This window comes from Aquitalea palustris (assembly GCF_003693445.1).
In the GTDB taxonomy this organism is placed as follows: Bacteria; Pseudomonadota; Gammaproteobacteria; order Burkholderiales; family Chromobacteriaceae; genus Aquitalea; species Aquitalea palustris.
Genome location: NZ_RFAR01000006.1, coordinates 1 through 55,858, shown reverse-complemented (window position 1 = coordinate 55,858; position 55,858 = coordinate 1). Strand labels below are relative to the sequence as shown.

The window sequence follows — 55,858 nt, the reverse complement described above, 5'->3', positions numbered from 1 at the left end:
TTCATGCTTTACTTTATAGATGATGTTTGGATTGCTCCGCAAAGTGCTATGAAATTACTGCGCTTTGCTTGAAAAAAATGACAATACCCGCATATTTAGCTTGAGCAATCAGCCAGTTGCACCAACAATGAAGGCAGAGGTCAAGCAAACAAGACCTCAGCTAGCCGAGGGAAGCCCGCCATGGAAACCATACTGATGATCCTTATGATCGCTGCCTTTGCCGTCGTGCTGGGCATGCTGACCGCCCCGCTGGAGAAAAAGCGCGAGCTGATCCCCATCCGTATCCGCAAGGAAGACGAGCAGCCGCGTCGCAGGTCTTCGCGCTAAGCAGACTCACGCGCAAGCAAAAAGGCAGCCACGGCTGCCTTTTTGCATGGTGTGGCCTATCTCAGAATTCGCGCTGCGGCACCAGTACCGTGCGGTTGCCATTGCTTTCCATACCACTGACAATGCCGGCAGCTTCCATTTGCTCGATCAGCCGCGCCGCGCGGTTATAGCCTATGCGCAAGTGGCGCTGTACCGCAGAAATCGACGGCTTGCGCGTTTTCAGCACGATTTCCACTGCTTCATCATAGAGCGGATCGCTCTCGGTGGCTGCCTGAGTCTTGGCGGTGGCTGCAGCCGACTCCTCGTCCGCCTCGGTTTCACCAGTCAGCAAACCTTCCACATAATCCGGCTCGCCCCACTGCTTGAGAAAATCCACCACGGCATGCACTTCGTCATCGGTGACAAAAGCGCCATGTACCCGTTGCGGATAACCACTGCCCGGCGGCAGGAACAACATATCACCCTGACCCAGCAGGCTTTCCGCGCCCATCTGGTCAAGAATGGTGCGGCTGTCGATCTTGCTGGACACCTGGAAGGCAATCCGCGTCGGGATATTGGCCTTGATCAGGCCGGTAATCACATCCACCGACGGCCGCTGGGTGGCCAGAATCAAATGAATACCTGCCGCTCGCGCCTTCTGTGCCAGCCGGGCAATCAGTTCTTCGATCTTCTTGCCAGCCACCATCATCAAGTCGGCAAACTCATCCACCACTACCACAATGAAGGGCAGATTATTCAGCGGCTCCGGGGTTTCCGGCGTCAGGCTGAAGGGGTTAGTCAGGCGGCGGCCGGCGGCCTCGGCTTCGCGCACCTTGTCGTTGTAGCCGGCCAGATTACGCACGCCCAAGGCACTCATCAGCCGGTAGCGGCGTTCCATTTCACCCACACACCAGTTGAGCGCATTGGCGGCCAGCTTCATGTCAGTCACCACCGGCGCCAGCAAGTGTGGAATATCGTTGTATACCGACAATTCCAGCATCTTGGGGTCGATCATGATGAAACGCACTTCGTCCGGCGTGGCCTTGTACAGCATGGACAGAATCATCGCGTTAACGCCCACCGATTTGCCGGAGCCCGTGGTACCCGCCACCAGCAGGTGCGGGGCCTTGGCCAGATCAATAGCCACCGGCTGGCCGGTAATATCCTTGCCCAGCGCCATGGTCAGGCGCGAGGCTGGCTGCTGGAATACGTCGGCGGAGAAAATCTCTGACAACCGTATCATCTGGCGCTTGGCATTGGGCAGCTCCAGGCCCATGCAGGTTTTGCCCGGAATGGTTTCCACCACGCGGATGGAAGCCAGCCCCAGCGCCCGCGACAGGTCTTTCATCAGGTTGACCACCTGGTTGCCACGCACGCCAACGGCCGGTTCCACCTCGTAACGGGTAATCACCGGCCCGGCATAGGCATCCACCACGCTGACCTTGACCTTGAATTCGGCCAGTTTTTCCTCGATCAGGATGCCGCGTTCCAGCAATTCGTCTTCCGATACCACGGTGGTGGCTTCTTCGGCCGGGCGCAGCAGGTCCAGCCCCGGCAGGCAGTCTTCACCATAAATCACCGGCAGGCTGGAACGATGGGCAGCGGCGGGTGGCAAGCTCCATGGCAGCGCAGCGTCCGCCACGCTTGCTGTAGCAGGCGGCTGCGATGCAGCCAGCGGCACCTCCGCAACAGCCTCGACGGCTGCCTCCGCGCTATTGGCGGTAGCCGCAGCAGAGGTTGGCAAATCAGTCTCGTCCAGCAGATGCCACACCAGATTGCTTTCCGGCTTGCTGACTGGCACAGGAGCAGGCGTGCGCTCACTGATCATCGACCACGGCAAGACGGCTTCAGCTGCAGCCGGTGGAGGCAACTCAGTCGGCCGGGCCAGGCTATCCTGCGGCACCGCCTGCTGTCTTTGCTCCGGCCAACGCCACGGCTGGCGCTCGGGCTCGACCAGCGGCGCAGCCGTCACTGCTGCGGGCGTTGAGGTCGCTATGGTCACGGCCAAAGCAGCAGGTATCGTCGGCTGAATCAGGGGCTGCGCCAGCGCGCTTACATCACCAGCTGCCATGTCAACGGCAGGCGGTTCGGCGCTGACGGCGACAGCTGCAGGCTGGCTGCTGGACGACGGGCCTGCGGCCGCGCCCTCCTCCACCTGCGGCAAAACCGCCATCAGGCCATGTGCTTCCACGCCGGCAACAGCTTCGCTGGTCGTAGCTGCAGCGGTGATCACATCTTCTGCCAGCAACTGCTGCGAAGGCAGCGCCGACTGTGCCGCATCCGGCATGGCAAGATCGGGTGCTGGTGCTGGTGCTGGTGCTGCAGTCTCCGCCACAGCCTGAGACAAGGGCGCATCAGGTATATCAGCCAACGACAGGCCAGGCAGCACCGCAGCCGGCGCCAGGGCAGCCGGCGCAAGGGCAGCTGCCGGCTTGGACTGCGGCGGACGCGGCGCGGGCGGGCGGATCCAGCCTTCATAAGCATTGCTGTGGGGCTGTTGTTCGTGCCGGACGATGGCCGGCTCGGGCGGCGGTGGGCTGACCCGCGGCGGTATCGGCTGGGTGATGATCTTGCGCGGAGCCGGATGCACCGGCTGCAGCACCACGGCCGGCTTGACGACCGGGGTCTCATGGCTACGGCGCTTGCTGTGCAGGGCATTGACCTGGGCACGCACTTCATGCGGATCAATCACCGGCAACTGGCGCGGCTCGGGATGGCCAGACAACGACTGGCGCTGGGCCTGGCGACGCAGCGAACCGTGATGCAGATTGTTTTGCAGCTCGTCCAGGCCGATGACCGGGAGATTTCCGCCACGCGGCTGACTGGGCGAGCCTGCTGCCGGCTTGGGTTTGCGATAGCTGCGAACCAGCTCGACATGCGGCAGATCGGCAGCCGGCGCGGCTGGCTTGGCCTGCACACGCGGGGACGGGCTGACCGGCTGCACCGGCACGGCGGCTGCAGCAGCTGCTACCGGCTGAGGCTTGGCAACAATCGGGACAGTCTCCGGCGCGCCAGCTGATGGCGGGGACACGGCGGGCTCATCATCGGCCACCGTGGCATCAAAGCGAATGGCCACCGGCTCGCGCCTGCGCTCGCGAAATGCCGCTGGCGCAATGTCCAGCTCTTCGTCATGACCCGCCCCCAGCACGCGATCCAGCTTCTTCAGCAGGCGCTCACGCTGCAGCGACACCCGCGCACGCCAGGGGTGCCCTGCTCCCAGCTTGCGCCAAGTCACACCAGCCGCCACACCCAACATCATCAGCCCAAGCACAAACCACACGATCAGCAACCTCTTTCCTCATTCTGCCGCAGCGGCGAACAACCAGCGCAAAGCCAGCATCGCAGCGCACGGCGGGGGTAATGCAAAGCGCCGATTGTACCCGGTTTTAACCGCATTTCGCATTGCCACTTCGCGCAAATGGCGGCATGCACAAAAAAACCCCGCACATGGCGGGGTTCCTGTTCAAGCGTCAAACCGGTCAGTTGCTGGCAACAGTCGCCGCGATGTCCTGGTAGTCCTTGATCTTGTCAAAGCTCAGGTAACGGTAAACCTCGGCACCGCTTTCATTGATGATGCCGATATTGGCCTTGTACTCTTCCACGGTCGGAATCTTGCCCAGCTTGGAGCAGATGGCGGCCAGTTCAGCGGAACCCAGGAACACATTGGTGTTCTTGCCCAGACGGTTGGGGAAGTTACGGGTGGAAGTGGACATCACGGTGGCACCTTCGCGCACTTGTGCCTGGTTACCCATGCACAGCGAGCAACCCGGCATTTCGGTGCGGGCACCGGCCATGCCGAACACGCCATAGTGACCTTCGTCGGTCAGTTGCTGCGCATCCATCTTGGTCGGCGGGGCCAGCCACAGCTTGACCGGCAGGTCGCGTTTGCCTTCCAGCAGCTTGGAAGCCGCACGGAAGTGACCGATGTTGGTCATGCAGGAACCGATGAACACTTCGTCGATCTTGGTGCCGGCAACTTCGGACATGAATTTCACATCATCCGGGTCGTTCGGGCAGGCCACAATCGGCTCTTTCACGTCGGCCAGATCGATTTCGATCACGGCGGCGTAGTCAGCGTCGGCATCACCCTTCAGCAGTTCACCGTTGGCGATCCAGTCTTCCATCTTCTTGATGCGACGTTCCAGCGTGCGCGGGTCGGCATAGCCGTCGGCAATCATGGTCTTCATCAGGGTGATGTTGGAACGCATGTATTCGGCGATCGGCTCCTTGTTCAGGTGCACGGTGCAACCGGCAGCAGAACGTTCGGCGGAAGCGTCGGACAGCTCGAATGCCTGCTCAACCTTCAGGTTAGGCAGACCTTCGATTTCCAGTACGCGACCGGAGAAGATGTTCTTCTTGCCAGCCTTGGCCACAGTCAGCAGGCCTTGCTTGATGGCATACAGCGGGATGGCATTCACCAGGTCACGCAGGGTGACGCCCGGTTGCAGTTCGCCCTTGAAGCGCACCAGTACCGATTCCGGCATGTCTAGCGGCATCACGCCGGTAGCCGCAGCAAACGCCACCAGACCGGAACCGGCCGGGAAGGAAATACCAATCGGGAAGCGGGTGTGCGAGTCACCACCGGTACCCACGGTATCCGGCAGCAGCAGGCGGTTCAGCCAGCTGTGGATCACGCCATCGCCCGGGCGCAGTGCAACACCGCCACGGGTGGAGATGAAGGCCGGCAGTTCCTTGTGCATCTTCACGTCCACCGGCTTCGGATAAGCAGCAGTGTGGCAGAAGGACTGCATCACCAGGTCGGCGGAGAAGCCCAGACAGGCCAAGTCTTTCAGCTCGTCACGGGTCATCGGACCGGTGGTGTCTTGCGAACCCACGGTGGTCATTTTCGGTTCGCAGTAGGTGCCCGGACGTACGCCCTGGCCTTCCGGCAGACCACAGGCGCGGCCAACCATCTTCTGTGCCAGCGAGAAGCCCTTGCCGGAATTGACCGGATCCTTGGGCAGACGGAAGCTGGTGGACGGTGCCAGACCCAGCGCTTCGCGTGCCTTGGCGGTCAGGCCACGGCCGATGATCAGGTTGATACGGCCACCTGCGCGCACTTCGTCCAGCAGTACTTCGGACTTCAGCTGGAAGCTGGCCACGGTTGCGCCGTTCTTTTCGATCTTGCCATCGTAGGGGTAGATGTCGATCACATCGCCCATTTCCAGCGCGGATACGTCCACTTCGATCGGCAGCGAGCCGGAGTCTTCCTGGGTATTAAAGAAGATCGGAGCGATCTTGCCACCCAGGGTCACGCCGCCAAAGCGCTTGTTCGGCACAAAGGGGATGTCCTGGCCGGTAGCCCATACCACGGAGTTGGTGGCGGACTTGCGGGAAGAACCGGTACCCACCACGTCGCCCACGTAGGCAACCAGATGGCCTTTTTTCTTCAGGTCTTCGATGAACTGCATCGGACCGCGCTTGCCATCTTCTTCCGGCACGAAGGCGGCACCCGGACGGGTGTTCTTCAGCATGGCCAGATAGTGCAGCGGGATATCCGGGCGGCTCCAGGCGTCCGGTGCCGGCGACAGATCGTCGGTATTGGTTTCGCCCGGCACCTTGAATACGGTAACGGTGATTTTCTTTTCCACTTCCGGACGGCTGGTGAACCATTCGGCATCGGCCCAGCTTTGCAGCACGCCCTTGGCATTGGCGTTGCCGCCTTCGGCCAGTACTTGCACGTCGTGGAAGAAATCGAATACCAGCAGGGTTTTCTTCAGGCCTTCGGCGGCGATGCCACCCACCTCTGCATCAGTCAGCAGGTCGATCAGCGGCTTGACGTTGTAACCACCCAGCATGGTGCCCAAGAGTTCGGTGGCCTTGGCGCGCGACACCAGCGGCGACGCTACCGTACCTTCGGCTACGGCGGCCAGGAAGGAAGCCTTGACCTTGGCGGCATCATCCACGCCCGGCGGTACGCGGAAGGTGATCAGCTCGACCAGCAGATCTTCCTCGCCCTTGGGCGGGTTTTTCAGGAGTTCGACCAGTTGTTCGGTTTGCTTGGCGGACAGCGGCAGGGGCGGAATGCCCATGGCGGCGCGCTCTGCAACATGCTGACGGTAGGCTTCGAGCATAGCTTGGGACCTTTTTGCTTGGGTTGTTTGCAATGAGTCAGCCGCCAGTGCAGGATCAACTGGCGGCAACCGTCCGGGGAGATTTCCTTCTACCCCGTTTTGATTGCTGGAAGATTACGCCGTCTGACCGCCAGTGACAAACGAGTAATCGAAACATCGTCTGTGAGTTATACTCACACCATGAGCACTTACCCCCCTCTCAACGCGCTGCGCATATTTGAGGCTGCAGCAAGGCTGGAAAGCTTTTCCTCGGCAGCCGACGAGCTGTTCGTTACCCACGGTGCTGTGAGCAAGCAGATCAAGCAGTTGGAGGAATGGCTGGGCGTGCGGCTGTTCGAGCGCGCCGGTGGACGGGTAAAACTCACCGACACCGGCTGGCGCTACCTGATCCAGGTGCAGGACGGGCTGGACCTCATCGCCAACGCCACTTCCCAATTGCTGCAGCCGGACAACCAGCGCCGGCTCACCATCAACTCCACCCCCACCATGGCCATGCACTGGCTGATGCCCAGGCTGCACGTATTCCGCGAAAGCTACCCGGACGTGGAGCTGCATCTGGTGACATCCGACCGCGACATCAGCCGGCTGGACAGCCCGTTTGACATCGCCATCCGCCGCGGCCCCGGCGACTGGCCCGGCCATATCGCCAAGCCATTTCTGGAAGAATGCGAGCTGCCGCTATGCTCGCCTGCCCTGCTGAAACGCTTTCCGATCGAAAGCCCGGCCGACCTAGCCCAGCACACCCTGCTGTATGCGGACACCCGCCCCACCGCCTGGCAGCGCTGGCTGACCCTGGCCGGCGTACCGGAACTGAAACCAGCCTGCGGCCTGCACTTCGACCGTTTCTCGCTGGCCTTGCAAGCCGCACTGGATGGCCTGGGCGTGGCCCTGGGGCCGCTGCCGATGGCGCAGTCGCTGGTGGATTCCGGCCAACTGGTGGCGCCACTGTCCAGCCCGGTGGTACCGGTGCGTGACTATTGCTGGATCGTGCCGCGCACGGCATCCGGTGACTCCACCGTGGCGTCCTTTTGCCGCTGGCTGGAGCAGGAATCCGGACAAATGCGCCCGTTTCCGGCCGCCGGACTCAACGACAACATGATTGCCCACGCCTTTCCGGAAGACTAGGATCACTGCGGTATCAGGCCCAGCTGACGCATCTCCAGCGGCGCGGTATCGCGCGGCAGCCATTTATTGTAGATACGGCGAAAACTGCCGTCCTTCTTCATGGCGGCCAGCGCCTCGTACCAGCGCCTGATGGTGCGGGCCGAGGTGCCGCGCGAGAAGGCCAGATACAGCTCCAGCGACTCCAGCACCCTGACCACCTCCACGGCATCTGGCGGCTGATGAATATCTTTCAATACCGAGGCCACCACAAAGCCGCCCTCCACCCACAGATCGTAACGCCCGCCCAGCAGCTTCTGTGCCGACACCTGCGGTGTGGGGGCCAGATCAAGCTCGACAAAGCCGGCAGATGCCGCCGCATCAGCAAAGATACTGCCGCGATACGCCCCCACCGGCCGACTGTAGAGCGCAGGGCCCAAGGCCAGCAGGTTGCCGGCCTCACCCTTGCGTGACAGCAGTACGGTTTGTGATACCGCCACCGGCCCGACCAGCGTCATCAGCTTTTCGCGTGCATCGCTACGCCCCACGGTAAACAGCAATACATTGGGCGTGCTTTCCAGTTCGCGATAGCCACGCGCCCACGGCACAACCTCGATGGCGGTATTGTCATGAATGCGCGCCTGAATCTCCCGCACCACTTCCACGGCCATGCCATCCGCCACACCATTGCGCTGAAAGGTGATGGGTGGCCACTCCTCGGTAAAGATGGACAGGGCTGAAGCCGGCAGGGCAAGGGACAGCAGAATCAGCAACAGGAGAGTCCGCATGGCAGTCATCTCGCTTGGGTGACTATTTATTGATAGCTGTTAGCGCATGACGCTGCAGGCATATTCGTTATAATGTGCGCCTGAGATTGAGCCGCTGCGCCTGAACCCAGCCAGTACCGCACACCCACCGAACGCAAGGAACGCCATGAGCCGCATCACCCTTTCCCGCTTTCTGATCGAACAACAGCGCAAGGCCGGCACCCTGCCGCCCGAACTGCGTTTGCTGATCGAAACCGTTGGCCGCGCCTGCAAGGCCATCAGCTTCTCTGTCAACAAGGGTGCGCTGGCCGGCATCCTGGGTGAGGCCGGTACCGGCAACATCCAGGGCGAAGCGCAAAAGAAACTGGACGTGATCGCCAACGACTTCCTGCTGGATGCCAATGAATGGGGCGGCAGCCTGGCCGCCATGGCCTCGGAAGAAATGGAACTGCCCTACCATATCCCGGGCGAATACCCGAAGGGCGAATACCTGCTGATGTTCGATCCGCTGGATGGCTCATCCAATATCGATGTCAATATTTCGGTCGGCACCATTTTCTCCATCCTGCGCTGCCCGGCAGGCATCGACCACCCCACACCGGAAGCCTTCCTGCAACCGGGGACCGAACAGGTCGCCGCCGGTTATACCGTATACGGCCCGCAAACCATGCTGGTGCTGACTTTCGGCAGCGGCGTGCACGGCTTCACGCTGGACCGTGAACACGGCTCCTTCGTGCTGACCCACTCCGACATGCAAGTACCGGAAAGCACCCAGGAATTTGCCATCAACATGTCCAATATGCGCCACTGGGAAGCCCCGGTTAAGCGCTATGTGGATGAAATGCTGGCCGGCAAGACCGGCCCGCTGGGCAAGGACTACAATATGCGCTGGGTGGCATCGATGGTGGCCGAGGTGCATCGCATCATCACCCGTGGCGGCATCTTCATGTACCCGAAGGATGCTCGCGATCCGGACAAGGCCGGCAAGCTGCGCATCATGTACGAAGGCAATCCGATGGCCTTCATCATCGAGCAGGCTGGCGGCGCCGCCACCAACGGCTATCAACGCATCATGGAAATCCAGCCCAAGGGGCTGCATGAGCGCGTAGCAGTCTTCCTCGGCTCCAAAGAAGAAGTTGAACGCATTACCGCTTACCATCAGCAGTAATCAACCAGTCAACCCTGCCTCCACGGCAGGGTTTTTTCATTGGCGGCCATGACAGCGCCGCCAAAGCGCCTATATTGGTACATAGCTACACAGAAAACGGAAAAGCGCATGCTGTCCATTCAACACTTGATCGTCGCCCTGGCAGAAAGCTCGTCGGTTCAGGCACAAATCATTCGCAATGCCCTGTCCGAACTCGGCATTACGCGCATGGAAGTATTCGAAACCGGGGAAGCCTTGCTGGAATACATCGGCAAATACAAGCCGGACGTGGTGATGAGCGCCTTCCATCTACCCGACATGACCGCCGGAGAGATGATTTTCCGCATGCGCGGCCACCCGGAACTGCGTGACCTGCCGTTCATCCTGGTTTCCAGCGAAACCAATCCCGACCTGATCGACCCCATGCGCCAGGCCGGCCTGATGGGCATACTGCCCAAACCCTTCGACCTGCCCCAACTGCGCAAGGTTATCAACGACACCATGGATTTTCTGGCGGCCAACCAGAATGACACCGACAGCGACCTCGACTACGCCGATCTCAACATCCTGGTAGTGGACGACAGCGTGATGGCGCGCCGCCACATCCGCACCGTACTGGAACGGCTGGGTTTCGAAAAAATCACCGAATCCTGGAGCGGCAAGGACGCACTGCCGCTGATAGACAGCACCCTGTTTGACCTGGTACTGACCGACTACAACATGCCAATGATGGACGGCTGCGAGCTGGCCAGCTATATCCGCACCCGCAGCATGCAAAGCTCGGTGCCCATCATCATGATTTCCAGCGAAGAAAACATGGAAAGACTGGCCGCCGCCGAGGCCGCCGGGGTATCCGCCATCATGGGCAAACCATTTGAAACCTCGGCCGTGCGCCAGGTACTGCGCACGCAATTGGCGCAGCGCTGATCAGCGCGGCATCACCCACACCAGGCGCGAGCCGCCCTGTGCATCGTTGACTGCCTGCCGCCGCCAGTAGCCCGCCGTGGCGTACTGGCCTGGCAGGGTAGCCATGCCATCCAGACGGCAATAACTCACTTCCTGATAGCCGGCTTGCAAAAGCTGGCTACGCCCCTTCTGCCGGCTCTTGGCACAGGATGGATGCATGGCCAAGGCCACACTGTCTGATGGGGCTGTACTCTCCCAGCCCCGCACCAGCTGCAATCGCGGCTGCGTCATCAAGGCCAGTCCATTCAACACTGCCGTTAGCAAGCCACGCCACTCCGCAGCAACCGCCGCCAGCGGCTCAGCCAATTCGCCCGGATAGCTCACCAGCAAAGCCAGGCTATCCTCGACATCCGCCAGCCAGTCGGCACCTGCCAACGAGAAATCTGCCCGCAATAGCAGCAAGGCCACTTCCTGGCGATCCGGCACCTGCATGACGAAAGCTCCGCCCTCGGCACCATCGACATGCAGATAAAACGCCGCAGCCGGCAACTGCAGTCGGTCGGGCAGATTGCCGGGCACGCGGGTATGCCGCAACGCCTGCATCAAACCATCTTCCAGATGTGCCATCACCTTGCCATGACGGCAGAACTGCCCATAGGCATCGGCCAGCCGCTGCTCGCTGGCAGTGCGCTCCGCGACTGCCGGATAAACCTGAGCGGCACGCGCCAGCTCGCGCTGCACCAGCTCCTGCACTTGCTGCTGTGCAGCGGCCTGCTGCACCTCCCGCCCATATAGTTGCCCGACACGCTTGGCCCATGGCCGTGTTGCCGCATAGCGCTGCACTGTGTAAATCATCTCCATCAAGCACCCCGGACGAGAAAAAAGGGCCGCATTGTAAGCGCAAGCGCCATACCGCCGCCAGCCCGGCATCTTCTTATCAGCACGTGCAAGACGGCCCAAAAGCAAAAAGGCCAGACAGTTTGTCTGGCCCTTCACATTCATCCGGCTAGTGTCAGCGATCGGTCGCCTCAGCCCTGCCCACACCAGCAGTCGCGGGCACCCGGTCCTGGGTAATGCCGGAGTACAACCACTGCCGGAAGTGATTCAGCGTCATCGGTTTGCCAAAATAAAAGCCCTGCAGGAATTCGAAGCCCTTGACCGACAGGTAGTTTTGCTGGCCCTGGGTTTCCACCCCTTTCACAATCACCTGCACACCGAGCTGATGCGAGGTCTGCAGCAGGCCATCCAGGATATTGGTCTTGAAACTGTCCTTGCCCAGGGCCGATACATAGCCCTTCTCCACCTTCAGGTAGTCAAAACCCCAGCGCCGCAGATAATTGCGGTCGGCGTGGCCGATACCAAAATCATCCAGCGCCAGCTTCACGCCCATCTGGCGCAAATCCTGCACTACACGATGGGTGACCTGATGCTCGGGCAGCGGAAAGCGCTCGGAGACTTCCAACACCAGCACAGCTTTTTTCTCGCGCAATACCGCCAGCAGAATCTTGCAGTCTTCCACCAGGTCCGGCATGCCCAGATGTTCGGCAGCGATATTGATGCCGACAAAGAAACCGGGCGGCAAGGCAACCTGTTTCAGCTCCTTGGTCACACGGCGGATCAGGTAGCGGGTGAGCGGTACGATCAGCCCGGCATCTTCGGCTGCCGGAATGAACAGATCAGAGCGGATGGCCCCCTGCACCGGATGGCGCCAGCGCGCCAGCACCTCCACCCCGACACACTCGCCATGCTCTGCCGTGACAATGGGCTGGTAGTGGGTAAAGAATTCGCGGTTACGGATACCCTGGGCAATCTCCCAGCCCGTGGAATTACGTGCCACCTCGCGCCGCAACAAGGACCAGGCCAGCACCAGCCCTGCCAATACCGCCAGCAGCAAGGTGTCCGGCCGGCGCAGCAACGAGCCTTCCAGCACGGATAGCCAGGACTCCTGCATCACGATGCTGAACTGGCCGCTGGGTGCGGGCAGGCTGAAGCTCAGCCCCTGACCGATGCTGTCATCCATGGGACGCACCTTGCCATCAGCCGCCAGGTATTGCTCACCCAGCACCATATAAGCCTGCATGTCGCCGGATGCGGCTTGTTGCAGCAGATTGACGAAGGCATCGCCGCCCAGTTCGATCATGCTGACACCATAGCCATGGCGCTGCAGCCGTAGCGAGGCCTTGGCATCGCGGCTGCCGCTAAGCAGCAACACCCGGCCATCGTTTGGCAGAGCCGGCACATCCTGCCGCGACAAATCGGAAGTACACGCCGTGCCATCCGCCCCTACACGCAGGGCATAGCGGGCATGCGGGGTGGACTGCACCACCGAGGCCAGCATCTGGCGTGGCAGATCACAGGCCGCACTGACCGGCACGGCATCGATCCGGCCCAGCGCGCCATTGGCCAGGCCGATCTGTTGATCCAGCTGTTGCGTCAGCAGGCTGACCCGCTCATGCAGCTCGGTGCGATCCTGCTGCCAGGTCACCAGCAGCGACAGCAGCCAGCCAGTCAGCAGGCATGACGCCAGCGCAGCGGAATAAACAACCGCCGGTTTGGGTGACAATGCATAACGCGACCATAGCGTCCTGACTTTTTTAAGCATCCACTTGTTCCAGTCACCATGCCCATGGCTGGTTGATCATGGCAGGTCGCCCGCTGACAGCGCCTGGCCTGGTTATTGTCATCATAGCTCTTATTACCCTTAACCCAAGCGGGACAAGGTTTGCAAGGATATCCTTTCGGATAAGGCAGGAAAAGCGTAGTTTTGCTTATAACAGCTTGCGCAAGCCCTGCCAGCCACTGCAACCCTTCCCATGCCCTGTCCGACAATACACAGCAAACAGCCTGCCAGTTGGTGACTGTATCACCATGCAGAACTGCTCGCCGCGCAGATGGCAAGCCAAAGACAAGACAGGCGGCGGGCAATGCACAAGGGCAAAATGGCGCCGTCCAGTGTAACTGTGAAATGTGACGAGTATTATCGAGCCGTAGCTTATAAGCTTGGCTATCAAAATGGCGTAGTTTTCCTCAGGCACTTGCCTGCACAGGCATTACTAGGACCGGACAAGCAGACAGCACGCCGCAGCAGGATTTTTCATCCGCACCATCTGCAGCACACCAGCCCATGGCACCGAGACAAGACAAGCCGGTGGCCGCCGCAATAAAAATGCCGGCAGTCGAGGACTACCGGCATGGTTACATCATTTTCAGCGAGGCCGCAGCCTCATGCCGCCGTAACGGTTCAGCCGAAATGACACACGTAGTGCAGGGTTTCCAGCACTTCAATCTGGAAGGAGCTGTCGCCAGGCACATTGAAACTCTGGCCACCCTGATAGCTTACTGCTTCGCTGCTGCCGGCCAGGGTGATGCGGCACTGGCCTTCCAGCAACTCCATGATTTCCGGTGCACCAGTATTGAACAGCAGCTTGGACGGCAGGATAACGCCTACCGATTTGCGAGTGCCATCGGCCAGGGTGATGCTATGGCTGACACATTTGCCGTCAAAATAAACATTGGCACGCTTGGCCACGCTGACATTATCGAACTGTTCCATGGGTTTCCTTTGCTCGTGTTTTTGTTATCAACGATAAAATGATCGGCTAGCATACCCGAATCCGCACAGACGGCAAGGCGCATGAATGCGTCGCTACCCACCGCAACGCACGCCCTGCCGCATGTCATACTGAGCGCTTGTCCCACCCAATACCAAGGAGCCCGGACCCATGGCCATCCTCCAGCGCAGCTGCCTGCTGCTTGGCGTCAGCCTGCTCTCTGCCTGCACCACCATGGCAGATCGACTACAGGGCAGCATCACCCCTCCCCCCGGCTATGGCTATGCCATCGTATCGCTCACTGCACGCGCATTTGACCAGGACTCGGCCAATACCGGCATGCACATTGTCGACAGTCAGGGCCAGACCGTGGCCAATGGCCGCGCCAGCATGAATACCGATACGGTATTCGGCGAGGAAGGCATGAGTCCGGTCGATGGCCGGCTGCAATTGTTTGCCTTGCCACCGGGGCATTACCAGGTGGCGGATGCCTGGGGCAACTGGATAGAAGAGTCGGGCTGGGGCAGCCAGTGGCGCTCGGTCAGCATGCCGATCCACGCTGGCTTCGACATCAGTGCCGGCAGCAGTGTCTATCTGGGAGAGGTGTTTCTGGACTTGTCACTGCGCCCGGAAATGAAGCTGAGCAATCAACAGAAACGAGATTTCGGCCATATGCGCCGGGTGTGGAAGGTGCAGGACCTGAGCCATGTGGAGATCCGGCCCTTGCAACTGCCCGCTGCCGCCAATCCAGGCACAGCTGCACCCTGAATACCGGATCAACCCAGTCGCGAAGTCCACAAGCGGGTCAGATAGGCCGGCTTGACGGCAGCGCTGGCCGCCGCCACCGCTTCCACCACGCGATAAGCCGGCTGGCGGGTGTCACGCAGCAGCACGTCAGCATAAGGCGGGCCATCCAGTTTGCGTAAGGCAGCCACCCGCGGCTGATTGGCCTTGTCGCCACTATGGGTCACCACGGCAATTTCATTATTGGCCAGCCGCACAAATGTACCTGGCGGATAAATACCCATTTCCTTGATCAACAAGGACACCAGCGCGGGCGCAAATTGCCCCAGCTCGCCGCGAAACAGGCTGGCCATTACCAGCGATGGCAACACGGCATCTTGCTGCAAGTGCTCGCACAGATGGTCGACAAGTGCCAGCAAGCGGGCATCCGGATGAATCTCCTCGCCGCACAAGCCGGCCGGATAGCCCTGACCATCATCCTGTTCGTGGTGGGTCTGCACCAGCAGATGCCAGTGCTCATCCACCACCCCGGCTTCGCGCAGAATGGCCGAACTCATTACCGGGTGGGCATACATCTCGTCCTGCTGACTCAGCGTCATGGCCTGTCGCTGCACACCCAGCTGGTTTAACAGCTGACTGATGGCCACATTCATCGACAAACCAGCGCACACCAGGCTGTGCAGCCTGGACGGCTCCAGCCCCAGCCGCCGCCCCAACAGGGCCAGCAGCGTGGCCACCTTCAGGCTATGCGAGCGGACCGGCACCAGGAACAGCGAGGCCAACATGCCATCGCGAAAGCGCTGCGTGAGTAACAGCAGCTCTTCGGCCATTTCCTCCAGCCGTCCGGCCAGTCCCGGCACCGCCAGGCCATGCAAGAGCAAGGCCTCCAGCCGCCCCGCCATGAAGCCGACTTCCACCAGTGGATTCTTGGGAACCATGCTGGCGGCTTCACGTTCACGCTGCGCCGCCCGGTCCAGCCGTTCACGCTCCAGCCTGACCGCCACTTCCTCAGCATCGCCGTGCGCTACATCCATCAGCCGCTCGCGCTGCTCGGGCGTCAGCACATAATGGCCTTTTTTCAGCAGCAGAAAGCCGTTTTTGGCATATACATCTACGGTAAGCTGCTCTCCCACGCGCAGAAAACTGCCGGGAAGCTTTATCTTGGATGGCGGCTGGGACATGGCAGAGAATGGGTAACCGGATCTAGACTGTATTTTAATCAAACAACGCCCTTGACGCCGACAAACCACGACGCAGGCGGACGCTGGAGCGGCATTGTCGCCAAGCCCGCAGCAAACCACAAGTCCTGACAGCAGTAATCGACAGGACTCACCGGAGCAAGCCCGTATGGATAATTTCAACCCACCGCGCCGCGCTTTCATTCAGGGCGCGCTGGCCGCCGGTTTTGCATTGGCCGTACAGCCGGTGGCTGCCGGCAGCATCGCCACCGACAGCCGGGCGCTGGACAGCGGCCTGGCCGGCATTCCGCTGGACGATGGCATCCTCCCCGTTTATTTCGCCCGCCCAGCGGCCAGCGGCAGCCTGCCGATCGTGCTGGTGGTGCAGGAAATTTTTGGTGTGCACGAACACATTCGTGACATCTGTCGCCGCCTGGCCAAGCTGGGCTATCTGGCGGTGGCTCCCGAGCTATATTTTCGCCAGGGCAATCCTGCCGCCAGCCCCGACATTGCCAGCATCATCAAGGACATCGTCAGCAAGGTGCCAGACGCACAGGTGATGCAGGATCTCGACGCCACGCTGGGCTGGGCTGCCGCCCATGGTGGTGATGCCAGCCGGGCGGCCATCACCGGTTTTTGCTGGGGCGGACGCATCTGCTGGCTGTATGCCAGTCACAACCCACACCTGAAAGCCGGGATCGCCTGGTACGGCAAGCTGGAAGGCACCCACGATGCACTGACGCCAAGCCAGCCGGTCGATGTGGCAGCCAGCCTGAGCGTACCAATACTGGGCCTGTACGGCGGGCAAGACAGCAGCATTCCCCAGGACACCGTTGAGCACATGCGGCAAGCCTTGCAGCAAGGGCAGAGTGGCTCGCAAATCGTGGTGTACCCGACCGCCGGCCATGCCTTCAACGCCGATTACCGCTCCTCTTACCAGGCGGCTGCGGCACAGGATGGCTGGCAGCGGCTGCAGGCCTGGCTGGACAGCCATGGCATGCAGGCCAGCAAGCCAGCGACTGCCGATTAGGTGGCAGACTGCTCCAGCATGCGGCGAATGACCTGATTGAAGGGATCAAGCCAGGCCCGCTCGAACTGGTCGTCCGCCGCATTCAGTTCTGCCGCCGCCCGCAGCATGGAGCGGCGCTGCCCGCGGTGGGCATGCTTGAGCATCACCGCCTCGAAAGCATCCACCAGAGCCAGGATGCGCGCCCCCTGGCTGATTTCACCACTGGCCAGGCCATAAGGATACCCTTCGCCATCCGGTGTTTCGTGGTGTTGCAGCACCATCAGCGCCGCCTCTTCCCAGCCTGGCATCCGTCCCAGCAAACCAGCCACCCAGGCTGGGTGCAAAGCCATCAACCGGCGTTCGTTGTCATTGATCTGCCCCAGCTTCAGCCATACCGCCTCCGGCAGGAACATCATGCCGACATCGTGCATGTATACCGCTGCCTCCAGCTGCTCGGCGTCCACCCAGCCACCAGCCTGCCGGTTCAGTTCCAGCGCCAGCTTGAGATTGCGCTCGGTGCGGCCGAGAAATTCCGGCATGCGCTGTTCCAGTTGCAGCGCCAGGGTGCGAAACAGCAGCATGTCCTGCTGGCGCGACTGCAACACCGACTTCACCCCTGTCGCCACCGCCGGTGCTTCACTCTTGCCCTGAACACCCACCATGGCGGCCACCAGCCGCGAACAGGTCGCCAGCAGCGAAGGCAGCGGCAGGCTTTCCAGCGAACGCAGGGTCTCCAGCAGGGTATGCATCTGTCCCTCATCCACCGGCCGCGCACTGGCGATCTGCGCCATGACCAGTTCGATGCGGTCCAGCACCAGCAACAGCACGTCGCCCATCACCTCCTGATATAACAGCTCGCCGTTGCGCAGCCGGGCCAGCAAGCCCTCCAGCGCATGGGCAAAGGGCACCACGAACATCACCCGGCACAGCCCGGCATCGCCCTTGATGGTATGCATCAGTCGGAACAGGTCCCCCACCAGCTCGGGCGATGACGGATTCTGCCCCAGCTGTGAAGCCAGTTTCTCGATTTGCGGTGCATAGTCGGACAGCACGTCGCGGAAGTCCTGAAAGCCTTCCGCGTCTTCCCGCACAAACTGCAGTTGCACTTCATCGCTCATGACATGCTCACATGGTGGCCTGATGTCATTGCACTATAAATCATCAGACAGCGTCCAGCGGGCACAATCCATCTGCGCAAGCCCAAACCACAGGCGTATGATGAGCGCCCCCAGCTCATTCTTTGCCGGAGTCGTCACCGTGACCCCCTCTTTTGCCGTATTGCAAAAACAGATCGATTTCATTCTGGAGGTCGACAAGCTCAAATCCGTGCTGCGCAAGACCAAGCCGCTTGGACTGGATCGCTATGAGAATTCGGCCGAGCACAGCTGGCAGGCCGCGCTGCTGGCGCTGAGCATGGCGCAGCACGCGCCGGTACCGCTGGATATCGACAAGGTGATCCGCATGCTGCTGATTCACGACCTGGGCGAAATTGATACCGGCGATGTCATTGTCTACGCCGAAACCGACAGCGCGGCGCGCGAAGCGGAAGAGCTGGCCGCCATCCGCCGCATCTGTGGCCTGCTGCCGCCAGAGCAGGCCGACGGCCTGGTAGCGCTGTGGCAGGAATTTGAGGCGCGGCAGAGCGCCGAGGCGCGCTTCGCCCGCGCCATGGACCGGCTGATGCCCATTCTGCTCAATCTGAGCCGCCAGGGCCAAAGCTGGCGTGAAAACGGCATCAGCAAGCAGCAGGTGCTGGCCATGGCAGTCAGCAAGGTAAGCGATGGCTGCCCGCTGGCCGGCCAGTGGCTGCTACAGGCACTGGACGCGGCGGAACAGCAGGGTTTCTTTGCCGCTGCCGACACTGCCGACAGACAGAAACCATAATCAATACAATGTTTTTCGCCAGGTATGATCACAAACCGGTGGCATTGGCCGCAGAAAATACTTGCCAACATTCGCAACAATGGGCAGTATGCCTGCCTGCAGGATGCTCAAGTTGTGGATGTGTAGTTGTCGTAGTGGCATTTAGTCCGTACCTCAGTCGCCATTTCCCTTGAACTTCATGCGTTTTATCAACTTGCTCGTTTTGAGGATAAACAAAATGGCAACCGGTACCGTTAAGTGGTTCAACGACTCCAAAGGTTTTGGCTTCATCACTCCGGATGAAGGTGGCGATGACGTATTCGCTCACTTCTCCCAAATCAATGCTAAAGGCTTCCGCACCCTGGCTGAAAACCAGCGCGTAAGCTTCGACATCGTTGATGGCCCGAAGGGCAAACAGGCCTCCAACATCCAGCCGCTGTAATCTTCTTAAAGATTACTCGCTGATGAAAACCCGGACTCGTCCGGGTTTTTTTGTTTTAGCGCGCCAGACTTGGCGTGCACCGCCTTGCGGCATGCCTTAACATTTACTCCTATCCCGTCATTCCAGAGTCAGTCCACATGCAAACGCCTACCCACGACGAAGTCATCGCCAGCACCCGCGAATGGCTGGAAAAAGCCGTCATCGGCCTTAACCTCTGCCCTTTTGCCAAATCGGTCTACGTCAAGAACCAGGTCCGCTTCGTGGTCAGCGATGCCACCGAACCGGCCCAGCTGGCCGAAGAGCTGGCCAAGGAATTGCGCCTGCTGGCTGACAGCAGCCCGGAAGAAATCGACACCACGCTGCTGATTCATCCCTATGTGCTGCAGCGCTTCCTGGATTTCAACGAATTCCAGGATATCGCGGATGCCATCGTGGAAGAGCTGGAACTGGATGGCGTACTGCAGGTGGCCAGTTTTCACCCCAAATTCCAGTTTGGCGGCACCGGCATCAATGACATCGGCAATTACACCAATCGCTCGCCCTGGCCGACCCAGCACCTGATCCGCGAAGCCAGCATCGACCGTGCGGTTGAGGCCTTCCCCGAAGCCGAAGCCATTTTCGAGCGCAATATCGACACCGTCACCAAGCTTGGCATCGAAGGCTGGCAAGCCCTGTTCGCCCCCAAGCACTGACGCCCGGCCGCCAGGCCTTATTGCTCAAGCACCGGCCACGGGGTACAACAACACATCTCCCTCTCCACCGAGGTCAATATGAAGATGTTGCGTTGCGCCCTGTCGCTGCTCGCCTGCCTGCTGCTGACACATTGCAGCAGCACACCGGTCCGCAAACCAGTACAAGGCGACAGCTTCAGCTCCGCCGAGCTGGGACAAAGCGCCGCCAACCGCGTTGCCAACCTGGCCATGCGCGACAATCTGGCCAGCCTGCAAACCCTGCTGGACAAGCTCTATCGCCGCAATCCTTCCCAATGGCAAAAAAGTGGTGCCGCCAGCCGCGATGCGGCCATTGCCCAGGTCATGACAGCCATCCGCAACAACAGCCAGCTCCCTGCGCTGGGGCAGGTTCGCTCGACAGCTGCGCTGACCACGGCCTTCGACCCGCAATTCAGCGGTGATCGCGCCGGTACGCTGATTTTTGGCCTGGGCAGCATGCTGGTCGATGTCTATGGCGGCCGCACCGAGCTCTACCTGGTACACGGGCTGGATGCGCAACAGCTGGCCAATGCCGCCTACAACGTGGAAGTTGCTTCCTGGCTGCTGGGCCGCCGCCAGAATGCCGACGGCAGCCCCTTGCTGCTGGCCAATGAAATAAATAACCAGCAGCGTAACCTCTCGTTTGAACGCGAAATGGGCAAGATCATGGCCCGGCTGGAATTACTAGCCGAACTGTCCGATGAAAAACTGCGGCGCAGTGCCATCGATTTTGGTCAGTCATTGGTCGCCGGCCCCTTCCTGCAGTTCCTGCCGGTGTCCGCCGTCAGTAGCGCCATTCCCGCCGCCAGCCACTGAGCTTGTAGCCTGCGCCATAAAAAACCCGCCGGGCCAAGCCGGCGGGTGTGATTGAGCACAAGACAGCAATCAGTGCTGATCGGGGTGCTTGCCCACCTTGTCGCGATAGAAATCCTGAATACGCGGCATGTCCGCAGCGATGTCCCCCGTAGGGTAAAACACCGGCCCAAAGCCACACACCTTGCGCGCATAATCCATATAAGCCAGCACGATCGGCACCTGGGCGCCGCAGGCAATATGATAGAAGCCGGTTTTCCATTCCTTCACCCGCTGGCGGGTACCTTCCGGCGGAATGGCCACCACTAGCTGCGCCGACTGCTGATAGACCGTCACCATCTGCTGTACCAGCGAGTTGTTGCGGCTGCGCATGACCGGGATACCGCCCAACCAGCGCATTACCGGCCCCAGCGGCCCCCAGAACAAGGTGTGCTTGCCCATCCAGTACAGTTTGGCGCGCAAGGCGAAGCAGACGCCCAGCGTCAGCGGAAAATCCCAGTTGCTGGTATGCGGTGCCGCAATCAATACGTATTTGGGCAGATCGGGAAAGTTACCCTCAATACGCCAGCCACGCAGGCGTAACAGCATGATGGACAGAGCGCGCATGAAATTGCGCAAGAGCGGAGTATCAAAAATGGTGTAGTGCATGGAGTCCGGCATGAGGGCAGGATCCGCGCTACGGATGGCGGGCAGCCCTCCGGTCAGAGGCCTGCCTTGACGATGGAAAACGCGGACTGTACCGGATATGGCCACGCGGGTAAATCAGAATCATGCCACCAGCCCGCCTGCATGCGACCAGCGGCAGCTTGCTAGGCGCGCTGCAAAATTTCTTTCAAGTCTTTTTGTACGTCCCAGAAGGTGACGTCAGCATCGTAAACGCCCAGACAGGTGGGCTTGGCCAGATAGCGCTGAGCGTTGCGGCTATCCATGGAGCAGAACAGCAGACGCTCCTTTTCCCAGATCACGATGCACTGACCCTTTTTGGACAGACGATCGATCAAGGTGCTGATCTGCTCGCTGATAACCCGGGCCGAGAGGTTTGCTCCATACTTGCCGGATTTGGAAAATTCATTATTCATCACTTCGGACAATCTTATCTGGGTTGGTCAATGACTCACCCGTCGTATTATCCGCAGCCACCAAACAATACCTATCAGACGTTTCGGAAAGATAGCCTGCGACTTTAAAACCTCGCCCAAGCTTCATCCGCCAGGCATTTCAGCACACTGTCAGCCCGCGGGCAGCAAACAGGGCTCGCGCCGCCGCTACCGCCACGGCATCCGGGGTAGGGGTATCTGCCAGCGGATAGGCCATGCCCAATTGCGCCCATTTTGCCGCACCCATCTGGTGAAAAGGCAGTACTTCCACCCGCTGCACAATACTGCCCAGCTCCGCCACATAGTCTGCCAGACGGGCAATATCGTCCGTGGCATCAGTCAAGCCCGGCACCAGCACGTAGCGTAGCCAGATGGGCTTGCCAAGGCGCTTCAGGCGCTGGGCAAAATCCAGCGTTGGCTGCAAGGGCTGGCCGGTAATCTGCTGGTAGCGTTCCGGATCGCTGTGCTTGATGTCCAGCAGAACCAGGTCCACCGCCTCCAGCCAGCCGTCACTGACACTTTCATGCAGAAAACCCTGGGTATCCAGTGCCGTGTGCAGGCCATAGCGCTGTTTGATGCCCCGCAGTAGCGCACCAACAAACTCCGGTTGCATCAGGGGTTCGCCACCGGAGATGGTGACGCCGCCGGCAAACTTGAGAAAACCAGCATAAGGGGCCAGTTCGGCCAGCGCCTCATCCACAGTCAGTTGCCGCCCGGCATGCAGCTTCCAGGTATCGGGGTTGTGGCAGTACTGGCAGCGGAACTGGCAGCCGGACATGAAAAAGACAAAACGCATGCCAGGACCATCCACGCCGGCACCGCTCTCGGTCGAGTGCACATAACCGGAAAGCTGGCCCTGACTGAGCGGAGCCGTGACGCTGTGCTGTTGAGACATGATTCACTCCTGACATGAAAAACCCGCCCGGCGACCGTGGTCGGCGAGCGGGCTGATGCTGCGCTTACAGGCTGGCGTGGAAGGTGCGATTAATCACGTCCAGCTGCTGTTCACGGGTGAGCTTGACGAAGTTGACCGCATAACCCGACACCCGGATCGTCAGCTGCGGATACAGCTCGGGGTGCTCCATGGCATCCAGCAATGTCTCGCGCCGGAACACATTGACGTTGACGTGGAAACCACCGGCGGCGGCAAAGCCATCCAGGCAATGCGACAGATTGGCGATGCGATCTTGCGCGGTATGCCCCAGCGCATCCGGGGTAGCCGATGCCGTCCAGCTGATACCATCGAGCGCAGCGGAGTAAGGCAGCTTGGCCACCGAGGCACCGGCAGCCACAAAACCATGCACATCGCGGCCATTCATCGGATTGGCACCCGGCGCAAACGGCTCGCCAGCACGGCGACCGCACGGCGTATTACCGGTTTTCTTGCCGTACACCACATTGGAGGTGATGGTCAGCACCGACTGGGTTGGCGTGGCATGACGGTAGAAATACGGCTGGGCCTTGATCTTGTTCATGAAGGTTTCGGTCAGCCACACTGCCATGCTGTCGACGCGATCATCATTGTTGCCATAGGCCGGGTAGTCGCCCTCGATGCGATAATCCACCGCCAGGCCGGCTTCGTTGCGGATGACATGCACGCGGGCATGTTTGATGGCCGACATCGAATCCGCTGCCACCGACAGGCCGGCAATACCGCAGGCCATGGTGCGCAGGATGTCGCGATCGTGCAGCGCCATTTCGATGCGCTCGTAAGCGTACTTGTCATGCATGTAGTGAATGCAGTTGAGCGCCTTGACATAAGTCGAGGCCAGCCAGTCCATCATCTTGTCGAACTTGGCCATGACTTCGTCAAAATCCAGCACATCGGCCGTGATCGGCTCAAAGCCGGAGGCCACCACCGCCCCGCTCTTTTCGTCCACGCCGCCATTGATGGCATACAGCATGGCCTTGGCCAGATTGGCTCGCGCACCAAAGAACTGCATCTGCTTGCCGATGCGCATAGCCGATACGCAGCAGGCGATACCGTAATCATCGCCCCACAGCGGGCGCATATTGTCATCGTTTTCGTACTGGATCGAGCTGGTATCGATGGAGACCTGGGCGCAGAAATCCTTGAAGCCCTGCGGCAGTGCGGTGGACCACAGCACGGTCAGGTTCGGCTCCGGTGCAGGCCCAAGGTTGTACAGGGTATTGAGGAAGCGGAAGCTGTTTTTCGACACCAGGGTACGGCCATCTTCACCCATGCCGCCGATGGACTCGGTCACCCAGGTCGGGTCGCCGGAGAACAGCTGATCGTATTCCGGGGTGCGCAGGAAGCGCACGATGCGCAGCTTGATCACCAGATCATCAATCAGCTCCTGCGCCTGTTCTTCGCTCAGCACACCAGCAGCCAGGTCGCGCTCGATATAGATGTCGAGGAAGGTGGCGATACGGCCCAGCGACATGGCTGCGCCATTTTGTTCTTTCACTGCAGCCAGATAGGCAAAGTAGGTCCACTGCACCGCCTCGCGGGCATTGACCGCCGGGCGGCTGATGTCAAAGCCGTACTTGGCCGCCATCTGACGCAACTCATCCAGCGCACGGAACTGTTCGGACAACTCTTCACGCTGACGCAGCACGTCTTCGGTGAATACGGCATCATCCAGCTCGTGGAACAGCTGCTGACGCTCCTTGCGCAGAAAATCCGTGCCATACAGCGCTACACGGCGATAGTCGCCGATGATACGGCCACGGCCATAGGCATCCGGCAGGCCGGTAATGATGCCGGACTTGCGTGCGGCCAGAATATCGGGGGTATAAGTGTCGAACACCCCCTGGTTATGGCTCTTGCGGTATTTTTCCCAGACTTCCTTGATCACCGGGTCCAGCGTAAAGCCATAGGCTGCCAACCCGCTTTCCACCATGCGCAAACCACCATTGGGCATGATGGCGCGCTTGAGCGGCGCATCGGTTTGCAGACCGACAATCAGTTCCAGCGACTGGTCGATATAACCGGCGTCATGCGCGGTGATGGAGGTAGCACGATCTGCCGAGACATCCAGCACACCCTTTTCCCGTTCCTGGCGCAGCAACTCGCCCAGCACATCCCACAGCTTGCGGGTGCGTTCGCTGGCACCGGCCAGGAAAGTGGCATCACCGGTAAAGGGGCGATAATTCAGCTGAATGAACTGACGTACATCGACATGGGTTTGCCAGTTACCGGCAGCAAAGCCCCGCCATGGGTCGGCCTGTACGGCATTGTGAGCAATCGCTTCCATGACTACCTCCTCAATTGAAGTCCGAAACTTATCCCTACAGAAACAATACTACATTCACTATCGAAAACAGCTTATTGATATAAATCAAGCTCCACCATGGCAGTTCAGCACAGCCGGACATTCTGCCAGTACCCACCCATCAACCCCCACCTGACAACAGCAGCAACCGTTATTTATATTGTTATTTTTCAATGATATACGAAATTAAAAACGATAACAGAACAGTACCATCCCGCCATGCGCAGCAGCAACAACATGGACACTCACGCTAAAAACTGTGCGACAAACCGCTGTACTACAGCGCGATGAAGCAATAATTACAAAACAAAAATGTTCGTTTTCAAACACAAAATTTTTTATATCGATCTCGCCCGCCAATACCGCTCAGCACATTAAGTAGTTTTACTACGAAACATATCGACAATTTTCCATGTCGCCGGCGCAAAGCCACCAACGGGAACCAAGCCGCAAGCCGACACTCTGTACTTCAGTCCAGTATCAGGAATAACCATGAACAAATCGCACCTTGCCACCCTGCTCGCCAGTCTGCTTGCGGTCAGCGCCTGTACCCAGCAGCAAAGTGACGCGGCCCAGCAGGCGGCATCCGCGGCCATCAGTACCGCACATGCCACGCTGAGCGATACCAGCGCACCGCTGGCAACACTGCGCCAACAGGCCAGTGCCGCTGCGGGTGAGGCCAAACAGCAGGCGGCCCAGCTGGTGGCCGACAATCCGGCGCTGGGCCTGGCAGTATCAGCGGTGCAACAGGGAATGGAAAAATCAGCCAATGCCTTGCAATGGCAGCAGCTGGAAACAAAAGTCGGCAGCTATCCGGCGGATATCGGACTCTATCAAAAAGGCGTGGTAGCTGAGGCTCTCCACCAGCTACTGGGCAAGAAGATGCCGGTATTCCTGCAGAACATGCAGGTCAGCAGTCCGCTTGGCAAAGACCAGCTACTGTTTGTCAGCGGCAACAAAGCGCACCAGGGCGGCGAGGAGATGGCCTATCTGCTGCTGGACCCCGCCAGCAAGCAGCTGGAAGTCGGGCTGATCGAACAGCGCAAGCTGCGCATTTATCGCAGCGGCCCACCGCTATACCGCCCAGCGGAAATCAACACCATGCTGGACAATCTGGCCGGCCAGCCCTGAGTCAAGCAGCGACTCAGGCCGCCAGCCCGCGCGGCCACAAGCGGCCGGTTTTCTCCATATATAAGCGATAGGCATTGCCAGCTCGCTGCAGCATTTCACCTTCTTCACGCCGCACGCTGCCCCGATAGCTCAGCAGCAAGGCCAGCATGCCGCTGGCGGCCACACCATCCTGCAACAGCAGCAGCTGCGCCAGCGCAGCCAGCCATAGCGCCGCATATAACGGATGGCGGATGCGTTGATAGACACCACCCTGGCACTGCAGCGTTCCGACTGGTTGCAGCAGCAAATCATGCTGGCTACGCCAGAAAAGCCAGCAGGCATAAACCAGTAACAAGCTACCGGCTGGTGCGGCCAGTGGCGCTAAATCCAGCGGCCAATAGCGCCGCCAGCCAGTGGCTGCGGCCAGCATAGGCACTAGCCACATGCCGGTAAGCACCGGCCAGCGCAGTATGCACTGCCCCACCACCATGGCATTACGCTGCTGCAATAATGGCAGGTAAGCCAGCCGCGTCAGCAGCATGATGCACACACCGGCAAGCTGAATGATGGACCACAGCATGCGCTGCCTCCTTCTTATTGCAAGTTAATAACAATGATTATCATTTATAATATCAATCACGGCAAGCCATATCGCCTCATGACACACCCCACAGCGCAGCCGGACATGTCAAAATCGGCAAACTGGCACGCGCCATCGCCGCCAGACCATGCGTAGCGCCGGTAATCAAGACATGCCGGCACCAGTGAAAGGCCAAACCATGCCCAAACTCCGACTCGCCAGCCTGAGCGCACTATTACTGTTTTCTCTGTCTGCGCAGGCTAGCGTCCAGTGTGCCAGAGCACAGCCCGCGGGCATGCAAACCCTGCCCGGCCTGTGCGCCGAAGTGATTGCCAGCGGCCTGAAAATGCCGCGCGGACTGACCGTATTGCCTAATGGCAACTTGCTGGTAACAGAAATGGTGCGCTGGGATGCCACACAAGGCCGGGTGCTGCAACTGGCCGCCACCAGCGGCGGCTGGCAGCAAAGCGTAGTGGCAACAGGCTTTGACCGCCCGCACGGCGTGGTGCAGGGGCCGGATGGCAAGATCTATGTCGGCGAAGTGGGCCGCATCGTCCGCTTTACCCCAGGGCAGCCGGAGCAGCGCGAAACCGTGGCCACCCTGCCCTTGCGCCAGCGCCACCCGCTCACCACCTTTGCCCTGGCCGGCAATGGCGATCTGTATGTCAATATCGGCAGCTCATCGGACAATTGCGAAAGCGCCAGTCCGGCCGAACTGGCGGCCGGGCGCTGCCCGGAAAGCGAACAGGACAAAGCCGGGGTGGTCTGGCGTTATCACCTGGACCAAGACGGCAAGGTGAGCGATCTGGGCGTATTTGCCCGTGGCTTGCGCAACAGCATGGCCCTGGGCGTGCATCCGGCCAGCGGCATTGTCTTACAGGCAGAAAACAGCCGCGACGCCATTCATCTGAAACTGCATCTGCCGAATGACAATGAATTGCCACACGATGAGCTGAATCTGCTGCAGGCCGGCCAGCACTATGGCTGGCCCTTCTGCTACGACAAACAGCTGGCCGCTCCGGAGTTTCCTGGCCACGACTGCCGCAATACCCAGCCGCCCTATTTGCTGCTCCCCGCGCACGCCGCGCCACTGGGGCTGACCTGGTGGCTGTCGCCAAAGGCCCCGCCGCGTTTTGCCGGCTGGCTGATTGTCGGCTTTCATGGCTACCGCCAGCACGGCCACCGGCTGATGGCCTATCCAGTAGACAAACAAGGCCTGCCCAAGGGCAAGCCGCTGGAACTGATCAGCAACTGGAAAGACAGCAAAGGCCCGGGCGGGCCGGTGGAAATACGTGTGGGAAACGATGGCGCGCTCTATCTGACTGATGACCGTCACGGCCAGGTGATCCGCCTGTATGCCGCGCAGTAAAGTAGCGCACATGATATTGCCGCTCCAGCCGCTTCCCGCACCGCAACAAAGCCCCTATCATCAATTCATCCCGTTTTTGCAGGCCGGCCATGAACCAGACTCAGCAGCAGCAATGGACAGCCTTGCTGTCCACCCAGCGTTTCAAGGTGGTACAGGGGGAAATCAAGCCAACCCACACCCCGGCTACCGATGAAGGCAGTGCCGGCCTGCGCAGCGATTTTCACATCGACCACGACCGGGTGGTATTTTCCAGCGCCTTTCGCCGGCTGGGCCGCAAAACCCAGGTCCACCCGCTGGCACAGAACGACCATACCCATAACCGTCTGACCCACAGCGTGGAAGTAGCCAGCGTCGGGCGCAGCCTGGGCAACCGCGTGGGGGTGATGATGCAGCACGCCGGCGTGATGCCCGCCGGTTACGGCCCATTCGACATTGGCGCGGTAGTGCAGGTCGCCTGCCTGGCGCACGATATCGGCAACCCGCCCTTCGGTCACACCGGCGAAGACGCGTTGCGCGACTGGTTTCGCGATAGTCGGAATGCCCACTTCCTGCAATCGCTGGATGCCGCCCAACAACGCGATGTGCAGACCTACGAGGGCAATGCCCACGGCCTGCGCATGCTGGCCACGCTGGAAATGTACAGCCACGAAGGCGGCATGCGGCTGACGGCTGCCGCACTGGGTGCCTTGATCAAATATCCGTGGACATCGGATGCCCCCAAGGCACTGGCACGCGATAAATTCAATATCTACCGCACCGAGTTACCCTATTTCGAGCGCATCGCCGAAGAACTGCGCCTGCCGCGCAAAGGCCAGCTGGAATGGGGCCGCCATCCGCTGTCCTACCTGATGGAGGCGGCGGACGACATCTGCTATGCCATCCTCGATCTGGAAGACGCCGTGGAAATCGGCATTCTCGACGTACACGAGTTCGAGCGCCTGTTTGCCCGCTTTACCGAATACGAGCGGGTATGGGACATCCACGACGTCAAGCAGAAATGCGCCACCCTGCGCGGCATCGCCATCGGTCGCTGCGTAGCGGAAGTTGCCCAGAAATTCATGCTGCATCACAACTCGCTGCTGGCCGGAGAATTCCCCGCCAAAGACCTGATCAACCTGACCGACGCCGAAGTACAAGAGGCACTGATCCAGGCCAAGGAGCTGGCCAGCAACAAGGTCTACCGCCACCGCACCAAGCTGGTGACCGAACTGGCCTCCTACCCCTGCATGGCCACCATCCTCGATGTGCTGGTCCCGGCCGTACATGCCTACATCACCAAAGGTGCCGAACAGCTCTCGCCGCGCCAGCACCTGGCGATGGGCTTGCTGGAACAGCACATCAAGCCGGATGACAACCTCTACCAAGCCTATATGAAGGTACTGGATTTCGTTGGCGGCATGACCGACAACTACGCGGCCAACCTGGCGCGGGAAATTTCCGGCGTCGGCATCCTGTAATCAACCCAATTCGGACACCTCCATGCACACCACCCGCTTCTGCCTGATTCGCCATGGTGAAACCGACTGGAACCGTGAACGCCGTCTGCAAGGCCATCTGGACATCCCGCTCAACCAGCAGGGCATGGCCCAGGCCGAGCGGCTGGCCAATGCCCTGCTGCGCCAGCAACTGCAATTTGCCGCCCTGCATGTCAGCGAGCTGACCCGTGCCCGCCAGACTGCCGCCGCCATCAGCCAGCGGCTTGACCTGCCCTTGCAAACTCACCGGGAGCTGAAGGAACGCCATTACGGCGCTTTCCAGGGGCGCACTTTCGACGAAGCACGCGAACATATCCCGCAGGTTTACCGGCTGCATCAGGAACGTGACCTGCATTTCGACCTACAGGGCGGCGAAAGCCTGCTGGCTTTCCAGCAACGCATCATGCACTGCATGCAGCAACTGGCCGAGCAATATGCCGGACAACAGATTCTGGTAGTCAGCCATGGCGGCGTACTGGAAATGATCTACCGCACCGCCAGCGGCAAAGGGCTGAGTGGCGCCCGCGACTTCCCCATTCCCAATGCGGCGCTGAACTGGGTGAGCTATCAGGACGGCAACTGGCACATTGAAAAATGGGCGGACCAGGCGCATCTGGATGACAGCCTGGATGAAGTCTGAACGCGACAAGCGACAGATTCGCCAGCATGCCGCGACAGACTGACAGCAATCAGCCAAAGGAAAAACCATGAGCACGCCCGAACAGCACAGCGACGCCGAATGGCGCGCCCGCCTCAGCCCCGAGCAATATCGCGTCGCCCGCCAGGGTGGAACCGAGCGTCCTTTCAGCGGCGAACACTACCAACGCACCGAACAGGGTGACTATCACTGCATCTGCTGTGGCAGCCTGCTCTTTCATTCCGCCAGCAAGTTCGACGCTGGCTGTGGCTGGCCCAGCTTCTGGGAAGAAGCCGCCGGCGAACGTATCACCCGCCTGCGCGATACCTCGCATGGCATGATCCGCGTGGAAGTGCGCTGCGCCAACTGCGATGCCCACCTGGGCCATGTCTTCCCCGATGGCCCGGAACCGACCGGCGAGCGCTACTGCATCAACTCGGTATGCCTGAGCTTTAGCCCCAAGCCATGAATGCAGGGACTGGGCTGACGGGCCTGGCGCCGCAACGCTAGGCCGCAGCCCATGCCACAGGCTCGATTCAGACCAGCCGTTCGTGAAAGTCCGCCTCACCCTGCCGCCAATAGGCAGCCACCCGTACGCCTTCGCGTGGCAAGGCTTTTTCTTCCAGCAGAATGCTTCTGACCTGGCGCATCAGCCCACCTTCGCCGGCGCACCAGGCAAAGCCATTACCCGCAGGTGCCTGCCACTGGCGCAGGGCAGCCAGCAAGGCAGCTGGCTCGGTGACTTGTTGCAGCTGCCATTCTTGCTGACGCGGTACCGACCATGCCGCCAGGGCCGCCGGACGCAACAGCAAGACATCGGCACGGGCTGACACCGGCAGCTCGGCCAGGCGGCGGCGGATGGCCGGCAGCGCCGAATCATCACCCAGCAGCAGATGCCAGTCTTGCTGCGCGGGAATGATCATCGAGCCCTTGGGGCCACCTATCATGGCCGTCATACCCACGGCAGCCTGTTCCGCCCAAGTGGCGGCAGCACCCGCGCCATGCAGGGCAAACTCCAGCACCAGCACGCCTTGGCCAGCATCCCAGTGACTGGGGGTGTAATCGCGCAACACGGTTTGGCCCTGGGCATCGGTAAAGATGAACTTGATGTGATCATCAAAAGACTGCGACTGGAAGCCGGCCAGATCCTCCCCACTAAAGCTGATGCGGGCAAAGCCGTCGCCAGTACGCTCGATCTTGCTGACCGTTACCTTGCGCTTGATCAGTTCATATCTGACCCGCTCGATGCGGTGTTGCGGCAAAATGCTAGACATAGTCACTCCAATTAATTGACAATATCACCTAATATGCAAAATAAAGTTGACCTTGTCAACCATGTTGACGACACCGCCGAGCAGATTTTCGAATCCATCCACACACTGATGCATCAGTATCGGGCCTTGCAATTTGCAGCCATCCGGGCCGACGAGCTGGGGCTGACCCATATGGAAGGCAAGGTGCTGGGCTATTTTTCCCGCCACCCGGGCGCCAGCCAGAGCGATCTGGCCCAGCATTCGGGGCGTGACAAGGCACAGCTCACCCGGCTGATTGCCCGCCTGAAGGAGGCCGGATTGCTGCAAGCCCATGCCGATGCACGCGACCGCCGCACGGTACGGCTGACACTGACGGCAGAAGGCGAGGCATTGCACGACACCTTGCGCCAGCAGGGTCGCCAGCTGGCCGCCAAAGCCATGGGTGGCATCGCGGCAGCGCAGCGCCGTGAGTTGTTGCAATTACTGCAACAGGTCAAAAGCAATCTGGATCAGCCAGACTAGCCAGCCCCCCTCCACTCCGGCAGTCATCCTGCTGTTGTTAGCAGCGCCAGGCCTTGGCTGGCGGCTGTTCTCTTGCGGCCAGGCCCTCTGCAGCTGGCTCTATCGCTTATTTGATATTTTTTGTTTTAAATAAATCAACTATTGCCAGTATTGATTTTCAAGCTGGGCACTTCTACACTGCAAGCATAATTACTTACAAATGAATGGCTTTATTTTAAATCACATTGCGTGATTCAAAATAGGCCGCTCCGGATGAGTGCAGGAGGTGTGTGATGAAGAAAATGATTGGTGTGTTGATTGCCCTGGCCTGCCTGCAAGCTAATGTCGCCAGTGCCGACAACGGCGGTCGTATCGATGTGCACGGACAGATCGCCAAAAGCCCTTGCGCCATTCCAGCCTCCACCCTGCTGGCTTATGCCAGCCAGCCACGTCTGTATCAGGCCGCTCGCCTGCAGGCGTCCGGCCCTTCCTGCTCCGGCATGGACAACACCCAGTCACTGACGCTGAGCAAAGTGCAAGGCACGGCAGCAGGCAGTGGCATCGTCAATATCGTCTACAACTGACAGCGCCTTGGCTGGCGACGGTTCGCCAACACGCAAATACGCAAAAAAAACCAGCAGCCTGATTCCGGCTGCTGGTTTTTTCATGTGCTGCACGCCCCGCCCGGGCACAGACCTGAGCGCTATTGATACAACATGGTGACGCTGACAATGGACTGCACGGTACCCGGCACCATGGCCGCAGTCCGGTAGTACTCTACATAAACTGGCAGTTGCGCCATTTGCGCCTGCACATTCACCACCCGGGTATTGTTGGTGGAGTTGGCACCAATATTCAGCCCATCCCCAGCGGATGCCATATTGACCGCCACCCCAGTGGCCGTGCCGTTATTGGCAAACTCGGTGGCAATATTGCTGTCTGGCGTACCAGAAAACTTGAAAGTGGCGGTATTCACCCCGGTCGAACAATTGCTGGCGGTAATGGTGAAATAGGTCCGGCCAAAGGTGCTGCCAACACTGGGGAAATTGAAAGTGGAGGCATTGGGCAGGGTGATGCTGCGACTGACATCGGCAGCACTCAGCTGGCAGGTGCCACCTGGCGTAAAGGTGACACTGCCGTTCAGCAGCTGATTAAAGTTGATCGGCACATTATTCAGGCCGCCCTTGCCATCCAGCTGGAATACCGGGTAGCTATTGATGTTGACCACACCGCTGCTGGGTGAATTGGACGACTTCAATATCACCACGGAATACTGCAGATTGCTGGTGACCTGCCCGCCTTGCGGCACATAGATGCCGGTATTGATGGCACCACTGGTCTGGGTATAGGTGACGCCATTGAAAATGATGCCGATCTGCACCCCGGCTGCCAGGGTCTGGTTTTTCGGGTTGACCCAGAAATAGACGTTCTCTCCCACACTCTGCGTGCAGTACACCGAAATGCTTTGCAAGGGCGACTGCCAGATGACGGTGCCGGTGGCCGCAGTCGAGGAAATATAGACATTGTTCGGCAGCGTCAATGTGCTGCTCAGCGGCCCGCCGGACTGGTTCAACCAGCAGCCCAGCGCGTGGCTGGCATTGGGCAGCAATAACAGCAGCAAGCCCAGGGCCGCGAATGTCTGTTGCAGGTACTTGCGCATATTCATAACCATTTCAGTAAGGGACGGATCGCCGGCACGCCATGCATCAAGGCAGGCCGCACGGACCATCGGGTGACTACTGGCATACCGCTTCCGCTTGCAGATAGCCCTTGTTCTTGCGTTCCCCGGCGTCTTGCAGCGGACTGACATAGCTGAAGCTACATTGCTGCTTGGCCTGTGCCCCCCAGCTCACGCGCAGCGGCTTGCCTTCCTGGCCTCGCAGGAAGGTGCGACCACCCTGCCCCACCATGGCCAGCTCGGTACCGTCGGCCTGCTGTACGCTGGCCCCCACGGGCAGATTGTCGCCATTGGCTTGGCGCAAGTGGACAATCATCGGCTTGCCCTGCTGGGTGGGGAATTTCACCATGGCGATGGCGCCGGAGCGCGGTGCCAGCTTGCTGGAGGTTTCCTGCAACTCCACGTCTTCATTCATGCCCTTGGGGTCGAGTGTGATGTCGTTTTGCCGGTATGGCATCAGGTTGGTGACCACGGCATAGCCGTCGTGATTGACCCGGACACCGTTGACGTTATTGACCATGGCACCTTCTGCGCCCGGGGCTTCGATCACCGCGATGGACTCGCCCAGTGACTGTGCTGCCGTCACACCGCCGGGGTGGAACACCAGCGCACCGCTCACCCCCAGCGATTGCTGCGAGGTATTGCCCATGCTGCTGGCACCAGCCGAGAAGGTAGCGACCGAGGTGGCGTACTGCAGATTGCCGCCGCCGCCCGTGCTGCTGTCCTTGCCATTGAACTGGTTGGCGCTGGCGTAGGCGTTGTAGCTGATATTGCGCATTTCGCCGGCCGAGCCACTGAGTGACAGCTGCTCGCTGCCATTGTGCATGCTGTCGCGGCTGAGGCTGGCGGTAAGCAAGGGCGAAGTGGGCTGCTTGCCCAGCGGAATCGAGATGCTGAGCATGTACTGGGTGGTGTTGTTGTTCTGCGAATCCTTGCTGCGCCCGGCCGACACGCTGAAGCTGCCCCATTTGTAGCTATTGGAATAGCCGGCCTGATACAGCAGGTCACGTCCGGGCTGGTTCCAGTAATCCTGGGTGGAGCCGCTGACGAACACATGGCCCCAGCCCTCGGCCAGCGGCTGGTCGACATTGAGCTGGAACTTGTTGCGTGTGCGGTAGACCACGCTGCTCTGATTGATCAGCGCGGCATAGCTGTTGAACTCCAGATAGCCTTCGGTCGAATAGCGATAAGCCGCCACGGTGAAGTTGGTACGGGTGGTTTCCAGCAGCTTGCTATAGGTGACACGGTAGCTCTGACCGGTCAGCTGCGTACCCAGACCTGCCGCAGCAGGCAGATCGCGCGCTTGCGACTGGGTCACATCGGAGGCCAGCGCACCAAACGGCGTATTCAGCGCCACCCCCAGCATGCCGGCCTGATAGTGCTCGGCTGCGATCAGCCCGCCATAGACGGTGACGGTATTATTCAAACCACGCTGGTAGGTGGCCTGGATAAATTTGGGCTGGGTATTGAGGCTTTCATCGCGCAGCTGACCTGCCGTGATGCTGTAGCGCGACTGACTGGCACGCAGCAGCTGCGGCACGGCGGCATACGGCACCACAAACTGGCGGGTGCGGCCATCGGCTTCGGTTACCGTGACATTCAGATCACCCGCATAGCCGGTGTTATACAAGTCGTTGATCTGGAACTCGCCCGGCGGCACGGTGTTTTCATAGATCAGATTGCCGTTCTGGCGTATGGATACGCGGGCATTGGTTTCGGCCACGCCACGCACAACCGGCGCATAGCCCTGCATCGATTCCGGCAGCATGCGGTCGTCGGAATTGATCTGAGCCCCGCGAAAGCCCACCGAGCTGAACAAATCGGATGGCGTAAAGCTGTCGCCCACCGTCAACACCGATTGCCATGCAGTCAGGTCATGCTGGGCATAGGCAGAAATGCTCTGGTAATGGCGGCCATCGCCGGACTGGTTCTGGTAGTTCTGCTGCGTCAGCGCGGCATTATGGCGCAGCCGCCATTCGCCGATATTCAACCCGGCATTGCTGCCGAGGTAATACTGGGTGGTCTTGCCGGCGCTGCCGTTGTCATAGCGATAGGCGTTGGTGTTGTAGTTGATGAAACCGGCAAAGGGTGCACCCGCATCCCAGTATTGCGGGTCAACATAACCACGTGCATGGCTGTGGACATACAACTGGGGAATGCTGACATCCAGTTTGAGATCGCCAGCATTGAAGCTGCTGAGCGCCCCCGGCACGATGGCACCGATCTCATGGCAACGGCTGGCATCTTGCCGGGTCAGGGTATCGCTGTTTTGCAGCCGGCTGAAATCCACACCCATTTCATCCAGCATGGCGCGGTTAAAGCAGGCCACCACCTTGTGATCATTCCCCTCGCGCAGCACGACATCGCGCCGCCCCAGCCAGCTCATGTTGACGAATACATCAGCGCGATAAGTGCCCGGCAGTGCCGCGCCACTACCGCTGAAGCGTGACAGGTCCAGCGGCTTGCCATCCGGAGTCTTCCCCAGAAAAGCCGGATTGAACTGCACATCGCTCAGTGCCGCAGCACCGTCTACCGGATTGGCATCGACCGCCCACGCCACCGCCGGACTGAACACGGCGAGCAGCATCAGGCTCAATGGCTTGGGCATCCAGCAGGCCGAGGCCTGCCGGCTAGGATTTTTCATCATGGCAGCACGCTATCTGACATGAACCCGGCCGCCCCACACGACATGTCGTCGCGGCGACCCGGTCCTGATTGATCAAGGATTCAGCGGCAGGCTGTGCGCCACCGGAGCACCAAAATCATTGATGCTTTCGTAGAGCAGCACGGCCTGGCCAGCGGGGCGTGCAGTCAGCCCCTTGAGCTTGAAATCGGTGCTGCCACCGGGAGCGATCATGCCACCCTCGCTGCGGTATTCATGACCACCCAGCTGGATGGCACTGAAATTGAGCGAGACATGAAAGGCACTGGTATTGCTGGCACGCAAGGCGTAGCCCAGATTCCCCCCCAGCGCCACCAGCTGCCAGCTGAGTTTGTCAGCCGCGTCATCCGGATTGCCGGGCAGGCCGGCCGGGCGATAGAACAACTTGAGGCGGGAACGGAAAGCCACCTGCACATAGTTGTGCTGCTCATTGCTCGCCTTGGGCAGGGGCGGAACATCCAGGATATTCAGCCAGTACACCGACTCGCGGTCTGGCGGCACGCTATCGCCGGTAAAAGTCAGGCGCACCGTTTGGGCCTTGGCCGGGTCGACCCGGAAAATCGGCGGCATGATCAGGAAGGGCGCATCGGCCGTGGTGGGTTCGGACTTTTCATTGCCACGATCAGCCCACACCTGTACCAGCGCCGGGTCATGGCCAACATTGTCCATCTTGATGGTGACTTCGCGATCATCCGACTTGTAGATGATGCGTGTCCCGGTAATCACCACATTGGCCTGCACGGCGGATGCCAGCAACATGGCCATGCTGGTGAATACGACTGCCCCGAATTTCGCTATTTTTTTCATTCTGCACCTGCCTCAACGATTGCCCTGGCGATCCGGGGAGACATTCCCCAGACCACCGGGCGGGTGCTGCTTAGTTGTAAATCATCGAGTACTGCACGCTGGTATTCACCGTACCCGCGGTGGATGCACCACCGGTGGCGATGTACTGGGCGTAGTAGTTCATGGTGCCGGTCTTGTTCGGCGAGCTGCCGGACAGGGTGACGGTTTGCGAATTGGTATTGGTGGCCACATTGATCGCCTGGAAAGTATTGTTCAGCAGCTGTACTTCCACATTGGTGGCCATGCCGGAACCGCTGGCATTGAACAGGTTGCCCGTGGTCTGGTCCACGGTGGCACCCAGTTCGAAATGAGTCTGGGCACTGGTACCGTTACAATTGCTCAGGCTCAGCGCAAACGGGGTGACACCGGCAACCTGGCCGGCAGTCGCCAGCGCCGAGGTGGATACCGTCGGCAGGGTCACCGTGACATTGCTGCCACTGGTGCCGGTGATGGTGCAGGTATTGGCAGTGATCTTGCCATTGATGGTAATGGTGCCATCCGCTGCCAGCGCGCCAGCAGAGTAGATGCCCAACCCGATTACCAAGACCGAAACAATCTTTTTCATTTTGTAGAACTCCATCGCATGAACAGGGCAGCACACTGCCCCAGACAGGACGCCAGCCCTGGCGCCCTTCCCCGCAAGCTTTCATCGCCGCTGCCTGATGCGCAGCCAGCCAGAACACTCGCAAACCACCCACAACAGCCTTGCCTACTCGCAGCGGCTCCCATGGAGCCCGGCGAATTAGATATTAAGTGTTTAAGCTGTTGTTATTTACAATTGTAAACTCAGCATCTTCAAGTTGAAAAGAATTTTCTTAAAAGTGTTGTAATTTTTCTTATCGAATATGACAAAAGCCAGTTTTCCTGCGCGCATCAATAGCAAAAGCACAGTCCAAGCTGCTGTTTTCTAATCAAATATTTCAGATACCAGCCTGCAGCCGCCTGTTGCACACACATGCCTATCAGCAGCGTCGCTCACCATCCCTGCACGAGCGGGCAGCGGCCAGAGGGCAAAAAAGGAAGTACATGCAGAAAAAATGATAGAGACCGGGAGACAGGCCGAGAGATACGCAGAGATGCACAGAGATGCCGGGGTAACAAAAGCATCACTTTACCCAGACCTATATTTCGACAATAATCGAATTATGGAAATATTAACTGCAGCAGAACTCCTTGCCGCCATCGGTCATGAAACACGGCTCGCCATCTTTCGCCTGCTGGTGGAAACCGGCCCAGGCGGCCTTTATGCCAGCACCATTGGCGAGCGTCTGGGCATTGCGCCGGCAACGCTGTCCTTTCACCTGTCACACCTGAGCCGGGTCGGGCTGATCGATGGCCAACGCGAAAGCCGCTTCATTCGTTACGCGGCAAATTTCAACACCATGGATGGGCTGCTCGCCTTCCTGACCAGCAACTGCTGCCAGGGAACATCCTGCCTGCCCAGCATGGATGGCCCGGACCAAGGCAGCGAGCGCTGCTGCCTGGCACACAAGGAAAGCTGATGACGGATCGCAAAACCGTACTGGTACTGTGCAGCGGCAATGCCTGCCGTTCGCAAATGGGTGAAGCCATACTGAACCATGAGCTGGCAGGCCAGGTGCACGCCATTTCCGCCGGCACCCACCCCCAGCCCGAGGTGGCGGCTGGCGCCATCGCCGCACTCAAACTGCTTGGCCTGGCAACAGACGGGCTCTACCCCAAGGAGCTGAGCGAGGTCATGGCGCAGCATATCGATCTGGTCGTGAGCGTGTGCGACAAGGCCAACGAGTCCTGTCCGGTATTTCCGGGTGCCGTGCAACGCATTCATGTCGGTTTTCACGATCCGCATGGCGAAGCGCTGGCCAGCTTCATCCAGGTACGCGACGATATCCGCCAGCGACTGGTGCCGGCAGTACGCCACGCGCTGGGGCTGGCATGAGCACGCTGGCCAGGCGCCTGGTTGCCGAAGCGCTGGGCAGCGCCCTGCTGCTGGCCATCGTGGTGGGCTCGGGCATCATGGGCGAACGGCTGGCGGGCGGCAATGTCGCCATCGCCCTGCTGGCCAATTCGCTGGCCACCGGCTGCGGGCTGGCCGTGCTGATACTGGTATTCGGCCCGGTGTCGGCAGCCCATTTCAACCCGGCCGTCAGCCTGAGCATGGGCTGGCTGGGAGAGATGCCATGGCGCCATGTCATGGCCTACATGCTGGCTCAGCTCGCCGGCGCCCTGCTGGGGGTCGCACTGGCCCACGGCATGTTCGGGCTGCCACTGTTCAGCATATCCACCCATCTGCGCAGCGGCCCGGCGCAATGGCTCAGCGAGCTTGTCGCCACCTTCGGCCTGATCGCCACCATCCTGGCTTGTGCGCGCCAGCACCGCAGCGCACTGCCCTATGCCGTGGCTGGCTATATCACCGCGGCCTACTGGTTTACCGCTTCCACCGCCTTCGCCAACCCGGCAGTGACCCTGGCGCGGGCAGCCAGCAATACCTTCGCCGGCATCCGGCCCTCCGACACGCCCGGCTTCATCGCGGCCCAGCTGCTGGGGGCTTTGCTGGCCTGCACCCTGTGTGGCTGGCTGATACCCGCGCCGGCCAGAGCGGCCACCTCGACAGGCCGCCACACCGGCTAGGCAGCCACCCTGCCGCCATGGCCGGCGGCGGGACTGCCGTTTTGCGCAGGGCATGAACTTGGCGTATCCTGACGGCCATTGATGGTGCCGGCAGCGCCGGTGAAAAGGGAATGCAGTGCAATGCTGCAACTGCCCCCGCAACTGTAATCGGTTAGGCTTTGCGCATCATGTCACTGGCTGTCTTGGCTGCATCCACCAGCAAGACACCAAGCCGGGAAGACGAGCAAGGCTGCTGGAGCCGGAAGTCAGGAGACCTGCCATCATCGTCTGTGAGCGCGCTTGTCATGCTGCCGGGGGGCTGCGTGCAGAGTCCGCGCCATGTTCTCTGTGGATCTTCATCATGCACATCATGGAAGGCTATCTGCCGGCCAAGCACTGTCTTGCCTGGTATTCCGTTTCTGCTCCCTTCTTTGCCGGCGGTGTCTGGCGCATACGCAAAATCCTGGCGGAACGCCCGCAAGCCAGAATGAATCTGGCCGCTGCCGGTGCCTTTGCCTTTGTCTTGTCCGCCCTGAAAATGCCCAGCGTCACCGGGTCTTGCTCCCACCCTACCGGCACCGGCTTTGGCGCGGTGGTATTCGGGCCTGCTGTCATGGCGGTACTGGGGGCGATGGTCTTGCTGTTCCAGGCCTTGCTGCTGGCCCATGGCGGCCTGACCACGCTCGGGGCCAACCTGTTCTCCATGGCCATCGTCGGCCCCTGGGTCAGCTATGGACTATGGAAACTGGGCCAGCGCCTTGGCTGGTCGGTGGCGGTGTCGATGTTTCTTGCCGCGGCGCTGGGCGATCTGGCTACCTACATCACCACCTCCATCCAGCTGGCGCTGGCTTACCCAGACCCGGTGGGTGGCTTCACAACCGCCGCCATCAAGTTCGGTGGCATCTTCGCGCTGACGCAAGTGCCATTGGCCATTGCCGAGGGCATGCTGACGGTGGTGGTGATGGATGCGCTGGCCGGCAAGGTGGCCGATATCAGGAAAGTCAGCATTCTTGCCGGGGAGACACGCTAATGGCCAAGTCATCCCGTAGCAAATGGCTGCTGTTGGGCAGCGTCGCGCTGGTGGTGCTGCCGCTCTTGCTGGTCGAAGGCAAGTTTGCCGGCTCGGACGACCAGGCCACCGCGGCCATTACCCACGCCAAGCCGGGCTACCAGCCCTGGTTCACCCCCATCTGGGAGCCGCCAAGCGGCGAAGTGGAAAGCCTGCTGTTTGCCTTGCAGGCAGCCATTGGAGCCGGCGTCATCGGCTATGTCATCGGCAAACGCCAGGGACTGGCCGCCCGCGATGACGCTGAGCATTGATCAATATGCGCATCTGAGTCGCTGGCGGGAAAGGCCGGTACTGGAAAAAGCCCTGCTGGCCATTGGCATGTTGCTGCTGGCCATCAGCCTGCCACCCTGGCCGACCGCCCCTTGCATCATCGCCAGCGTACTGGGTGTGACGCTGCTGGGCGCCAGGGTGCCGCTGCGACTCTGGCTGCGCTGTGCCCTGATCCCCGCCGGCTTCCTGCTGACTGCCGGGCTGACCATGCTGTTTGATGTCGGGCGTCATGACCTGAGCTTCTCGGCGGCAGGGTTGCCCGTCGTATGCGGTCTGCTGCTCAGATCGTTCGCCGGCATCTGCTGCCTGTTGCTGCTAGCCCTGACCACCCCGGTGACCGACATCCTGGCCAGCCTGCGCAAGATCGGCCTGCCGCGCGAAATCGCCGAAATCAGCCTGATCATGTACCGGCTGGTGTTTCTGCTGCTGGACACCGCCAGCGCCATGCATACGGCCCAGGCCGCGCGACTGGGGCAGCGCAATCGCAAACAACAACTGCGCTCACTCGGCCTGCTGCTGGCCAATCTGTTTCCACGCGCCATGGACCGGGCCGGCAGAATGGAAAACGGCCTGGCCGCCCGCGGCTGGAATGGCGAATTCAAGGTCCTGCGGCGCACCCGGCCACTGTCGCTGGCCCGCCTGACATGGACCAGCCTGTTACTGGGCAGCGTATTGCTGATGGGAAGCCTTTTTTCATGAACACCATTCTCAGTGTCCAGCAGCTGGGCTATACCTTTCCCGGCGATGTCATCGCGCTGTCAGGTATCGATCTGTCCATCCGCCAGGGCCGCTGCCTGGCCTTGCTGGGGCCAAACGGCTCGGGCAAGAGCACTTTCTTGCAGCATCTGAATGGGACCTTGCGGCCACAGCATGGCCGCGTGTTGCTGCAGCAGCAGCCCGTAGCCTACTCGCGCCAGGGGCTTAACCTGCTGCGCAGCAAGGTGGGCCTGGTGCTGCAGGATGCCGATGACCAGCTGTTTGCCGCCTCGGTCTATGAAGACATCTCCTTCGGACCATTGAATCAGGGGCTGACAGCGGCCGAGGCAGGGCAAAGGGTGGAAGCGGCAATACAGGCCATGGGCCTGGGCGGGCTGGAAAATCGCCCACCGCACATGCTGTCCGGCGGCCAAAAGAAACGGGTGGCTATTGCCGGTGCCCTGGCCATGGCGCCGGAGGTGCTGCTACTGGATGAACCCACCGCCGGGCTGGATCACGCAGGCATTGCCCAGCTGATTGAAATCCTGCAAAGCCTGATGCAATGCGGCATCACCATCGTGTTTTCCACCCATGATGTCGATCTGGCCTGCCGCCTGGCAGATGATATCGCCCTGTTTGCCGCGGGACGGCTCATCGGCTTTGGCGAGCGCAGCCAGATCTTGCTGGACCAGGCAATGCTATTGGCCGCCAGACTCAAGCCCTCCTTACTGCTGCAAATGGTGGCCTTTGCTCGGGACAAGGGCCTGCTGGCCACCGATGCTGCCATGCCGCGCACCGACCACGAGATCATGGATCTGATCGGAAAATGGCAGCAGGCCGCGTGTCAGCCAGCATAGGCCGGATGCAGAGACGGTAACTGGCAAAACCTGCCGTCATTGCGTGCCGCAGCCGTTTGGCCACACTGGATCAGGCCAGGGTCAACAGGCTGGACTCGATATGCGAACCGGGCATCATCTGCGCAATGCGCTGCGCCAGCTCGGCTCCAGCCTGCTGCAAGGCCTCCAGCGGCATGGCCGGCAGGCTTTCCAGGATGAACCACATCTGCGGGTCGGCCGCACTCAGCCGGGTTCTCACCCCTTGCCGCCAGTTCCAGCGGCGGCAGGTCACTCCTTGTTCGTCACGCCACACCACTTCGCCACGCTCGGGGGATTCCAGGGCGGCTTGGCCTTCTTTCATGGTGTCGAACGACTCGCTGCCATCGGCGACTACCAGCCTGGGCTGGCCAATATAAGCCGCCAGGTTTTCGCCCCCCACCGGAATGGCATAGCGCAGGCTAATGGCGTTATACAGATCCACCACCGGATCGATGGCCGGCAGGCTGCCATCACGCAACACCCGCTTGCGCAGGGCCTCGGCCGAACATGGCGTCCGCTGCGGCTTGGCACCAAAGGCGCGGAACACCTCGGCCCATGCCTGCAGGTGGGCATCGGCCCATGCTGCCCCGCCGTTCTGGACAAAGCGGCAGGCCTCCTGCAACTGCTGTGCGCCCAGCTCCGGCACGGTCAGCGTGGCGGCTTCCACGCGGAGGCTGATGGCCCGGAAGCCGGGGGCAATCGTGGCGATTTCCGGACTGATTGACGGCAAAAAGGCTGACATTGCGGTATCCTTTACTGACTGATTCATCCCATACTATCGACCAATGTCCAAAACAGTCAACATAATGACCGATCCGGGTGCCGATGCCGAATCCATCAGCGCAGCGCTGGCCAGCAGACTAAAGCAATATCGCAAAGAGCAAAAACTATCGCTGGACGAGCTGTCGCGCCGGGCTGGCATCAGCAAGGGCATGCTGGTGGAAATCGAAAAAGGCAGCGCCAACCCCAGCATTGCCATCTTGTGCAAGCTGGCGGCAGCACTGGGCATTTCCGTAGCGGATATCGTGAATGTGGCGAGCACGCCGGCCATTCACCTTATCGAGCAAGCTGACATTCCCGTGCTGTGGCGCGGGCCAGCTGGCGGCTCCGCCAGCTTGCTGGCCGGCAGCAGCGGCCCGGACATGGTGGAACTGTGGCGCTGGGAAATGCAGCCGGGCGAGGTATTCACTTCGCCAGGGCATCCGCTGGGGACTTTCGAGCTGTTTCATGTCGAACAAGGCGAATTGCAGTTGCGTGTGGGTGATGCGCTCTCCAGCCTGCGGGCAGGCATGGCGGCAGTCGCCCGTACCGATGGGCCGCACCACTACGCCAATCAAAGTGATGAACTGCTGGTATTCACCATGACCGTGGCCGAACTCAGCCCTTTGCGCAGCATGAAATAGCACCCTCCCCCCACTGACTGGCAGACGATTTTTTATCGCACGGTCGGCGCTCCGGCCAGGGCTGATGCCAACCGCCGCGCATGCAGCATGTCTCTTTGCAAACCTGTACATGGTTTTCAGCTGGCTAATCACAAATCGGCATTGTATTTATATCGTACTACGATATATTTAACTGACCACCCTGCTGTTTATCCAGGAGAATGCCATGAGCCCACTTAGCCCCCTGCGCATGCTGTGGTCGTCAGGCCATAGCTGGGACAGCTTGTCCCAATCCCATCCCACGCTCTCTGCCAGTTTCTATCGCCTGGTTCTGCCCGGTTCGCTGCTGGGTACGGCGATGATCCTGTTTGCCGCCAGTTTTCATGGCGATGTCTATGGAGCAGAGGTTTCCTTTGCCCACTGGGTGCTGATCAGCCTGTTATTCCTGGCGACCAATTGGCTGGCGGTGCCGCTGATGGCCTGGGTCATCCGCCAGTCGGTACATGCCCCTGCCCGCCCGGCCTTTGCCGACTGCTATCGCCTGGCGGCCATTGCACCGCTGCCCATCTGGCTATCCACACTGACCTTGCTGCTGCCTTACCCGCTGTTCAACATGGCCTGCGGCCTGCTCGGCCTGCTGGCATCCGGTGCCCTTACCTATCACGGGCTGGATGCCCTGTTTGAGCATGATGATTCGGTCAGCACCCAGTCCATGGCCTACACGGTGTTTTCAGTGGGTGCACTGGTATGGCTGTTCGTGGTGGCCTTGCTGATGCTGCCGCTGCTCTAGGCCAGCGGTCGGCAGCTTGGCTGCGGCTTGGATATGTTAAGGTAGCGCATCATCTTTGCCCTGCCCGCCCATGTCCAGCCCGCTTTGCAAACAGGATTTCGAATACCTGGCCGATTTCCGTTACCGCTTGCGCCAGTTCTTGCGTTTCAGCGAGGAGCTGGCGCAAAGCCATGGCATCACGCCCTTGCAATACCAGTTGCTGTTGCAGGTACAAGGCTATCCAGACCGGGACTGGGCCACGGTGGCCGAGTTGGCCGAAAGGCTGCAATCCCACCATCACAGCGTGGTGGGATTGATCAATCGCTGTGAGTCTCAGCAACTGGTGCGTAAATCCCCCGGCAGAAACGATGGCCGGCAGGTGGAAATCAGCCTGCTGCCCAAGGGGCTGGAGCTGGTGGAAAAACTGGCCCAGGCCCATCGTGATGAATTGTTGCTGCTCAAGGATCTGGCAGACAGCCCATCGGCCGATTTGCTGCTGAATATCCAGCAAGCACTCAAGACCGGGTAATAATCAGGCAAGTCATTTGTATCGTAATGCGATATGATAATCACCCCATCCATCCCGGCGGTGAACCTGCCTGACTTCATGAACCCAATCCTTAACTTCTTGCAGGGTTTTATCCCGCCCACCCTGGGCGCGGGTCGTCGCGAACGTCTTTATGGCTGCATTGGGGCCGGCCTGGGGCTGCAGGTGACCGCCCTGCTGAGCCATCTGTTCCTGGGTCAGGTCAATCCGTGGTTCATCGCACCGATGGGGGCGTCTGCCGTCTTGTTGTTTGCCGTGCCTTCCAGCCCGCTGGCCCAGCCTTGGTCCATCATCGGCGGCAATATGCTGTCGGCGGCCATTGGCGTGAGCTGTGCCCGGTATATTGGCGACCCGGCACTGGCCGCCAGCCTGGCTGGTGCGCTGGCCATTGCCGCCATGTTCCAGCTGCGCTGCCTGCACCCGCCTGGCGGGGCAGTCGCCATTACCGCGGTGCTGGGTGGGCCGGCCATCCACGCGCTGGGTTACCAGTTCGTGTTGTGGCCGGTGGCGGTCAACTCCGCCCTCATGCTGGGCATGGCCCTGCTGTTCAACAATGCCTTGCGCCGGGGCTATCCGCACCGGCCTCAGCCCGCCCCCAACGCGCACCACACGGCCGACCCGCTGCCCAGCCAGCGCCGCGCCATCAGCCAGCAGGATCTGCACCAGGCCCTGGCCGCGCATGGCGAGGTACTGGATATCAGCGAAGAGGATTTGCTCGCCATTCTGACGGCGGCAGAGGAGCAGGCACAGCAGCGCCGGCTGGGGGGTATTCACTGCGCGGACATCATGTCGCGCGATGTGGTGAGCATTGCGCCGGATGCCAGCTTGCAGGAGGCCTGGGACAAGCTGGCCCATCACAAGATCAAGGCGTTGCCGGTGGTCAGCCCTGCGCAAATGCTGACCGGCATTGTGTCACTGCATGATTTTTTCCTGCCGCGCGATGGGCAAGCAGCCCACCTGCCCGGCAGCCCCGGCTGGGACCGCGGCACGGTGGCCGACATCATGACCAGCCCGGTACGCCATGTTGCCGCCCTGCAGCCCATTACCGCCCTGAGCCGGGCTTTTTCCGATGGCGGCCTGCATCACATGCCGGTGGTGGATGCCGATGGCAAGCTGTGCGGCATCATTACCCAGTCCGACCTGATCGCCATCCTGCTGAAAAACTGATTCAGTCGGCCGCGCCCTGCAGGCGGTCGGCGTCCAGCAGCACGATTTCCCGGCCATTGACTTCAATCAGCCCGGCCTCGCTCAGCTGATGCAGCATGCGCGAGAAGGTTTCCGGCGTCAGGTTGAGCCGGGAGGCAATCAGGTTCTTGTTGACCGGCAGCGTCACCACCGGCATGGGCCCGCGCTGCGGGTCGACATTCTGCAGCAGATAGCCGGTTACCCGTTGCAGGGAATTTTCAATGGAGTAGCGCTCCACATCGCGCACCAGGCCATGCAGGCGCATGGCCAGGCCGGCCAGCAAGCGGCGGGCAAATGCGGCATCGCGCTCTATAGCCTGGTAAATGGCCTGCGCTTCCACTTTCAGCAAAAAACCGTCTTCCAGAAACTGCGCCATCACCGGGCAGGGCCGCCCCAGAAACATCACCGCCTCGGCAAAGCTCTGCCCCGGATGAATGATCTCCATCACCTTTTCACTGCCCTGGGCGGAGGAAATAGCCAGTTTCACCCGGCCATACACCACCAGAAACATGCCATCGCACGGGTCGCCCTTCTGGAACACGACCTGCCCCTTACCCCCTCGCACTTCATGGGTGAACGGCACCAATGCCTGGATCTGCGCTTCAGACAATTCCTGAAACAGCGGCTGGTGCCGCAAGAAAGAAGGGATATCAACAGTAGCCATGGTCATTTCCGTATGCCAAACCGGGTGGATAACAAGCGGCGCCACATCCAGCCGGCCGATACCGCCCACGCTGGCGACTATAGGCCACTGGCCTTAAAGCCACCATGCGCTGTAAGCAGGAAGGAAACTAGTTCGACCGGCCTAGTTCGCCAACACGCACCGGGCCGCCACGCTGTCGCAGTGCGCCCTGCGCGCTAGTGGCTGGTACCCTCCGAACGGTTTACCTTGTTGAACACATTGTATTTGCCGATGGGCTTGCTCATGGGCAGCGCGGCCACTTCACGCAGGGTCTGCGCATCCACCACGATCAGCTCGCCCGGATTCTCCATCACCGATACCAGCGCATAACGGCCATCGCGGGTGAACTCGACATGGGCGGTAGTCTTGCCCGGCCGCAACACCAGCTGGCGCACCACGCTGAGACTGCGCTTGTCGATGATGGACAGCGTGTCCTTGTGCGCACTCATCATGGAATCGGCCCAGGCATAGGGGGTGTTTTCATGGCTGCGCAGGAAGAAGCCCGGCCCCGGCAGCTGCACTTGCTTGATCAACTGCCAGCTATCCATGTCGACGAAACTGAGCTGACCACCCTTGAGATTGGGCGTGGCCATGATGCGGTGGCCATCGCGCTCGAAACTGATGCCCGACCCCAGATGCGGCATGCCATCCAGCGGCAGGTCGGCCACCTTGCTACGCGCATCCAGGCTGATCACCTGTGCCTGACCGCTGCGCGAGGCACCCAGCACATGCTGATAAGACGGGTCGAAGTAGAAGTCGTCCAGCACCATGGACAGCGGCGTCACGCGCGGGGTGAGGAAACCCGGCTGACCCAGCGCCTCGCCCATCTGGTAGTCATGCACCAGTCCGGGGTAAACCGGCGCGGCGTGGCGGTCGTAGCTGATTTCCCACAGTTCCGGCACATCTTTCAAGGCCACCACAAAGCTGTGGCGCGGTGCGGCTTCGTACACGGCCGACACCCGCGACGGATGACCAGCCCCATCCTGCACCGCAATGGTTTTCACCGGGGTCAGGCCATGCGCGTCCAGCAGCACCAGCGTTTGCGGCAGGGTGTTGCCGGCCAGAATCCAGTTGCCGTCATCCGATACCGCGATATTGCGCGTGTTCAAACCCACGCGGATGTCCGCCACCACTTGCAGGCTGTACAGGTCGTACTGGGTCACCCAGCCATCGCGGCTGGAAAAATAGACAAAGCGACCATCGGGGGAAAACTTGGGCCCGCCATGCACCGCATAGTGGCTGGCAAAGCGGGCAATGGGCTGAAAGCGGTCGCCATCCAGCACCGTGACATGGTGATCGCCCGCCTCCACCACCACAAACAGGTTGAGCGGATTGGCGCTGTATTGCGGCTTGGCCGGCAGGCTGGCCAGCGCCACCGGCTGGCGGTGCGAGGCACGCATGTCGGCATCGCTCCAGCGCGGCGGCATGGCCGGAGCGCTTTGTACATAGGCGGTGAGCTGGCTGATCTGCTCATCGCTAAGCCGGTCGGCAAAACCGGCCATCTGGGTGGCGCTGCGGCCCTGGCGGATGGTGTTGCTGATTTCGGCGCTTTTCAGCCGCTCCAGGCTTTCCGGCAGCAAGGCCGGGCCCATGCCGCCCAAGCGGTCCGCGCCGTGACAGCTTTGGCAATGCTGGCCGTATAACTGCGCGGCGGCGGAGGGTTCTGCGGTGGGAGCAGCCTGCAGCGGCAGGCTAAGAGCTATGCCGAATAAAACAAGCCAGTATTTCATCAGGCAGTCTCCCTGTGCCATGGCGTCAGCGGTGCCAGCGCATGCACGCCGCTGGTCACCCCTACTTCCTCGTCACTCAGATAACAGGCCGGGTCCGCCGCCCAGAAATTGCCGGTCAGCTCCCAGGCGCGCACCCGGGTATTGCCATTGCAGATGGCCAGATGCTGACAGGCGGCGCAGCGCCCTTCCACCGGCCGTGGCGACTGGCGCAGGCCAGCCAGCAGCGGGTGGGATTCATCCTGCCAGATGGCAGAAAACGGCCGCTGGCGCACATTGCCCAGCGTCACCTTCCACCACATGGTGTCCGGGTGCACATTGCCCAGATTGTCGATATTGGCCACGTTCACCCCGCTGGCGTTGCCCCCCCAGGCCAGCAGGCGCTGGCGCAGCTGCGCCGCCTGAGCCGGGTAATGACGGGCAGCCCAGTGCAGCAGGTAGACCGCATCGGCATCGTTATTGCCGGTAACGAAATCACGCGGCTGGCCAGCGCGGATATGCTGCAGGCAGGCGTCGATCAGCAAGTCCATCGCCCAGCGGGTGCGCGGCTGGCGGGCATCGTCGGCCCGGTGCTTGTTGCCGCGTCCGGCGTAATTGAGATGGGAGAAGTAAAACTTGTCGATATTCTCCACCGCCAGCAGCTGCAATAGCGCAGGCAAGTCATCGGCATTGTCTTCGGTCATGGTGTAGCGCAGGCCCACTTTCAGCCCGGCATCGCGTGCCAGCCGCATGCCGCGCAAGGCCAGCTCGTAGCCACCGGCCAGGCGGCGGAAGCGGTCGTGGGTGGCACCGATGCCATCCAGACTGACACCGACATAGTCAAAGCCCACCGCGGCCAGCGCGGCAATATTGCGCTCATCAATCAGCGTGCCATTGCTGGACAGGCCAACATAAAAACCCATGGCCTTGGCACGGGCGGCCAGTTCGAAAATATCCGGCCGCAGCAGCGGCTCGCCACCGGACAGGATCAGCACCCGCACGCCAAAGGCGTACAGATCGTCCATCACCGCGCAGGCTTCTGCCGTACTCAGTTCGCCCAGGAAGTCTTTATTGGCCGAGGTGGAATAACAGTGCTGACAGGTAAGGTTACAGCGGCGGATCAGGTTCCAGATCACCACCGGGCCGCCGGGTTTGCCGCTACGGGCGGGCGCGGCTGCCGGGTCGAGCAGGCTTTGCAGATAGGGTGTCAGGCGCAGCATGGCTGGCTCCGGCAATGGTGACGGCCATCAGTGTGCAGGCCGCCTGCCGTCCAGCTCCTTGACCCGTATCAACGGGATCAATCCCGGCTTACACCCGCAGACCGGATTTTTTCAGGATGCGGGTGGAAAACAGCAGCGCATGGCGGCGGCAGGCCGGGCCCAGCAACTGCAATAGCTGGCCCTGCTGCTCGCGTACCGCGCGGCGACTGCCACCATGCACCATGGCAAACAGGTTGTACGGCCAGTGCGGCAGATGACGCGGACGGCGATAGCAATGGCTGACGCAATCCAGCTGGCCCAGTTGCTGGCCCAGCTCGTCCACCAGCTCGTCCGCCACATCAAACACCGCCATGCCGTTGGCGCGGTAGCCGATAGCGTAATGATTGGGCACTGCGCCGATGCGGCGGATCACCCCCTGCTCCAGCATGCTCCCCAGCCGCGCCAGCACCATGTCTTCCGGCAATTGCAGGCTGTCGGCCAGCTGGCGGTAAGGCTGTGCCACCAGCGGCAGCCCGGCCTGGGTGGCGCGGATCAGCCGCCAGTCGTCTTCGTCCAGTGGTGGCGTGTGGCTGTCGCCTTTTTTGGCGCAGCCGGCACTGAGCTGCCCCACTGCCCCCTGCCCGCCCACGGTAAAGCGCATGCCGACAAAGTATTCGCGCTGTTTGGGGAAGACATGCACGGTAAGGTCGGTGAGCAGTTCGATGGCGCTGCAGGCGGCGGAAATCCCGGCCTGGCTGGCGGCGGCCAGCACAAACCACATATTGAGTTTGTGGCTGCGCTGGTAATTGTGCGCCACCGCAGGCAGGCTGTTGACCGCCGCCGCTACCTCGTCGAAACGGGCCGGCGGTACTGCGAGTGCGGCCAGCACAAAGCAGCCGCCCATGCGTTCTATCTGGTAGAGCGGGCCAAAACGGGTGAGCACCTGACGCTGCAGCAGGCCATCCAGCCCCTGCAGCAAGGCCCGCTCGCTGCAGCCCAGTGCGGCAGCGGCACGGGCAAAGGGATTGCTATCCAGCGGAAAGCCGCCTTGCAACTGGTTGACGATGCTGGTTTCCAGCGGGTTGAGCCGTGCCTGGCTATGCGTGATGGCCATAACAGGCTCCGCGTTGGGTGTAGCGTTTGAGAGAGGGCAATACCGCATGCGGATAGCGCTGCAGACCATGGCGCTGGATCAGATCGTCCAGCGCGGCCTGCAGGCTGGCGGCGTCCAGCGCGTGAATCATGCAGAACAGCTGGTAAGGCCAGTGCGGCGGCCGCGCCGGGCGCTCGTAACACAGTGTCACTGCCGGCTCCGTCGCCAGTCGCCTGGCGATGGCTTCACGGCTGGCGGCATCGTCGATCTGCCACACGCACATGGCATTGTGGCGATAGCCCAGCTCGGCATGGCGCAGTACCGCGCCAAAGCGCCGCAACACGCCTTGCACCTGCCAGTCCTGCAATTGCCGCAGCACTTCCTGCTCGGTCAGGCCGCAGCCAGTGGCCAGTAGCTGGAAAGGACGCAATTGCAGCGGCAGCCCGCCGCGCAGCGCGGCCAGCAGACGTTGCTGGCGCCAGTCCGGGCGGATAGGGTCCGGCTGGCGCTGCGGCTGGCGCTCGGCAGTGCTGCCATCCAGCGCAAAGCCCAGGTCGATATGGTATTCGCGCAGCAAGGGCAGGTTCAGCGGTTCCAGGCCAGTGGCCAGATGGATGCGCGACAGCACCTCGGCCACGTTGGCGGCATCGCTGGCCGTCACCACGAACCACAGGTTGAAGTGGTGGTCGCGCTGGTAGTTGTGGTTGACCTCAGCATGGCTGCTGACAAAGGCAGCTACCGCATCCAGCCGTTCCGGCGGCACGGCCAGCGCGGCCAGCGTGCTGCTGCCCACGGTATTGGGGGCAAACACCGCACCCAGCCGTGACAGCAAACCGGCCTGCCGGGCTGACTGCAGCAGTTGCAGCAGCTCGCTGGCTGTCCAGCCATCACCCAGCAGGGCGGCCATGTCAGCAAAGGGCGTGGCGCTGAGCGGAAACTGCTTCTGGCAACGGTCCAGCGCATGCAGGCTGCGCGGCGGCAGCGCGGACGGGGTTGGCGGGTTTGGCATCACATCCCCATGCGGCTGGCGCGGCTGCTGAAGAAAATGCCGGACGGCTCCAGCGCCGGCAAGGTGCGGCGTACTTCGAAGCTGGCGGTGTCGATCACCAGCAGCTTGTTGTCGTCGCGGCTGGACAGCCACACCGCATCGCCACGGGCGGTGAATTCCATGTGCAGGATGGCGCGGCCCGGTTGCAGGGTCTTGATCACCTGCCGGGTCGGCACATCAATCACCTGCACCTTGTCATTGTCGGGGAAGGCAAAGTTGACCCACACCCGCCGCCCGCCCGGTTCGGCCATCACGAATACCGGTTGGCCCAGCACCTGCACTGTCGCCACCTGCGCCCAGCTGCGGTTGTCGGCCACCAATACCTCGTGCTGGCCGATGGCGGGCAGGAAGGCGTAGTCGCCGGCAATCGACCAGCCACGCAAATGCGGCATCTTGTACACCGGCAAGGCCTGCCGGCCACGGCCATAACCGGCCAGAATGCGCCGCACGCCGGCATCGGCATGCCAGCTGTCGAGCAAGGCCAGCCCGTCTTCGCCATACAGCCCGGCAATGAAATAGCGGCCATCGCCACTGGCCAGCCCGTCGTAAGGCTGCTTGCCGATATGCGCAAAGCGCTGGATTTTTGGTGCCGTGGGCGTGCTGGCATCCAGCACGTCGATTTCATCGGCATCGAACAAGGCATAGGCAAAACGCTTGCCCGGCAGGTCTGCCAGGCCCACCACGCGCGATGGCTGGCCATTGGCCCCGGTAGTGGCCGGAACACTGGCCAGCAAGGCCAGGCTGTCCGCATCAAACAGCTTCACCCCGCCGGGGCTGTAGTTTTGCGCGGCAATCACCCGGCCATCGCTGGAAATGGCACCGCCTATGCTGTTGCTGGCCTGCTCCACCCGCTGCACCAGCCGGGCGGTGAGCAAATCCACCTTGCTGATGGCACCATCACGGCCAAACACATAGGCATAGCGGGCATCCGGGGAAAACACCACCGAGGCATGGGACAGATCACCCAGGCCCTGTACCCGTGCCAGCGATTGTGCATGACTGTTATCGACAATCTGCACGCTGCCGCTGGCACGTTCGATCACCACGCCCAGGTCGCCAGTGCCGCGCAGCGGCGTGCTGGCACAGCCCGCCAGGGCCAGACACAGCAGCGGTGCCAGCAGGCGGGCTAACGTGCGCTGCCCTGTTGCAAGAGTTGAACCAGCCATTGTGCTTCTTCTTCGGAAAGGAAAGGCCGCCATGGCGGCATCGGAGTGCCGGGGCGGCCATTCAGAATGGTGGCCACCAGGCTGTCGGCCGGTTTGCCGGCCAGCGCCTGGGGGGTGAGCGGGCTGCCCAGCCCGCCCTTGAGGCTGAGGCCGTGGCAGGCACCGCAATCCTTATGCAGCAGTTGCAACAGCGCAGCGGCGCGCGCTTCGGCCGGTGCTGCTGCGGCCTGCTGGCACAGGCTGGCGGCCAGCCAGGCCAGCAGCCACAGCCTGCGCCTTACTGGGCCAGAATCCATGTCACCAGTTGCTTGAGGTCGGCATCCGGCACTTGCGGATTAGGCGACATCGGAATGGCACCAAAGCTGCCGGAACCACCCGCCTTTACCTTCTGCATCAATTTGGCGGTGACATTCTGCCCCTTGTATTTGGCCGCCACCTGCTTGTAGGACGGGCCAACCAGCTTGGCATCCACGCTGTGGCAGGCCAGGCAGTTGTATTGCTTGGCCAGTTCCGGCCCGCTGGCCGCCTCTGCCAGCCCGGCCGATATCAGCCCCCCCAGGGCCAGTGCAATCAGTAGCTGTTTCATCGTCTTCTCCTCGGTCCGACAGACCATGCGCTGTCTGCCGGATTTCAACAGTGGAATGCCTGCAAGGACTTATCCCAGATCAATAAATGTCATGCTGGGTGTTGAATACATTGAACTTGCCGGTCGGGGTGATCAGGCGCGGGTCCTTGATCACGGCTTTCAGCTTGTGGGTCTTGTCGTCCACCACCACGATGGCCGATTGCTTGTCCTTGGCACTCCATACCGAGAACCACACCTCGCTGCCGTCCTTGTTGTACTCCGGCTGCAGCACACGCTTGGCACCATCGCCCAGGCCGGCCCACTCGCCAATCGGCAGGGTGGTAAAGCCCTTGTCCAGGTGATTGATGTCAAACACGGCGGCACTCTGGCTGACGGCGGCATCCGGGTTCAGTGCGGTATCCACCCACAGATTGTGCGATTTGGGATGAGTCTTGATGAACAGCGAACCACCGCCCTGCCCCTTCAGCACCCGCACTACCTTCCAGGCCTGGGCCTTGTGTTTGTCCGGGTCGGTACCGATCAGGCTGATGCTGTCGTCGCCCAGATGGCCGGTGGCCCATACCGGGCCGTATTGCGGGTCGACAAAATTGGCACCACGGCCCGGATGCGGGGTCTTGCCCACATCCACCAGCGCGGCCAGCTTGTCCAGCTTGGTATCCACCACGGCTACCTTGTTGGAGGCATTGGCCGCCACCATGAAGTAGCGGCCGGTGGTATCAAAGCCGCCGTCGTGCAGGAACTTGGCGGCATCGATGGTGGTGGTTTTCAGATTGGCCAGGTCGGAGTAATCCACCATCATGATCTTGCCGGTTTCCTTGGCATTGATGACGAATTCCGGCTTGAAGTGGCTGGCCACAATCGAAGCCACACGCGGCTCGGGGTGGTATTCGTTATCCACCGTCATGCCACGGGTGCCGACAATCTTCAGCGGCTTGAGGCTGTTGCCATCCATGATCACGTACTGTGGCGGCCAGTAAGCCCCGGCCACCGCCAGCTTGTCTTCAAAGCCCTTGAACTTGGAGGTTTCCACCGAGCGGGCTTCCAGGCCGATGCGGATTTCCGCCACCGTGTCCGGCTTGGCCATCCACAGGTCGATCAGGTTGATCTTGCCGTCGCGGCCAATCACGTACAGGTAGCGGCCGGACTGCGACAGGCGGGAAATATGCACGGCATAACCGGTTTTCAGCACGCTGACGATCTGCTTGCTATTGCCGTCGATCAGCGCGATCTGGCCAGCATCGCGCAGGGTGACCGAGAACAGGTTGGCCACATCCAGATTGTTCTCTTTATGCGTTGGCCGCTTTTCCGGCGGAATCAGCACCTTCCAGGTACCCAGCATGTCCTTCATGCCGAATTCCGGCGGTGTCGGCGGTTCCTGCTGCACATAGCGCGCCATCAGGTCCACCTGGGCATCGGACAGCTCGCCGGAAGTCCCCCAGTTGGGCATGCCGGCTGGCGAGCCGTACTTGATGAAGGTTTTCAGGTATTCGGTGCCCCGCGTCAGGGTGATGTCCGGTGTCAGCGGCTTGCCGGTGGCCCCCTTGCGCAATACCCCGTGACAGCCGGCACAGCGTTCGAAGTAAATCTGCTTGGCGTGGCCGAACTCCGCCTCGGTCATCGGCGGCGCCTTGGGGTTGATGTTCTGGTGCATGGGTTCGGAAGCCAACGGCGAGGCCGCTCCCTGGTATTTCGCTTCCGGGGCGGAAGGCGAGGTGGCGGCAGTATCCGCCCAGGCCTGCATCACGGAAAAAGGCAGGGCCGCCAGTAACACACTTCTTGGCAGCCAGGACAAGCGCGGGGTCTTCATGGTTAGGGCTCCAGCGTGACAGTAATGCTTGGTTGCCGGCATCTTCATCCCGCGGGCATATCCCCCTCCTTGATTCGAATCAACGCTTTCAGACCCGCTGACAAAACCCCCGCTCCTGCGTTGCGCCTCCTTGC

The 55,858-nt window shown here is 60.9% G+C and carries 56 protein-coding genes and 1 riboswitch; of the genes, 28 read left to right on the top strand and 28 right to left on the bottom strand.

From position 1 onward, the window contains the following. The first annotated feature begins 195 nt into the window (after positions 1-195). Positions 196-327 (top strand): hypothetical protein, encoded by a 132-nt coding sequence (locus tag EAY64_RS20765; RefSeq protein WP_255424530.1) that lies wholly within the window; start codon positions 196-198, stop codon positions 325-327. Positions 328-388: 61 nt separating this feature from the next. On the opposite strand, the gene EAY64_RS02295 is transcribed toward EAY64_RS20765, so the two are convergent. Beyond that, a complete protein-coding gene (locus tag EAY64_RS02295; RefSeq protein WP_255640322.1) occupies positions 389-3,595 on the bottom strand; it encodes a DNA translocase FtsK in 3,207 nt (1,068 codons plus the stop codon). Positions 3,596-3,785: 190 nt separating this feature from the next. Further along, on the bottom strand, positions 3,786-6,380 hold the full coding sequence (gene acnB / locus EAY64_RS02290; protein WP_103523168.1) for a bifunctional aconitate hydratase 2/2-methylisocitrate dehydratase: 2,595 nt from the start codon (positions 6,378-6,380) through the stop codon (positions 3,786-3,788). Positions 6,381-6,560: 180 nt separating this feature from the next. On the opposite strand from acnB, the gene gcvA reads away from it, so the two are divergent. Further along, positions 6,561-7,505, top strand: a complete 945-nt coding sequence (gene gcvA / locus EAY64_RS02285) for a transcriptional regulator GcvA (protein ID WP_103523167.1) — start codon at positions 6,561-6,563, stop codon at positions 7,503-7,505. 2 nt (positions 7,506-7,507) lie between these two features. Here gcvA and EAY64_RS02280 read toward each other — a convergent pair whose 3' ends face one another. Then, on the bottom strand, positions 7,508-8,269 hold the full coding sequence (locus EAY64_RS02280; RefSeq protein WP_103523184.1) for a substrate-binding periplasmic protein: 762 nt from the start codon (positions 8,267-8,269) through the stop codon (positions 7,508-7,510). 145 nt (positions 8,270-8,414) lie between these two features. Here EAY64_RS02280 and EAY64_RS02275 point away from each other — a divergent pair, with 145 nt between their 5' ends. After that, positions 8,415-9,416, top strand: coding sequence for a class 1 fructose-bisphosphatase (locus tag EAY64_RS02275; protein ID WP_103523166.1), 1,002 nt, complete (start codon positions 8,415-8,417; stop codon positions 9,414-9,416). 108 nt (positions 9,417-9,524) lie between these two features. Next, positions 9,525-10,322, top strand: coding sequence for a response regulator (locus EAY64_RS02270; protein ID WP_103523165.1), 798 nt, complete (start codon positions 9,525-9,527; stop codon positions 10,320-10,322). Here EAY64_RS02270 and EAY64_RS02265 read toward each other — a convergent pair whose 3' ends face one another. The 3 genes from EAY64_RS02265 to ppnP form a co-directional block, all read right to left on the bottom strand. Continuing rightward, entirely contained in the window at positions 10,323-11,162 is an 840-nt protein-coding gene (locus EAY64_RS02265) for a hypothetical protein (RefSeq protein WP_103523164.1), read from the bottom strand. A gap of 151 nt (positions 11,163-11,313) precedes the next feature. Beyond that, on the bottom strand, positions 11,314-12,903 hold the full coding sequence (locus EAY64_RS20540; protein ID WP_226034126.1) for an EAL domain-containing protein: 1,590 nt from the start codon (positions 12,901-12,903) through the stop codon (positions 11,314-11,316). A 639-nt stretch (positions 12,904-13,542) separates the two neighbouring features. Beyond that, positions 13,543-13,854, bottom strand: a complete 312-nt coding sequence (gene ppnP / locus EAY64_RS02255; protein ID WP_103523163.1) for a pyrimidine/purine nucleoside phosphorylase — start codon at positions 13,852-13,854, stop codon at positions 13,543-13,545. A gap of 169 nt (positions 13,855-14,023) precedes the next feature. Here ppnP and EAY64_RS02250 point away from each other — a divergent pair, with 169 nt between their 5' ends. After that, positions 14,024-14,620, top strand: a complete 597-nt coding sequence (locus tag EAY64_RS02250) for a hypothetical protein (RefSeq protein WP_103523162.1) — start codon at positions 14,024-14,026, stop codon at positions 14,618-14,620. An 8-nt stretch (positions 14,621-14,628) separates the two neighbouring features. On the opposite strand, the gene EAY64_RS02245 is transcribed toward EAY64_RS02250, so the two are convergent. Then, positions 14,629-15,729, bottom strand: coding sequence for an HD-GYP domain-containing protein (locus EAY64_RS02245; protein WP_226034125.1), 1,101 nt, complete (start codon positions 15,727-15,729; stop codon positions 14,629-14,631). A 214-nt stretch (positions 15,730-15,943) separates the two neighbouring features. On the opposite strand from EAY64_RS02245, the gene EAY64_RS02240 reads away from it, so the two are divergent. Next, a complete protein-coding gene (locus EAY64_RS02240) occupies positions 15,944-16,804 on the top strand; it encodes a dienelactone hydrolase family protein (RefSeq protein ID WP_103523160.1) in 861 nt (286 codons plus the stop codon). Here the strand turns inward: EAY64_RS02240 and EAY64_RS02235 are convergent. Continuing rightward, positions 16,801-17,901 (bottom strand): HD-GYP domain-containing protein, encoded by a 1,101-nt coding sequence (locus EAY64_RS02235; RefSeq protein WP_103523159.1) that lies wholly within the window; start codon positions 17,899-17,901, stop codon positions 16,801-16,803. The genes EAY64_RS02240 and EAY64_RS02235 overlap by 4 nt on opposite strands. Before the next feature lie 100 nt (positions 17,902-18,001). Between EAY64_RS02235 and EAY64_RS02230 the strand changes: the two genes are divergently transcribed. The 4 genes from EAY64_RS02230 to EAY64_RS02215 all read left to right on the top strand — a co-directional run bounded on the left by EAY64_RS02230 (position 18,002) and on the right by EAY64_RS02215 (position 20,614). Further along, positions 18,002-18,667, top strand: coding sequence for an HD domain-containing protein (locus EAY64_RS02230; protein ID WP_103523158.1), 666 nt, complete (start codon positions 18,002-18,004; stop codon positions 18,665-18,667). A gap of 217 nt (positions 18,668-18,884) precedes the next feature. Next, positions 18,885-19,088 (top strand): cold-shock protein, encoded by a 204-nt coding sequence (locus EAY64_RS02225; protein ID WP_045845074.1) that lies wholly within the window; start codon positions 18,885-18,887, stop codon positions 19,086-19,088. A gap of 137 nt (positions 19,089-19,225) precedes the next feature. Next, complete coding sequence (locus EAY64_RS02220) at positions 19,226-19,780, top strand: DUF1415 domain-containing protein (protein ID WP_103523157.1); 555 nt, start codon at positions 19,226-19,228, stop codon at positions 19,778-19,780. Positions 19,781-19,858: 78 nt separating this feature from the next. Then, positions 19,859-20,614: a hypothetical protein gene (locus tag EAY64_RS02215; RefSeq protein ID WP_103523156.1), complete on the top strand. Its 756-nt coding sequence runs from the start codon at positions 19,859-19,861 to the stop codon at positions 20,612-20,614. Positions 20,615-20,683: 69 nt separating this feature from the next. Here EAY64_RS02215 and EAY64_RS02210 read toward each other — a convergent pair whose 3' ends face one another. The 4 genes from EAY64_RS02210 to pflB all read right to left on the bottom strand — a co-directional run bounded on the left by EAY64_RS02210 (position 20,684) and on the right by pflB (position 24,926). Then, entirely contained in the window at positions 20,684-21,271 is a 588-nt protein-coding gene (locus tag EAY64_RS02210; RefSeq protein WP_226034124.1) for a lysophospholipid acyltransferase family protein, read from the bottom strand. A 149-nt stretch (positions 21,272-21,420) separates the two neighbouring features. Continuing rightward, positions 21,421-21,690: a hypothetical protein gene (locus EAY64_RS02205; protein WP_103523154.1), complete on the bottom strand. Its 270-nt coding sequence runs from the start codon at positions 21,688-21,690 to the stop codon at positions 21,421-21,423. A gap of 139 nt (positions 21,691-21,829) precedes the next feature. Then, on the bottom strand, positions 21,830-22,603 hold the full coding sequence (pflA, locus tag EAY64_RS02200; protein ID WP_103523153.1) for a pyruvate formate-lyase-activating protein: 774 nt from the start codon (positions 22,601-22,603) through the stop codon (positions 21,830-21,832). 64 nt (positions 22,604-22,667) lie between these two features. Further along, positions 22,668-24,926, bottom strand: coding sequence for a formate C-acetyltransferase (gene pflB / locus EAY64_RS02195; RefSeq protein WP_103523152.1), 2,259 nt, complete (start codon positions 24,924-24,926; stop codon positions 22,668-22,670). Positions 24,927-25,436: 510 nt separating this feature from the next. On the opposite strand from pflB, the gene EAY64_RS02190 reads away from it, so the two are divergent. Then, complete coding sequence (locus EAY64_RS02190) at positions 25,437-26,075, top strand: Ivy family c-type lysozyme inhibitor (RefSeq protein WP_103523151.1); 639 nt, start codon at positions 25,437-25,439, stop codon at positions 26,073-26,075. Positions 26,076-26,088: 13 nt separating this feature from the next. Here the strand turns inward: EAY64_RS02190 and EAY64_RS02185 are convergent, their stop codons facing one another. Further along, complete coding sequence (locus EAY64_RS02185) at positions 26,089-26,634, bottom strand: hypothetical protein (RefSeq protein ID WP_103523150.1); 546 nt, start codon at positions 26,632-26,634, stop codon at positions 26,089-26,091. Positions 26,635-26,929: 295 nt separating this feature from the next. On the opposite strand from EAY64_RS02185, the gene EAY64_RS02180 reads away from it, so the two are divergent. The 4 genes from EAY64_RS02180 (at position 26,930) to msrB (ending at position 30,584) form a co-directional block, all read left to right on the top strand. Continuing rightward, the gene (locus EAY64_RS02180; RefSeq protein ID WP_158604596.1) at positions 26,930-28,003 is read left to right on the top strand and encodes a PQQ-dependent sugar dehydrogenase; all 1,074 of its coding nucleotides are present in this window, start codon (positions 26,930-26,932) and stop codon (positions 28,001-28,003) included. 89 nt (positions 28,004-28,092) lie between these two features. Next, positions 28,093-29,460 (top strand): deoxyguanosinetriphosphate triphosphohydrolase, encoded by a 1,368-nt coding sequence (locus tag EAY64_RS02175; RefSeq protein ID WP_103523148.1) that lies wholly within the window; start codon positions 28,093-28,095, stop codon positions 29,458-29,460. A gap of 22 nt (positions 29,461-29,482) precedes the next feature. Further along, positions 29,483-30,118, top strand: a complete 636-nt coding sequence (locus EAY64_RS02170; protein ID WP_103523147.1) for a histidine phosphatase family protein — start codon at positions 29,483-29,485, stop codon at positions 30,116-30,118. A 67-nt stretch (positions 30,119-30,185) separates the two neighbouring features. Further along, entirely contained in the window at positions 30,186-30,584 is a 399-nt protein-coding gene (gene msrB / locus EAY64_RS02165; protein ID WP_103523146.1) for a peptide-methionine (R)-S-oxide reductase MsrB, read from the top strand. Positions 30,585-30,651: 67 nt separating this feature from the next. Here the strand turns inward: msrB and EAY64_RS02160 are convergent, their stop codons facing one another. Then, positions 30,652-31,389, bottom strand: coding sequence for a siderophore-interacting protein (locus EAY64_RS02160; RefSeq protein WP_103523145.1), 738 nt, complete (start codon positions 31,387-31,389; stop codon positions 30,652-30,654). 33 nt (positions 31,390-31,422) lie between these two features. Between EAY64_RS02160 and EAY64_RS02155 the strand changes: the two genes are divergently transcribed. Further along, the gene (locus EAY64_RS02155; RefSeq protein WP_103523144.1) at positions 31,423-31,890 is read left to right on the top strand and encodes a MarR family winged helix-turn-helix transcriptional regulator; all 468 of its coding nucleotides are present in this window, start codon (positions 31,423-31,425) and stop codon (positions 31,888-31,890) included. A gap of 272 nt (positions 31,891-32,162) precedes the next feature. Next, positions 32,163-32,453 (top strand): hypothetical protein, encoded by a 291-nt coding sequence (locus EAY64_RS02150; protein ID WP_103523143.1) that lies wholly within the window; start codon positions 32,163-32,165, stop codon positions 32,451-32,453. Positions 32,454-32,572: 119 nt separating this feature from the next. On the opposite strand, the gene EAY64_RS02145 is transcribed toward EAY64_RS02150, so the two are convergent. The 4 genes from EAY64_RS02145 to EAY64_RS02130 form a co-directional block, all read right to left on the bottom strand. Further along, positions 32,573-33,535, bottom strand: a complete 963-nt coding sequence (locus tag EAY64_RS02145; RefSeq protein ID WP_103523142.1) for a fimbrial protein — start codon at positions 33,533-33,535, stop codon at positions 32,573-32,575. Positions 33,536-33,605: 70 nt separating this feature from the next. Next, positions 33,606-36,194 (bottom strand): fimbria/pilus outer membrane usher protein, encoded by a 2,589-nt coding sequence (locus EAY64_RS02140; protein ID WP_103523141.1) that lies wholly within the window; start codon positions 36,192-36,194, stop codon positions 33,606-33,608. 72 nt (positions 36,195-36,266) lie between these two features. Further along, a complete protein-coding gene (locus EAY64_RS02135) occupies positions 36,267-37,016 on the bottom strand; it encodes a fimbria/pilus periplasmic chaperone (RefSeq protein WP_103523140.1) in 750 nt (249 codons plus the stop codon). Positions 37,017-37,086: 70 nt separating this feature from the next. Beyond that, positions 37,087-37,620 carry a fimbrial protein gene (locus EAY64_RS02130; RefSeq protein WP_103523139.1) on the bottom strand — a complete coding sequence of 178 codons (534 nt, stop codon included), beginning with the start codon at positions 37,618-37,620 and terminating at the stop codon, positions 37,087-37,089. Between the two features lie 580 nt (positions 37,621-38,200). Between EAY64_RS02130 and EAY64_RS02125 the strand changes: the two genes are divergently transcribed. The 7 genes from EAY64_RS02125 (at position 38,201) to EAY64_RS02095 (ending at position 42,536) form a co-directional block, all read left to right on the top strand. Beyond that, on the top strand, positions 38,201-38,557 hold the full coding sequence (locus EAY64_RS02125; protein WP_103523138.1) for an ArsR/SmtB family transcription factor: 357 nt from the start codon (positions 38,201-38,203) through the stop codon (positions 38,555-38,557). Beyond that, entirely contained in the window at positions 38,557-38,973 is a 417-nt protein-coding gene (locus EAY64_RS02120) for an arsenate reductase ArsC (protein ID WP_103523137.1), read from the top strand. The genes EAY64_RS02125 and EAY64_RS02120 overlap by 1 nt, the downstream gene beginning before the upstream one ends. Then, on the top strand, positions 38,970-39,665 hold the full coding sequence (locus tag EAY64_RS02115; RefSeq protein ID WP_103523136.1) for an aquaporin: 696 nt from the start codon (positions 38,970-38,972) through the stop codon (positions 39,663-39,665). Before EAY64_RS02120 ends, EAY64_RS02115 begins: the two co-directional genes overlap by 4 nt. 65 nt (positions 39,666-39,730) lie before the next feature. Then, a riboswitch (cobalamin riboswitch) is annotated at positions 39,731-39,941 on the top strand. Between the two features lie 64 nt (positions 39,942-40,005). Then, on the top strand, positions 40,006-40,674 hold the full coding sequence (locus tag EAY64_RS02110) for an energy-coupling factor ABC transporter permease (protein ID WP_103523135.1): 669 nt from the start codon (positions 40,006-40,008) through the stop codon (positions 40,672-40,674). Next, positions 40,674-40,964 carry an energy-coupling factor ABC transporter substrate-binding protein gene (locus EAY64_RS02105; protein ID WP_103523134.1) on the top strand — a complete coding sequence of 97 codons (291 nt, stop codon included), beginning with the start codon at positions 40,674-40,676 and terminating at the stop codon, positions 40,962-40,964. Before EAY64_RS02110 ends, EAY64_RS02105 begins: the two co-directional genes overlap by 1 nt. Beyond that, positions 40,948-41,682 carry a cobalt ECF transporter T component CbiQ gene (cbiQ, locus tag EAY64_RS02100; RefSeq protein ID WP_158604595.1) on the top strand — a complete coding sequence of 245 codons (735 nt, stop codon included), beginning with the start codon at positions 40,948-40,950 and terminating at the stop codon, positions 41,680-41,682. The genes EAY64_RS02105 and cbiQ overlap by 17 nt, the downstream gene beginning before the upstream one ends. Next, positions 41,679-42,536 (top strand): energy-coupling factor ABC transporter ATP-binding protein, encoded by an 858-nt coding sequence (locus EAY64_RS02095; protein ID WP_103523132.1) that lies wholly within the window; start codon positions 41,679-41,681, stop codon positions 42,534-42,536. Before cbiQ ends, EAY64_RS02095 begins: the two co-directional genes overlap by 4 nt. A gap of 70 nt (positions 42,537-42,606) precedes the next feature. Here the strand turns inward: EAY64_RS02095 and EAY64_RS02090 are convergent, their stop codons facing one another. Beyond that, positions 42,607-43,296: a B3/B4 domain-containing protein gene (locus EAY64_RS02090; protein ID WP_103523131.1), complete on the bottom strand. Its 690-nt coding sequence runs from the start codon at positions 43,294-43,296 to the stop codon at positions 42,607-42,609. Between the two features lie 64 nt (positions 43,297-43,360). Between EAY64_RS02090 and EAY64_RS02085 the strand changes: the two genes are divergently transcribed. From EAY64_RS02085 to EAY64_RS02070, 4 genes are all read left to right on the top strand, one after another. Then, positions 43,361-43,957 (top strand): helix-turn-helix domain-containing protein, encoded by a 597-nt coding sequence (locus EAY64_RS02085; RefSeq protein ID WP_226034123.1) that lies wholly within the window; start codon positions 43,361-43,363, stop codon positions 43,955-43,957. A gap of 205 nt (positions 43,958-44,162) precedes the next feature. Beyond that, positions 44,163-44,726: a YIP1 family protein gene (locus EAY64_RS02080; RefSeq protein WP_103523129.1), complete on the top strand. Its 564-nt coding sequence runs from the start codon at positions 44,163-44,165 to the stop codon at positions 44,724-44,726. A 70-nt stretch (positions 44,727-44,796) separates the two neighbouring features. Then, entirely contained in the window at positions 44,797-45,234 is a 438-nt protein-coding gene (locus tag EAY64_RS02075; RefSeq protein ID WP_103523128.1) for a MarR family transcriptional regulator, read from the top strand. Positions 45,235-45,312: 78 nt separating this feature from the next. Continuing rightward, positions 45,313-46,419 (top strand): HPP family protein, encoded by a 1,107-nt coding sequence (locus tag EAY64_RS02070; protein WP_103523182.1) that lies wholly within the window; start codon positions 45,313-45,315, stop codon positions 46,417-46,419. Position 46,420: 1 nt separating this feature from the next. Here EAY64_RS02070 and EAY64_RS02065 read toward each other — a convergent pair whose 3' ends face one another. From EAY64_RS02065 to EAY64_RS02025, 9 genes are all read right to left on the bottom strand, one after another. Next, positions 46,421-47,101, bottom strand: coding sequence for a Crp/Fnr family transcriptional regulator (locus EAY64_RS02065; RefSeq protein ID WP_103523181.1), 681 nt, complete (start codon positions 47,099-47,101; stop codon positions 46,421-46,423). A gap of 194 nt (positions 47,102-47,295) precedes the next feature. Further along, positions 47,296-48,849, bottom strand: coding sequence for a cytochrome D1 domain-containing protein (locus EAY64_RS02060; protein WP_103523127.1), 1,554 nt, complete (start codon positions 48,847-48,849; stop codon positions 47,296-47,298). Beyond that, positions 48,849-50,045 carry a heme d1 biosynthesis radical SAM protein NirJ gene (gene nirJ, locus EAY64_RS02055; RefSeq protein ID WP_103523126.1) on the bottom strand — a complete coding sequence of 399 codons (1,197 nt, stop codon included), beginning with the start codon at positions 50,043-50,045 and terminating at the stop codon, positions 48,849-48,851. Before nirJ ends, EAY64_RS02060 begins: the two co-directional genes overlap by 1 nt. A gap of 88 nt (positions 50,046-50,133) precedes the next feature. After that, complete coding sequence (gene ahbB / locus EAY64_RS02050; RefSeq protein ID WP_103523125.1) at positions 50,134-51,138, bottom strand: siroheme decarboxylase subunit beta; 1,005 nt, start codon at positions 51,136-51,138, stop codon at positions 50,134-50,136. Next, the gene (ahbB, locus tag EAY64_RS02045; RefSeq protein ID WP_103523124.1) at positions 51,122-52,126 is read right to left on the bottom strand and encodes a siroheme decarboxylase subunit beta; all 1,005 of its coding nucleotides are present in this window, start codon (positions 52,124-52,126) and stop codon (positions 51,122-51,124) included. The genes ahbB (EAY64_RS02050) and ahbB (EAY64_RS02045) overlap by 17 nt, the downstream gene beginning before the upstream one ends. Next, positions 52,126-53,331 carry a cytochrome D1 domain-containing protein gene (locus EAY64_RS02040; RefSeq protein ID WP_103523123.1) on the bottom strand — a complete coding sequence of 402 codons (1,206 nt, stop codon included), beginning with the start codon at positions 53,329-53,331 and terminating at the stop codon, positions 52,126-52,128. Before EAY64_RS02040 ends, ahbB (EAY64_RS02045) begins: the two co-directional genes overlap by 1 nt. Continuing rightward, entirely contained in the window at positions 53,292-53,627 is a 336-nt protein-coding gene (locus tag EAY64_RS02035) for a c-type cytochrome (RefSeq protein WP_103523122.1), read from the bottom strand. The genes EAY64_RS02040 and EAY64_RS02035 overlap by 40 nt, the downstream gene beginning before the upstream one ends. Beyond that, positions 53,609-53,917 (bottom strand): c-type cytochrome, encoded by a 309-nt coding sequence (locus EAY64_RS02030; RefSeq protein WP_103523121.1) that lies wholly within the window; start codon positions 53,915-53,917, stop codon positions 53,609-53,611. Before EAY64_RS02030 ends, EAY64_RS02035 begins: the two co-directional genes overlap by 19 nt. Positions 53,918-53,996: 79 nt before the next feature. Continuing rightward, a complete protein-coding gene (locus EAY64_RS02025) occupies positions 53,997-55,724 on the bottom strand; it encodes a cytochrome D1 domain-containing protein (protein WP_103523120.1) in 1,728 nt (575 codons plus the stop codon). Positions 55,725-55,858: the final 134 nt, after the last annotated feature.

Bases quoted from the DNA above. Each gene is read 5' to 3' on its own strand.
- EAY64_RS02130 (WP_103523139.1), bottom strand. From the start codon at position 37,620: ATGAAAAAGATTGTTTCGGTCTTGGTAATCGGGTTGGGCATCTACTCT.
- ahbB (WP_103523124.1), bottom strand. From the start codon at position 52,126: ATGCCAAACCCGCCAACCCCGTCCGCGCTGCCGCCGCGCAGCCTGCAT.
- EAY64_RS02025 (WP_103523120.1), bottom strand. From the start codon at position 55,724: ATGAAGACCCCGCGCTTGTCCTGGCTGCCAAGAAGTGTGTTACTGGCG.
- nirJ (WP_103523126.1), bottom strand. From the start codon at position 50,045: ATGCTGCGCCTGACACCCTATCTGCAAAGCCTGCTCGACCCGGCAGCC.
- msrB (WP_103523146.1), top strand. From the start codon at position 30,186: ATGAGCACGCCCGAACAGCACAGCGACGCCGAATGGCGCGCCCGCCTC.
- EAY64_RS02080 (WP_103523129.1), top strand. From the start codon at position 44,163: ATGAGCCCACTTAGCCCCCTGCGCATGCTGTGGTCGTCAGGCCATAGC.
- EAY64_RS02035 (WP_103523122.1), bottom strand. From the start codon at position 53,627: ATGGATTCTGGCCCAGTAAGGCGCAGGCTGTGGCTGCTGGCCTGGCTG.
- EAY64_RS02140 (WP_103523141.1), bottom strand. From the start codon at position 36,194: ATGATGAAAAATCCTAGCCGGCAGGCCTCGGCCTGCTGGATGCCCAAG.
- EAY64_RS02040 (WP_103523123.1), bottom strand. From the start codon at position 53,331: ATGGCTGGTTCAACTCTTGCAACAGGGCAGCGCACGTTAGCCCGCCTG.
- EAY64_RS02145 (WP_103523142.1), bottom strand. From the start codon at position 33,535: ATGAATATGCGCAAGTACCTGCAACAGACATTCGCGGCCCTGGGCTTG.
- EAY64_RS02250 (WP_103523162.1), top strand. From the start codon at position 14,024: ATGGCCATCCTCCAGCGCAGCTGCCTGCTGCTTGGCGTCAGCCTGCTC.
- ppnP (WP_103523163.1), bottom strand. From the start codon at position 13,854: ATGGAACAGTTCGATAATGTCAGCGTGGCCAAGCGTGCCAATGTTTAT.
- EAY64_RS02085 (WP_226034123.1), top strand. From the start codon at position 43,361: ATGACCGATCCGGGTGCCGATGCCGAATCCATCAGCGCAGCGCTGGCC.
- EAY64_RS02150 (WP_103523143.1), top strand. From the start codon at position 32,163: ATGAAGAAAATGATTGGTGTGTTGATTGCCCTGGCCTGCCTGCAAGCT.
- EAY64_RS02160 (WP_103523145.1), bottom strand. From the start codon at position 31,389: ATGTCTAGCATTTTGCCGCAACACCGCATCGAGCGGGTCAGATATGAA.
- EAY64_RS02205 (WP_103523154.1), bottom strand. From the start codon at position 21,690: ATGAATAATGAATTTTCCAAATCCGGCAAGTATGGAGCAAACCTCTCG.
- EAY64_RS02065 (WP_103523181.1), bottom strand. From the start codon at position 47,101: ATGGCTACTGTTGATATCCCTTCTTTCTTGCGGCACCAGCCGCTGTTT.
- EAY64_RS02135 (WP_103523140.1), bottom strand. From the start codon at position 37,016: ATGAAAAAAATAGCGAAATTCGGGGCAGTCGTATTCACCAGCATGGCC.
- cbiQ (WP_158604595.1), top strand. From the start codon at position 40,948: ATGACGCTGAGCATTGATCAATATGCGCATCTGAGTCGCTGGCGGGAA.
- EAY64_RS02265 (WP_103523164.1), bottom strand. From the start codon at position 11,162: ATGGAGATGATTTACACAGTGCAGCGCTATGCGGCAACACGGCCATGG.
- EAY64_RS02240 (WP_103523160.1), top strand. From the start codon at position 15,944: ATGGATAATTTCAACCCACCGCGCCGCGCTTTCATTCAGGGCGCGCTG.
- EAY64_RS02115 (WP_103523136.1), top strand. From the start codon at position 38,970: ATGAGCACGCTGGCCAGGCGCCTGGTTGCCGAAGCGCTGGGCAGCGCC.
- EAY64_RS02095 (WP_103523132.1), top strand. From the start codon at position 41,679: ATGAACACCATTCTCAGTGTCCAGCAGCTGGGCTATACCTTTCCCGGC.
- ahbB (WP_103523125.1), bottom strand. From the start codon at position 51,138: ATGGCCATCACGCATAGCCAGGCACGGCTCAACCCGCTGGAAACCAGC.
- gcvA (WP_103523167.1), top strand. From the start codon at position 6,561: ATGAGCACTTACCCCCCTCTCAACGCGCTGCGCATATTTGAGGCTGCA.
- EAY64_RS02030 (WP_103523121.1), bottom strand. From the start codon at position 53,917: ATGAAACAGCTACTGATTGCACTGGCCCTGGGGGGGCTGATATCGGCC.
- EAY64_RS02190 (WP_103523151.1), top strand. From the start codon at position 25,437: ATGAACAAATCGCACCTTGCCACCCTGCTCGCCAGTCTGCTTGCGGTC.
- EAY64_RS02075 (WP_103523128.1), top strand. From the start codon at position 44,797: ATGTCCAGCCCGCTTTGCAAACAGGATTTCGAATACCTGGCCGATTTC.
- EAY64_RS02225 (WP_045845074.1), top strand. From the start codon at position 18,885: ATGGCAACCGGTACCGTTAAGTGGTTCAACGACTCCAAAGGTTTTGGC.
- EAY64_RS02070 (WP_103523182.1), top strand. From the start codon at position 45,313: ATGAACCCAATCCTTAACTTCTTGCAGGGTTTTATCCCGCCCACCCTG.
- acnB (WP_103523168.1), bottom strand. From the start codon at position 6,380: ATGCTCGAAGCCTACCGTCAGCATGTTGCAGAGCGCGCCGCCATGGGC.
- EAY64_RS20540 (WP_226034126.1), bottom strand. From the start codon at position 12,903: ATGCTTAAAAAAGTCAGGACGCTATGGTCGCGTTATGCATTGTCACCC.
- EAY64_RS02170 (WP_103523147.1), top strand. From the start codon at position 29,483: ATGCACACCACCCGCTTCTGCCTGATTCGCCATGGTGAAACCGACTGG.
- EAY64_RS02110 (WP_103523135.1), top strand. From the start codon at position 40,006: ATGCACATCATGGAAGGCTATCTGCCGGCCAAGCACTGTCTTGCCTGG.
- EAY64_RS02120 (WP_103523137.1), top strand. From the start codon at position 38,557: ATGACGGATCGCAAAACCGTACTGGTACTGTGCAGCGGCAATGCCTGC.
- EAY64_RS02125 (WP_103523138.1), top strand. From the start codon at position 38,201: ATGGAAATATTAACTGCAGCAGAACTCCTTGCCGCCATCGGTCATGAA.
- pflA (WP_103523153.1), bottom strand. From the start codon at position 22,603: ATGTCTCAACAGCACAGCGTCACGGCTCCGCTCAGTCAGGGCCAGCTT.
- EAY64_RS02175 (WP_103523148.1), top strand. From the start codon at position 28,093: ATGAACCAGACTCAGCAGCAGCAATGGACAGCCTTGCTGTCCACCCAG.
- EAY64_RS02280 (WP_103523184.1), bottom strand. From the start codon at position 8,269: ATGCGGACTCTCCTGTTGCTGATTCTGCTGTCCCTTGCCCTGCCGGCT.
- EAY64_RS02230 (WP_103523158.1), top strand. From the start codon at position 18,002: ATGAGCGCCCCCAGCTCATTCTTTGCCGGAGTCGTCACCGTGACCCCC.
- EAY64_RS02270 (WP_103523165.1), top strand. From the start codon at position 9,525: ATGCTGTCCATTCAACACTTGATCGTCGCCCTGGCAGAAAGCTCGTCG.
- EAY64_RS02235 (WP_103523159.1), bottom strand. From the start codon at position 17,901: ATGAGCGATGAAGTGCAACTGCAGTTTGTGCGGGAAGACGCGGAAGGC.
- EAY64_RS02180 (WP_158604596.1), top strand. From the start codon at position 26,930: ATGCAAACCCTGCCCGGCCTGTGCGCCGAAGTGATTGCCAGCGGCCTG.
- EAY64_RS02090 (WP_103523131.1), bottom strand. From the start codon at position 43,296: ATGTCAGCCTTTTTGCCGTCAATCAGTCCGGAAATCGCCACGATTGCC.
- EAY64_RS20765 (WP_255424530.1), top strand. From the start codon at position 196: ATGATCCTTATGATCGCTGCCTTTGCCGTCGTGCTGGGCATGCTGACC.
- EAY64_RS02275 (WP_103523166.1), top strand. From the start codon at position 8,415: ATGAGCCGCATCACCCTTTCCCGCTTTCTGATCGAACAACAGCGCAAG.
- EAY64_RS02220 (WP_103523157.1), top strand. From the start codon at position 19,226: ATGCAAACGCCTACCCACGACGAAGTCATCGCCAGCACCCGCGAATGG.
- pflB (WP_103523152.1), bottom strand. From the start codon at position 24,926: ATGGAAGCGATTGCTCACAATGCCGTACAGGCCGACCCATGGCGGGGC.
- EAY64_RS02215 (WP_103523156.1), top strand. From the start codon at position 19,859: ATGAAGATGTTGCGTTGCGCCCTGTCGCTGCTCGCCTGCCTGCTGCTG.
- EAY64_RS02060 (WP_103523127.1), bottom strand. From the start codon at position 48,849: ATGAAATACTGGCTTGTTTTATTCGGCATAGCTCTTAGCCTGCCGCTG.
- EAY64_RS02185 (WP_103523150.1), bottom strand. From the start codon at position 26,634: ATGCTGTGGTCCATCATTCAGCTTGCCGGTGTGTGCATCATGCTGCTG.
- EAY64_RS02210 (WP_226034124.1), bottom strand. From the start codon at position 21,271: ATGCCGGACTCCATGCACTACACCATTTTTGATACTCCGCTCTTGCGC.
- EAY64_RS02155 (WP_103523144.1), top strand. From the start codon at position 31,423: ATGCAAAATAAAGTTGACCTTGTCAACCATGTTGACGACACCGCCGAG.
- EAY64_RS02105 (WP_103523134.1), top strand. From the start codon at position 40,674: ATGGCCAAGTCATCCCGTAGCAAATGGCTGCTGTTGGGCAGCGTCGCG.